At 61.2% G+C, this 57,671-nt stretch carries 45 protein-coding genes and 1 pseudogene (2 of these 46 only partly in view); 29 read left to right on the forward strand and 17 right to left on the reverse strand.

What is annotated here, in order from left to right; all coding sequences use genetic code 11:
- Both H8F01_RS10290 and H8F01_RS10295 read left to right on the forward strand, forming a co-directional pair.
- A protein-coding gene (locus tag H8F01_RS10290) for an autotransporter outer membrane beta-barrel domain-containing protein (RefSeq protein ID WP_187058927.1) crosses the window boundary here: on the forward strand, positions 1–1,453 show its end. The gene continues 2,048 nt to the left of window position 1, outside the view; the window shows 1,453 of its 3,501 coding nt (coding positions 2,049–3,501); the start codon falls outside the window, past its left edge; the stop codon is at positions 1,451–1,453.
- 80 nt (positions 1,454–1,533) lie between these two features.
- A complete protein-coding gene (locus tag H8F01_RS10295; protein WP_187058928.1) occupies positions 1,534–2,865 on the forward strand; it encodes a hypothetical protein in 1,332 nt (443 codons plus the stop codon).
- A gap of 19 nt (positions 2,866–2,884) precedes the next feature.
- Here the strand turns inward: H8F01_RS10295 and H8F01_RS10300 are convergent, their stop codons facing one another.
- Both H8F01_RS10300 and H8F01_RS10305 read right to left on the reverse strand, forming a co-directional pair.
- Positions 2,885–4,045, reverse strand: coding sequence for a M23 family metallopeptidase (locus tag H8F01_RS10300; protein WP_187058929.1), 1,161 nt, complete (start codon positions 4,043–4,045; stop codon positions 2,885–2,887).
- Positions 4,046–4,192: 147 nt separating this feature from the next.
- Positions 4,193–5,752: a GH39 family glycosyl hydrolase gene (locus H8F01_RS10305; protein ID WP_187058930.1), complete on the reverse strand. Its 1,560-nt coding sequence runs from the start codon at positions 5,750–5,752 to the stop codon at positions 4,193–4,195.
- 204 nt (positions 5,753–5,956) lie between these two features.
- On the opposite strand from H8F01_RS10305, the gene H8F01_RS10310 reads away from it, so the two are divergent.
- The 4 genes from H8F01_RS10310 (at position 5,957) to H8F01_RS10325 (ending at position 11,090) form a co-directional block, all read left to right on the forward strand.
- Positions 5,957–7,792 (forward strand): family 43 glycosylhydrolase, encoded by a 1,836-nt coding sequence (locus tag H8F01_RS10310; RefSeq protein WP_187058931.1) that lies wholly within the window; start codon positions 5,957–5,959, stop codon positions 7,790–7,792.
- Between the two features lie 464 nt (positions 7,793–8,256).
- Complete coding sequence (locus H8F01_RS10315; RefSeq protein ID WP_187058932.1) at positions 8,257–8,970, forward strand: hypothetical protein; 714 nt, start codon at positions 8,257–8,259, stop codon at positions 8,968–8,970.
- Positions 8,971–9,045: 75 nt separating this feature from the next.
- Positions 9,046–10,203 (forward strand): DUF4238 domain-containing protein, encoded by a 1,158-nt coding sequence (locus H8F01_RS10320; protein ID WP_187058933.1) that lies wholly within the window; start codon positions 9,046–9,048, stop codon positions 10,201–10,203.
- Positions 10,204–10,334: 131 nt separating this feature from the next.
- Positions 10,335–11,090, forward strand: a complete 756-nt coding sequence (locus H8F01_RS10325; protein ID WP_187058934.1) for a hypothetical protein — start codon at positions 10,335–10,337, stop codon at positions 11,088–11,090.
- 343 nt (positions 11,091–11,433) lie between these two features.
- On the opposite strand, the gene H8F01_RS10330 is transcribed toward H8F01_RS10325, so the two are convergent.
- Both H8F01_RS10330 and H8F01_RS10335 read right to left on the reverse strand, forming a co-directional pair.
- Positions 11,434–11,751 (reverse strand): hypothetical protein, encoded by a 318-nt coding sequence (locus tag H8F01_RS10330; protein WP_187058935.1) that lies wholly within the window; start codon positions 11,749–11,751, stop codon positions 11,434–11,436.
- A gap of 133 nt (positions 11,752–11,884) precedes the next feature.
- Positions 11,885–12,238: a hypothetical protein gene (locus tag H8F01_RS10335; RefSeq protein WP_187058936.1), complete on the reverse strand. Its 354-nt coding sequence runs from the start codon at positions 12,236–12,238 to the stop codon at positions 11,885–11,887.
- 383 nt (positions 12,239–12,621) lie between these two features.
- Here H8F01_RS10335 and H8F01_RS10340 point away from each other — a divergent pair, with 383 nt between their 5' ends.
- The 4 genes from H8F01_RS10340 (at position 12,622) to H8F01_RS10355 (ending at position 18,045) form a co-directional block, all read left to right on the forward strand.
- Positions 12,622–12,879, forward strand: a complete 258-nt coding sequence (locus tag H8F01_RS10340; protein WP_187058937.1) for a hypothetical protein — start codon at positions 12,622–12,624, stop codon at positions 12,877–12,879.
- A 280-nt stretch (positions 12,880–13,159) separates the two neighbouring features.
- Positions 13,160–15,619 carry a hypothetical protein gene (locus tag H8F01_RS10345; RefSeq protein ID WP_187058938.1) on the forward strand — a complete coding sequence of 820 codons (2,460 nt, stop codon included), beginning with the start codon at positions 13,160–13,162 and terminating at the stop codon, positions 15,617–15,619.
- Position 15,620: 1 nt separating this feature from the next.
- Entirely contained in the window at positions 15,621–16,679 is a 1,059-nt protein-coding gene (locus H8F01_RS10350; RefSeq protein WP_187058939.1) for an ATP-binding protein, read from the forward strand.
- 1 nt (position 16,680) lies between these two features.
- The gene (locus H8F01_RS10355) at positions 16,681–18,045 is read left to right on the forward strand and encodes a TniQ family protein (protein WP_187058940.1); all 1,365 of its coding nucleotides are present in this window, start codon (positions 16,681–16,683) and stop codon (positions 18,043–18,045) included.
- 74 nt (positions 18,046–18,119) lie between these two features.
- Here the strand turns inward: H8F01_RS10355 and H8F01_RS10360 are convergent, their stop codons facing one another.
- The 4 genes from H8F01_RS10360 to H8F01_RS22015 all read right to left on the reverse strand — a co-directional run bounded on the left by H8F01_RS10360 (position 18,120) and on the right by H8F01_RS22015 (position 21,999).
- A complete protein-coding gene (locus tag H8F01_RS10360) occupies positions 18,120–19,031 on the reverse strand; it encodes a plasmid partitioning protein RepB C-terminal domain-containing protein (RefSeq protein ID WP_187058941.1) in 912 nt (303 codons plus the stop codon).
- Positions 19,028–19,912 carry a plasmid partitioning protein RepB C-terminal domain-containing protein gene (locus tag H8F01_RS10365; RefSeq protein ID WP_187058942.1) on the reverse strand — a complete coding sequence of 295 codons (885 nt, stop codon included), beginning with the start codon at positions 19,910–19,912 and terminating at the stop codon, positions 19,028–19,030. Before H8F01_RS10365 ends, H8F01_RS10360 begins: the two co-directional genes overlap by 4 nt.
- Before the next feature lie 13 nt (positions 19,913–19,925).
- Complete coding sequence (locus H8F01_RS10370) at positions 19,926–21,509, reverse strand: recombinase family protein (protein WP_274380592.1); 1,584 nt, start codon at positions 21,507–21,509, stop codon at positions 19,926–19,928.
- Between the two features lie 91 nt (positions 21,510–21,600).
- Positions 21,601–21,999, reverse strand: coding sequence for a helix-turn-helix domain-containing protein (locus tag H8F01_RS22015; RefSeq protein WP_425490099.1), 399 nt, complete (start codon positions 21,997–21,999; stop codon positions 21,601–21,603).
- Between the two features lie 696 nt (positions 22,000–22,695).
- Here H8F01_RS22015 and H8F01_RS10385 point away from each other — a divergent pair.
- From H8F01_RS10385 to H8F01_RS10415, 7 genes are all read left to right on the forward strand, one after another.
- Positions 22,696–24,540: an N-6 DNA methylase gene (locus H8F01_RS10385; RefSeq protein WP_187058945.1), complete on the forward strand. Its 1,845-nt coding sequence runs from the start codon at positions 22,696–22,698 to the stop codon at positions 24,538–24,540.
- Between the two features lie 190 nt (positions 24,541–24,730).
- Positions 24,731–26,782 (forward strand): type I restriction-modification system subunit M, encoded by a 2,052-nt coding sequence (locus H8F01_RS10390; protein ID WP_187058946.1) that lies wholly within the window; start codon positions 24,731–24,733, stop codon positions 26,780–26,782.
- On the forward strand, positions 26,779–28,080 hold the full coding sequence (locus H8F01_RS10395; RefSeq protein WP_187058947.1) for a restriction endonuclease subunit S: 1,302 nt from the start codon (positions 26,779–26,781) through the stop codon (positions 28,078–28,080). Before H8F01_RS10390 ends, H8F01_RS10395 begins: the two co-directional genes overlap by 4 nt.
- Before the next feature lie 9 nt (positions 28,081–28,089).
- On the forward strand, positions 28,090–31,341 hold the full coding sequence (locus tag H8F01_RS10400) for a type I restriction endonuclease subunit R (RefSeq protein ID WP_187058948.1): 3,252 nt from the start codon (positions 28,090–28,092) through the stop codon (positions 31,339–31,341).
- Positions 31,342–31,729: 388 nt separating this feature from the next.
- Positions 31,730–33,898, forward strand: coding sequence for an McrB family protein (locus H8F01_RS10405; protein WP_187058949.1), 2,169 nt, complete (start codon positions 31,730–31,732; stop codon positions 33,896–33,898).
- A gap of 13 nt (positions 33,899–33,911) precedes the next feature.
- Positions 33,912–35,243 (forward strand): McrC family protein, encoded by a 1,332-nt coding sequence (locus H8F01_RS10410; protein WP_187058950.1) that lies wholly within the window; start codon positions 33,912–33,914, stop codon positions 35,241–35,243.
- A 387-nt stretch (positions 35,244–35,630) separates the two neighbouring features.
- On the forward strand, positions 35,631–36,533 hold the full coding sequence (locus H8F01_RS10415) for a hypothetical protein (RefSeq protein ID WP_187058951.1): 903 nt from the start codon (positions 35,631–35,633) through the stop codon (positions 36,531–36,533).
- Between the two features lie 401 nt (positions 36,534–36,934).
- Here H8F01_RS10415 and H8F01_RS10420 read toward each other — a convergent pair.
- A pseudogene (locus H8F01_RS10420) lies at positions 36,935–37,027 on the reverse strand (JAB domain-containing protein); the annotation flags it as partial.
- 482 nt (positions 37,028–37,509) lie between these two features.
- Here H8F01_RS10420 and H8F01_RS10425 point away from each other — a divergent pair.
- The 8 genes from H8F01_RS10425 to H8F01_RS10460 all read left to right on the forward strand — a co-directional run bounded on the left by H8F01_RS10425 (position 37,510) and on the right by H8F01_RS10460 (position 44,435).
- Entirely contained in the window at positions 37,510–37,935 is a 426-nt protein-coding gene (locus H8F01_RS10425) for a hypothetical protein (RefSeq protein WP_187058952.1), read from the forward strand.
- Positions 37,936–37,938: 3 nt separating this feature from the next.
- Complete coding sequence (locus H8F01_RS10430) at positions 37,939–38,694, forward strand: hypothetical protein (RefSeq protein ID WP_187058953.1); 756 nt, start codon at positions 37,939–37,941, stop codon at positions 38,692–38,694.
- Between the two features lie 215 nt (positions 38,695–38,909).
- Complete coding sequence (locus H8F01_RS10435; protein WP_187058954.1) at positions 38,910–39,743, forward strand: TIGR04255 family protein; 834 nt, start codon at positions 38,910–38,912, stop codon at positions 39,741–39,743.
- Positions 39,718–40,212: a hypothetical protein gene (locus tag H8F01_RS10440; protein ID WP_187058955.1), complete on the forward strand. Its 495-nt coding sequence runs from the start codon at positions 39,718–39,720 to the stop codon at positions 40,210–40,212. The genes H8F01_RS10435 and H8F01_RS10440 overlap by 26 nt, the downstream gene beginning before the upstream one ends.
- 4 nt (positions 40,213–40,216) lie before the next feature.
- Positions 40,217–40,957: a hypothetical protein gene (locus H8F01_RS10445; RefSeq protein ID WP_187058956.1), complete on the forward strand. Its 741-nt coding sequence runs from the start codon at positions 40,217–40,219 to the stop codon at positions 40,955–40,957.
- A 617-nt stretch (positions 40,958–41,574) separates the two neighbouring features.
- A complete protein-coding gene (locus tag H8F01_RS10450; protein ID WP_187058957.1) occupies positions 41,575–42,585 on the forward strand; it encodes a two-component system sensor histidine kinase NtrB in 1,011 nt (336 codons plus the stop codon).
- Complete coding sequence (gene ntrC, locus H8F01_RS10455) at positions 42,578–43,975, forward strand: nitrogen regulation protein NR(I) (protein WP_187058958.1); 1,398 nt, start codon at positions 42,578–42,580, stop codon at positions 43,973–43,975. The genes H8F01_RS10450 and ntrC overlap by 8 nt, the downstream gene beginning before the upstream one ends.
- A 10-nt stretch (positions 43,976–43,985) precedes the next feature.
- Positions 43,986–44,435 (forward strand): GNAT family N-acetyltransferase, encoded by a 450-nt coding sequence (locus H8F01_RS10460; RefSeq protein ID WP_187058959.1) that lies wholly within the window; start codon positions 43,986–43,988, stop codon positions 44,433–44,435.
- Positions 44,436–44,517: 82 nt separating this feature from the next.
- On the opposite strand, the gene H8F01_RS10465 is transcribed toward H8F01_RS10460, so the two are convergent.
- Positions 44,518–46,983: a sensor domain-containing protein gene (locus H8F01_RS10465; protein ID WP_187058960.1), complete on the reverse strand. Its 2,466-nt coding sequence runs from the start codon at positions 46,981–46,983 to the stop codon at positions 44,518–44,520.
- Positions 46,984–47,095: 112 nt separating this feature from the next.
- Entirely contained in the window at positions 47,096–48,223 is a 1,128-nt protein-coding gene (locus H8F01_RS10470; RefSeq protein WP_187058961.1) for a hypothetical protein, read from the reverse strand.
- Positions 48,224–48,347: 124 nt separating this feature from the next.
- Here H8F01_RS10470 and H8F01_RS10475 point away from each other — a divergent pair, with 124 nt between their 5' ends.
- A complete protein-coding gene (locus H8F01_RS10475) occupies positions 48,348–49,631 on the forward strand; it encodes an acetyl-CoA C-acetyltransferase (protein ID WP_187058962.1) in 1,284 nt (427 codons plus the stop codon).
- 28 nt (positions 49,632–49,659) lie between these two features.
- Complete coding sequence (locus H8F01_RS10480) at positions 49,660–50,181, forward strand: energy transducer TonB (RefSeq protein ID WP_187058963.1); 522 nt, start codon at positions 49,660–49,662, stop codon at positions 50,179–50,181.
- A 91-nt stretch (positions 50,182–50,272) separates the two neighbouring features.
- Here the strand turns inward: H8F01_RS10480 and H8F01_RS10485 are convergent, their stop codons facing one another.
- The 5 genes from H8F01_RS10485 to H8F01_RS10505 form a co-directional block, all read right to left on the reverse strand.
- Complete coding sequence (locus H8F01_RS10485) at positions 50,273–52,138, reverse strand: phospholipase D-like domain-containing protein (protein ID WP_187058964.1); 1,866 nt, start codon at positions 52,136–52,138, stop codon at positions 50,273–50,275.
- Between the two features lie 35 nt (positions 52,139–52,173).
- On the reverse strand, positions 52,174–52,743 hold the full coding sequence (locus H8F01_RS10490; RefSeq protein ID WP_187058965.1) for a YceI family protein: 570 nt from the start codon (positions 52,741–52,743) through the stop codon (positions 52,174–52,176).
- Positions 52,744–52,756: 13 nt separating this feature from the next.
- The gene (locus H8F01_RS10495; RefSeq protein ID WP_187058966.1) at positions 52,757–53,230 is read right to left on the reverse strand and encodes a SixA phosphatase family protein; all 474 of its coding nucleotides are present in this window, start codon (positions 53,228–53,230) and stop codon (positions 52,757–52,759) included.
- 39 nt (positions 53,231–53,269) lie between these two features.
- Positions 53,270–53,902, reverse strand: coding sequence for a ParA family protein (locus H8F01_RS10500; RefSeq protein ID WP_187058967.1), 633 nt, complete (start codon positions 53,900–53,902; stop codon positions 53,270–53,272).
- Between the two features lie 107 nt (positions 53,903–54,009).
- Complete coding sequence (locus H8F01_RS10505; RefSeq protein ID WP_187058968.1) at positions 54,010–55,038, reverse strand: hypothetical protein; 1,029 nt, start codon at positions 55,036–55,038, stop codon at positions 54,010–54,012.
- Between the two features lie 166 nt (positions 55,039–55,204).
- Between H8F01_RS10505 and H8F01_RS10510 the strand changes: the two genes are divergently transcribed.
- Positions 55,205–55,405 (forward strand): antitermination protein NusB, encoded by a 201-nt coding sequence (locus H8F01_RS10510; protein WP_187058969.1) that lies wholly within the window; start codon positions 55,205–55,207, stop codon positions 55,403–55,405.
- Positions 55,406–55,619: 214 nt separating this feature from the next.
- Here the strand turns inward: H8F01_RS10510 and speE are convergent, their stop codons facing one another.
- Positions 55,620–56,474: a polyamine aminopropyltransferase gene (gene speE, locus H8F01_RS10515; RefSeq protein WP_187058970.1), complete on the reverse strand. Its 855-nt coding sequence runs from the start codon at positions 56,472–56,474 to the stop codon at positions 55,620–55,622.
- A gap of 269 nt (positions 56,475–56,743) precedes the next feature.
- On the opposite strand from speE, the gene speA reads away from it, so the two are divergent.
- Positions 56,744–57,671, forward strand: partial view of a biosynthetic arginine decarboxylase gene (gene speA, locus H8F01_RS10520; RefSeq protein ID WP_187058971.1) — the beginning only. 962 nt of this gene lie beyond the right edge of the window; only the first 928 of its 1,890 coding nucleotides appear in the window; it begins with the start codon at positions 56,744–56,746; its stop codon lies beyond the right edge, outside the window.

The following is a 57,671-nucleotide window of genomic DNA, read 5'->3' on the forward strand; positions in this document are numbered from 1 at the left end:
CGTGACCAACACGGGCGGTCCGGGTGCCTTGACCAGCGGCAATGGCATCCCGGTGGTCGAAGTGCTCAATGGTGGAACGACCCTGGCTTCGGCCTTCGTACTGGCGGCACCGGTGCTGGCGGGTCCGTACGAGTACACGCTGCAACGCGGCGGTGCAGCGGCAGGCACCGAGAATGACTGGTTCCTGCGTTCGACCATCAGCTGCGAAGGCAGCAGCCACCCGGCCTGTCCTTCACCGCCGTCGCCGCCGGCACCACCGGCACCACCGGCACCACCGGCACCACCGGCGCCAGCTCCTCCCTCGCCGCCTGACCCACCGGCGCCGCCGTCGCCGCCTGCACCGTCACCACCTTCGCCTCCGCCGGCACCGGAGCCGGCACCACCTGCACCACCGTCGCCACCGCCGGTGCCGGCGCCGGAAGAATCGGAACAGGGTTCACCGGTGGACGTGGTTCCGAACTATCGCCCGGAAGTGGCCCTCTACACGGCGTTGCCCGGCATGGCCATGCGCTATGGCTGGGCCATGCTGGACAACCTGCATGAGCGCGTCGGCGAAGAGGAACAACTGCGTGGTCGTGGCGACCTGCGCGAAGACAACTACCTCAACGCGCTGTGGGTGCGCGTGATCGGCGAAGATGGCAACGTGCGCGGGGCGTCGCAGAGCATCTACAACGGCAGCCCGCAGTACGACTACAACATTCAGGCCTTCCAGGCCGGCATGGATGTGTTCGCGGAAGAACATGACAACCAGCAGCGTGATCACGCGGGCCTCTACCTTGGCACCGGCCGCATTCGCAGCGACGTCACCAACTACGACGGCACCGATGCCGGCGACGATATCGTGAAGGGACAATCACTGGGCCTGTACTGGACGCATTTCTGGAGTGAAGGCCAGTATCTCGATGCGGTGTGGCAGGGCACCTGGTCCAAGTACAGCGCCAAGTCGGACGAAGGGCTGGCCCTGCGTCACAGTGGCTTTGGCTGGGCCGGCTCGCTGGAAGGCGGCTATCCCTTCCACGATGACTCGCAGGTGTGGGAACCGCAGGCGCAGGTGATCTACCAGCGCGTGAACAACGGCGATGCGAGCGATGCCGCGGCAACGGTGCGCTTCAGCAACATCACCTCGCTGGTGGGGCGCGCTGGCCTGCGCTGGGCCAACACCTGGACACAGGAACCCACGGCCGAAGGCATCCCACGGCTGCTCACTGGTTGGTTGCGCTTCAACGTGTGGAAGGAGTTCAAGGGACAGCCCACCACCTCGTTCTCGTCCGAAGATGGTTTTGTTCCCTTTGATGGCAGCATCAAGGGCTCATGGTGGCAACTCAATGGCGGCATGACCTGGCAGCTGGACAAGAACACCTCGTTCTACGCCAACCTGGGCTACCAGAAGGGATTCAGCAGCCGTGGTTTCCATGCGTGGGATGGCAAGGTGGGCTTCCGCTGGAATTGGTAAGCCGAACGCCAGGCTTCAACGCCGGGACTTTGCGCCCGGCAGGTGGCTAGAATCCCCCGGGGCCAAGGGGAGATGCACCCATGCGTGTGTTCAAGGGATTGCTGTGGGCCACCGGCGCGGTGCTGGTTGCCTTGATGGCGGCGTTCGCCTGGGGAAGGCTGCGCCCGCCCACGCCGGCACAGGAGAGGGCACTGGCCCTGCTGAACCAGGACCTGAAACCCGCCACCGGCCGCAACGCGAATGCGTGGCTGTGGTTCATGGGCTTCGACATACCGGCCGATCAGGTGGATGCCGCCTACGCGAAGCAACGCCAACGCATGGTGGCGTGGGTCCAGAGCTTCAGGCCTGGTGATGCGACGGTGACGCCGCCGGCGACTCAGGCGGATTTCCCGAAGCTGCCGTCGATGTCGTCGGCGGAGCGCCAGGCGTTGTGCAAACCGCGCGACGCGGATTGCCTGGCCAAGGTGCGAACACATCGCGACGAGATCGTTGCGCTGCTCGCCCGCCACGAAAAGCTGCTCGCCCGCGACAAGGCGCTGGGCGGTTTTGATTATCTCTGGAGCGACATGCCGGAAGGGCCGCTCACGCCCATGCCGCCCTTTGCGATCGGCATGGGCTTGTGGCAGACCTCGATCGCAGCGGACTTCGCGGACGGCAGGCAGGCACAGGCGATGGACGCCGCCTGTTTGCAGGTAGCGTCCATGCGTCGGCTGCACGCGCATGCCAACTCGCTCGTAGGCACCATGATCTTTGCCGTCAGGCTGCGTGGTGGCGTTCGCCTGTTCGCGGAGCTGCTCAAGGACTTCCCCGCCAGCCAGTCGCTGCCGTCATCCTGCGCGGAGGCTTTCGCGCCCGTAATGGCGGAAGACGTCGACCTGTGTCCCAGCATGCAAGCCGAGTTCGCCATGGTGGCGTCACCCCAGTTGTTCGGCCGTCCCGAGCATTGGTACGAAAACCTGAGCTGGTCCAGCGTGCACAGCCAGCGCCTGCTGGCGCCGGGCTATAGCGCCATGTGCGAACCGCGGCTTACCCAGCGACTGCTGGCGGACGAGCACGTCGAGCTGGCGAAACAGCCGCCGCGTGTGGATCTGTTCGATTTCGTCTCCAACAGCGCCGGAACCATCCTTTCGCGCATTTCCGGGCCGGCGTTCGACGTCTACCTCGCACGCCAGCAGGACACCGCGGCAAGCCTGCGGATGGGCGCGCTGCTGATCTGGATGCGCGATACGCCTGGTGACGGTACGTCGCCTGCCCAACGCTACGCGCAGCGGCCCGCGTGGATACATTTCGCCGAGAGTCGACGCGTCGGGTTCTCGGCAGATGGCCGCAGCCTGACGATGGACGTGCTGGATGTTGCTGACCAGCGTAATTATCCGTGGCCGACCATGTGGGCCTTGCCACCCGAACATTAAAGCGCAGCGTGAGACGTCATCAGTGGGAGGGTGACGCCGCGCGCCCGTCGCCAAAATCCACTACGGACAGCGGCGCGGGAAATCCTTCACCGGTCATGGGCGTCGCTTGTGGCGTCCACGGCCGGCCGTCGGCGAAATCCTCGATCGTCGCGTAGCTGCCCATCACATGGAGTGATGCCAGCGCATAGGGAAGACCTTCCGCAGCGAGTGGCGCATTCGCGTTGCTCACGTGGAAGTGCAGATGCGGGCCGGTGGATTCACCGGTGAATCCCAGTTGGCCGATCAAGGCACCTTGCTGCACATGCTGGCCCGGCTTCACGCGGATGCTGCCGGGCTTGAGGTGTTCGTAGAACGCGAAGCGTCCATCGCCCAGGTCGAGCGATACATAGTTGCCGGCGGCTTCTTCCAGCGGCACCTTGCGAGCGGCACCTTCCCGGAGCGATGCCGGCTCGGCGATGCCTCCGCCCACGGATGCCACGGTGGCATCAGCCACAGCCAGCACATCGGCGCCGTAGCCGTACCATTGCGACGGGCGTTCGCCCTTGTCGCTGGCAAAGCCACCGTGCGGGCCGACGCGAATCCAGTCGATGGCGAAGCGGCCGGGCACTTTCACCTGTCCATCGGTGGCGTACAGCACGCGACGATGGCCGCGCTCCCAGTGCGCGTCATAGATCGCCGCCCATGGGCCGCCGCGCAGGGGCGGCCCCAGCGTTTTGCCGGAGGTGGGGCGTGCAGTGAAACCATGGTCTTCGACACTGAATTCGTGGGCGGCAGCATCCGCGTAGACGACACGATGCCTGATGTGCGCGCTGCCGTTGCTTGCGAGAGGCACGGAAAGATAGGCCACCGCCGTCATGCCCGGTGCCACATGCACGCGGTCATCGCCCTTGGCGCGGTCAGCGCGACCGATGGCTTCGGTGAGTGCGGGGCCGGAAAGATCGAGCAGCACGTGCTGGTCCTGATCGAGCACGTCGATGCGGCGCAGCGTCAGCGGCTCCTGTGCATAACTGGTGAGATGCAGCTCGTACACCAGCGATGCCTTGCCGGCGACCACCACCGGTTCCGGCGTCCACGGCACGCGCAGGTCAAACGACTGATGCAGGGGCGCGCGTTGCGCGATGGCGGCGTGGGCCATCAGCAGGGTGAGCAACAGCGCAGGCAGTCGGCGCCAGCATCGCATGGGTGACATCCATGGTGGAGTGCGGCGCGAGCTTCGATCCGTGGGCGGCAGCCCGCCAATGCCAGAGGTCATTGCGCGGCGGGAGCCGGGAACAACAGCGTGCGACGTCACCCTGAGGGGAAGGTGACGCCGCACGCTTTGCTGCGCTTAGTGCAGCTCCACCACCACCAGGCCCTGGGCCGGGATATCGATGCTCAGGCGACCGTTCTGCACAGCGACCTGTTCCGGCGCGGATGCCTTGCCCGCGTCACGCAGCTGCTTGATCTGTTCGCGGCTCGGCGTGGCGGGACGACCCATCGTGTCGAACGCGGCCACGGCGTTGCCGTGCTCCTGGTCCAGGCGCCACACGGTGGCCTGCGTGGCGTGGCCCAGGTGCTTCAGATCCACATCGAAGTGCTTGGTCGCACCGGTGGGCACGCCCGGCGTGTACTCGGCCGTGTCACCCAGCGGCTTGGTGTAGTTCCACAGCGCCAGCACCACGGTGCCGTCGCTGCGACGCGTGGCCAGTGCACTGTCGGTCTTCAGCGGCAGCTGCACGTCACCCAGCTTGTGCAGCATAGCGAAGGCGTTGAAGGCCGGCTTCTGGATGCGGTCGGCGGCGATCAGGCCAAAGCCGCCGTAGAACGGCGTCTTCACCACGCCCTGCTCGTCGAACACGTCCGAGAACGACCAGTAGCTCATCATGTCCACCTTGCCCGCGCACTCGCGGATGGTGTTGGCCATCCACGGGCCCATGTAGACGGAGTCGGTGACGTTGGGCAGGTTGGCGTACGAGGCGTTGTATTCGCTGTAGATCAGCGGCAGCTTCGGGAACGGCGAGGCGGCCACTTCCTTGTGCGACTTGTCCACCGCGCGGCACACCATGTCGCGACGCGGGATGTTCTCCGTGGTCTTGAACACGTTGTCGGCGGTGTCGTCGCCGTACACATGCGTGCTGACGAAGTCGATCGGCGCACCGGTCTGCTTCACGTGCTTGAGGAATTCCGGCAGCCATGCAGCCTGCGCGGTGCCGGGGCCGCCAACGCGGAACTGCTTGTCCACCGACTTCACCACGCGCGCGGTGCGGTCATACAGGTCGTAATAGGTTTCCTTCTCGGGCTTGCCGCCCCAGAAGGCGAGGTTGGGCTCGTTCCACACTTCGAAGTACCAGCTGCGCACTTCGTCGATGCCGTAGCGCTCGATCTCGTGCTTGAGGAACGCAGTCACCATGGCGTCCCATTCGTTCCAGTCCTTTGCCGGCATCACGTTGGGGTGGTACCAGAAGTCGTGGTGGCTGGCCGGGTCGGTGCTCATTTCCGGCGGCATGAAGCCCAGTTCCACGAACGGCTTGACGCCGCGCGCCAGCAGGCCGTCGTACACCTGGTCCACATAGCTGAAGTTGAACTGCAGCTTGCCCTGGGTATCGCGGTAAGCCACGCCCATGTCGCGGTCGAAGATGCCGTGGAAGCGGATGTAGGTGAAGCCGGTGGCGGCCTTCACGTCTTCCAGGTCCTTGCGGTAGTCGTCGCGCAGCGCGAGCACGGCGCGGCCGGAGCCGAACATGTTTTCCCAGAAGTGCGGCAGCGGCGTGCCCTTGGCTGTCGCATCCACCTGCAGCTGCACCGTGTCACCGCCGGCGGGCGCGGCATGTACCGAGCCGAGCAGGGCAAGACAGGCCGCGGCGCAGGTGCGCAGGGCCAGGCGGCGGAGCGGTGACGGGGTGGGCATGGCGATTCCTTCGATAAGCGGGTGGGTTGGCCGTACGTGAGGCGGCAGCTACGATGTAAACGTTTACGTGTAACCGCGTGGAGTCTCTTACATCGGGGCCCGCAGGATCAATAAGGGAACGCCATGAGAACTGCCGCCGCTGCGACGCAGCATGTGAAAGACCGCGTGCAAGGCCGCATCCGTACATCGTTTTTGATATCGCGGATGGCTGTTTTTTGTTGCGCAGCACTGGGCGCCACCGGCGGGGCTCATGGCGGGGAGGCGCCTGCCCATACCTGGGCCAACCCGGTCGACGTCGATTACCGCTACAACTTCGAGCAGATGAACGAGGGCACGTCGTATCGGACCGGTGCCGATCCTGCCGTGGTCCGCTACGGCGATGCCTACTACCTGTTCATGACGCTGGCCGATGGCTATTGGCGCTCCACCGACTTGCTGCACTGGGCGTTCATCAAGCCCGACCGGTGGCCGTTCGACAGCGAAGTGGCGCCGGCCACGCTGGTGGCGGACGGCAAGCTGTTCCTCATGCAGTCGGCGACCGAGCCGCGCCCGTTGCTGGTTTCCACCGACCCCGCGCGCGGGCACTGGTCGTTCTGGACGCGCCTGCTGCCGCCCGTGCCCGGCGCGGTATCCAGCGCCACCGAGTGGGCCATCAAGCCGGGCCAGTTGCCGCCAGGCCCGTGGGACCCGGGGCTGTTCCAGGACGACGACGGCAAGGTTTACCTCTACTGGGGCTCGTCCAACGTGTATCCGTTGTATGGCGCGCAGCTGGACATGAAGTTCGGTGATGCGGCGGAAGGCGAGGGCAAGCGCCTCGCCTTCGCCAGCCAGCCGCAGCCCTTGCTCGCGCTCACGCCGGCCGAGCATGGCTGGCAACGTTTCGGTCAGGACCACACCGATAACCGCACTACGCCGTTCCTCGAAGGCGCGTGGATGAATCGCCACGCCAACCGCTACTACCTGCAGTACGCCGCCCCCGGCACCGAGTACAACGCGTACGGCACAGGCGTGGCCATCGGCGACTCGCCGTTGGGCCCCTTCCACGATGCGCCCTACAACCCCATCGGCGAAAAGCCTGGCGGCTTCGTCACCGGCGTCGGCCATGGCTCCACCTTCGAGGATGCCTACGGCAATGTGTGGAACACCGGCACGTCATGGATCGGTGCCAACTGGACCTTCGAACGGCGCATCGGCCTCTATCCGGCCGGCTTCCATGCGGATGGCCAGATGTGGGTCGACACGCGCTTTGGCGACTTTCCCCATCGCATGCCCGATCACGCGCTGAAGGATGGCGAAGACACCTTCACCGGCTGGATGCTGTTGTCCTATCGCAAGAAGGCCACCGCGTCGTCGTCCTTGCCGGCGCATCCGGCTTCCGCGGTCACGGACGAAAACCCGCGCTCGTTCTGGGTTGCCGCCAGCAACGCGCCCGGGCAGACCTTGACGCTGGACCTGGGCGGCGAGCGTACCGTGCGCGCCGTGCAGGTGAACTTTGCCGACTACCAGTCCGGCCGCTACGGCGACGCACCGGACATCGTCACCCAGTTCACCCTGGAAGGGTCGCGCGATGGCGCCCAATGGGCCCAGCTCGCCGATCTCTCGCACGAAACGCGCGATAGGCCCAATGCCTATATCGAACTGGAGCAGCCGGCACGCCTGCGATACGTGCGCTACGTCCATGGCCACGTCGGCGCGCATACGTTGGCCATCGCCGACCTGCGCGTGTTCGGCAACGCCGATGGCCCTCGCCCCGCACCGCCCACGCTGGTCTCGGCCACGCGCCTTGGCGACACGCGCGATGCCGAGATCGCCTGGACGCCCGTGCCTGGCGCAGTCGGCTACAACGTGCGCTGGGGACTGGCCGCGGACCGGCTGCATGCCACCTACCAGCGCTTCGCCGACCAGCCGACGCACCTGGTGCTGCACTCGTTGAACAAGGGCGTGAACTATGTCGTCGCGGTGGAGGCGTTTGACGAGCATGGCGTATCCACCTTGTCGGCCGTCAGGCCGTTACCGGCGAACGCCAAAGCGCAGCCCTGACAGCTGCCGCACCCGGCGCAGACGGCAGGCGAAGCGACCTGCGCGCAGCGCCCCTCCCTGTTCTTAGCGGCAAAGTCGGTGCCGATATTGGACCCATAGTTTGTGCGCCAAGGTATCCATATGCACAAAATTCGCCCTAACAATCCGAGCCATAGTCTGACTATTGTCGTTTATTCAACCGCTTATGCCCGCCCCGCTCGGGGCGGATAGGGCCAAATTGGAAGCAAAGTCTGTGCTCCGAAGGATGGCGGTTGACCCTTTGCTACCTGTCGCGCCGCGAGCGAGGAAATAGCTACTCTCTGTCGGCGGCATCTCGTCCCGGGTCACGCGCCGAAGCCTTTGAGTGAGCCTTGGTCTGTCTGGATGTTCAGGAGGGCGAGCGCAAGTCCTGAGACTGCCCTATGGCAACGTGAAGTGGGCTAATCCATCGTGGCTCATACAGGAAGACGGTCAGGGGGAAGGACATGTCTATTTTTGAGGAAACGGTCTCCATCGTTCGGGAGGCCGAGCATCTGGTCATCGGTCCGCGCGTCAAATCGCGCTGGAAGCCGGTGGAATCCACGCTCGACGCCGTCGTGCATGTGCCGTGGTTTCTCATGGTGGGTTTCCAGGAGCGCCTGGCTACCTTTGGGTTCGGATTGTTCCTGGTGCCCATTTGGTGGGGCATCCTTGCCGTCATCATGTGGCTCACCGGCGGAGGTTCGGCGGGGAATCTCCACTCGTCGAATGGCTGGATTGTCGCCGGGCTGATGGCTACGGGCTCGGTGATTTTCCGTCTTCCCAGCCGATCGACTCGACTGGGCATTCGACCGCCACAAGTGGCCAGACTTGCGGCGCACATCAAGTCCGTCGCTCCAGACGAAGCCACTATCAAGTTGCTCCAATCAGGTGTGGCGACGCTCGATTCCGCGGCCAGTGCACGGATTACCCGCATCAACTGGCTCCTGGGCATTTGTTGGGCTGGCCTCGTTTGGGCCGCGTCGCACTGGGTGTTCACGACCGAAGTATCCGATGCGCTGCGACAAGAGGCTATGACGCGGGTGCTCGGTGGGTTCCTGGTTTTCTTGTTCTTCGGTATTGGCGTCATGTCCTACGAAGCCACGGTTCGCATCGTGAAGCAGACCATCGACTTTGCGTTTCTACAGGCGAGCGACACGCGAACCCCATCTGAGGGGTGATGGTAGGCATAGGGTTCAGTAAAGGCCGGACGTGTTTTAAGAGGGGCGGTTATATCTGCCCCACGGGGGCTGGATATGGATTTCACAGTACGCAACCACTACGTGCCTCAGTGGTACCAGAAGCGTTTCCTCAATCCCGCGGCGCGCGAGGCTAAGTATTACTATCTGGACATCAAGCCCCAGGAGATTCGTAGGCCTGGCAAGCCGCCCATCACGCGTAAAGCATTGCGTCTGCTTGGTCCAGTCAACTGCTTCAAGGAAGACCATCTCTACACGTTGTTCTTTGGCGAGCACGCGACCGACGTCATTGAGCGACATTTTTTTGGACGCATCGATGCCAGCGGTGAAGCGGCAGCGTCCTTCTTCGAAAACTACGATATGCGCGAGGGTGTGCATGAAGCCTTCGGCGACATGCGCAACTACCTGTCTGCCCAACTGTTCCGCACCCCGCGTGGCCTCCGCGTACTTCAAGGGCTCGTCAACGCGAAAAGCCATCAAGCCACATTGGAGGTGCTCGGTCGTCTCTGGCCGCTGTATCAAACCATCTGGAGCGAAAGCGTTTGGGAGGTGCTTTCCTGTCCGGACTCGCCGACGAAGTTCATCGTCAGCGATTGCCCAGTTTCGACCTATAACAAAGAGGTGTACCCGGGCTCCGAGGAGGTTCGCCGCTATGGCCATGCGTTAATTGAACGCATCGGTACGCAGACCTTATTTCCAATTGGGCCCAATCACTGCCTGGTGATTACCAACACACAGTACGCCCGGAATCCCGGCGCACCCCCAAAGAGGTTTCGGGAAAACCCCAGGTACATGGCCAACGCTATGTTCGACCTGCGCAAGGTTCAACGCGGGCGGACTATCAACGAAGAGCAGGTCATTTGCATTAACCACGTACTCAAGACGCAGGCCCGCCGATACATCGCAGCGGCCCAGGAGGAATGGCTCTACCCGGAGCAGCGGGTCGGTAAGACCGTCTGGCCAAAATTGGGTGGACCCCATTTTCTGATGCCGGATCCGCGAAAGGTCTCGTTTACCACGGGCTTTGTGGTTGGGTTCGAGGACGGTGGCCACTGGGGCGCCAACGAGTACGGCCATCGCAACATCGACGACCCTCGCGCTCGGGCCCTGCGAGCAGTCGAATGGGATGCCCACCAGCGGGCGAAGCGGGTCTGGAATGATTGGGACAAGCGAGAGGGAAGGGAGCCTCCTCAGGACCTCCGGGAATACTTCTAGGCGTGCGTCGTGCGGGACGCCGCTTGCAGTGCCCAATATGGACGATGCAAAGGCGGTAGCGGATAGGTAGTGTATGGCGGACGACGCCGTTGGCTCCGGAGTGGGCCGCCGCATTCCACTAGGAGTGGGTTATGGACCGTACGACTGCGCTTTCGTTGCTGGCGGCCATTCTAAAAGACATCACGCTTTCTGACGGAAAGGCCGCGACCGATGCATTCCCCGGCCTGCGCGAGGTTGACGCTAAGGTTAGGGAAGTCCGGCATGTTATTGAAGGCGTGGAAGGACTGCCGCCGAACATGCTCGCTCAGTTCGACAACGATGCTAATTTTGAAACGATGAGCAGGCGCGTTCGGCTTGAAGCGCTGGCAACTCACATCAAGAGTGCCCAGCGCTTTTTGAATGCAGCGCCCGCTGCCCCAGTGAAGAGGCAAATAGTCGCACCACCAGACCTGACCAAACTGACGACAACGGTTCCGTTGCTCAAGGAGTCAGTGGAGCGTCGCTGGCGTGAAGCGCAGAAATGCGTGCATATCGGCTGCTACACATCAGGCATCATCATGATGGGTAGCGTGCTCGAAGCGCTGCTTCTTGCGCGCGCGATGTTGCATCCGTCTTTGGCCTATCAGTCGGCGAAAGCCCCTAAGGACAAGGCGGGAAAATCTCCCGCCATCCAGGACTGGACGCTCAATGCACTCGTTGATGTGGCAGTGGATGTGGGCTGGCTCAAGAGCGACCGCGGCAAGTTCAGTCATGCTCTGCGTGAGTCCAGGAACGTTGTGCATCCTTGGGTTGAGGTATCGATGAAAGCGAACTTCGATGAGGCGACGTGTCGCACGTCGTGGGAAGTCCTGCGCGCGTCAGTCGATGACCTCATTGGCTCGGTGTAGGCGAAGAGTGGAAAGGTACTGTCTAGCCCAAGGTCAACATCATCGTTGGTGCAATTGGCATCCCGCTCATCGAATTGGGAATGTGCGCGGGGCGAACACAAGCGACATGCGAAGGTCGCGAAGCGTCAGGCCGTCAATGGAGGCACAAACGCTGGACTGTGGGACCTAGCCGATACGGCGCACCTAGCCAACGCTCGTCTACCGCGGCCTTCTCTTGAAAGAGCAATATTAAATTAATATTTTTGCGTTTTCGCAGTATTAAAGCCGGTGAAGAGGGCCATACAGGGCTCACCTTTTGGTATGAGCGCCGAAGCCATCGATCCTCAGACGGTCAAAGCCAGGCCTAGGCGAGGTTGTAATAAAACTCGGCGTAGTAGTCGCCGGCCCCCACAGGCATCCGGCCAAGCGTGGCTTGCACGGTCCGAGGCACCAAGTTCACCAGGCGGGAGACTTCCTCTGACATGTTGATTCCCACCTGAGCGCATTCAATAGCCGGATGAAAGTACTCATCGATCTTCCTGCGGAGTATCGCTTCCGCGCGATGAGTACTGCCCGCGACCGCGATACAGAAACGAAAACCCTCTCCCGTGGCGTGATAGACCATGTAAGCCACAAAGAGCCCGCGTTCGAGAAAAAGTTGATCGTGGTTTGCATCAGACATGACGACCACCTCGTCTGATAGTGAAACAGGAACATGTTCACTTGAACGGAAACCCTGTAGCAGCCGATGCCAGAGCGTAAGTGACTCTGACAGTGCGCTGGGGCGAATAGGCTCCGCCGCCAATTGCCGGAACTCAGTAAAAGTCGCCCAGTCCTCTCCGGTAGCGCTCATACGCTTTGGCACATTGATCCTTGCTTGGTGGATGCGCCGAAGACCCGCGCGACACGGGGAGTTGCACACGGTACCAAGCCTCAAACTCCGGCAAATCCAACATGACGTTGGAGCGCGCTGCGTCGTACTCGGGCCCAATGTCGCCCTCCCGTAGTTGCTCCAAAGCACTAAGTGTGCGGACCGTTTGATCGGCCTTTCGAGCACGCGCAGATGCTGAGCCAGCTGCATGGGCATAAGCACTCGCCCAGATGACTTTCTCCATTTCAGACAGTCGTGCCCAGAGATAGATCGGGCTGTGGTGTTTGATCGTGGCCATGGCTCACTCCTTTCATTGAAGGGAACGCCTAGGCGGATAGTTCCGCACGCCTAAAAGACCACAACGGGTTGTCATCGATTGAGACAGGACCATACGCATCGCGGCAAGCGATGGCGTATATGCGCGGCTGCGCATGTGCACTCGAGTCCATGCCCGATCTCAATGCATCTGGGACCGTTTGCAAGCTGCATTTTCTTAAGCGGAACAATGCTTTTCGGCTCGATTGGCGTTAGTAGTACGCGCAACGTTTCTCTTTATAAACAATGACTTGCGTAATTCATAGGCAAAGAGTACTGTGACCTCGTACCGATCTAATCCGATTCAGTCAGATCTAGTCCGATCCAATCGCGGAGGACGCAGTGCGCCGATCAGCAACCTTCCAGATGCTTGTGAAGTCGCACGGATTCATCCTGTCCGCGGGAGCGACCGCCAAGGTGATGGGCTTCGGGAGTACCGATGCGCTGCGCTTTGCACGGGCTGCCGGTCGGCTCCCGATCCAGATGTTTCTTGTCGAAGGGCGCCGAGGCTGGTTTGCCTCGGCCGAAGACGTTGCTACATGGCTAGATAAGACGACGGTCGCCAGTCGAAAAAACTCGCCCAAGAAGGCTAAGAACACCAAACAAAAAGCCACCGCTGATTGAGCGGTGGCTCTTTTATGTCAACGCCAGAGAGACGCGTCGTCTCAGGAGGGTCGCTAACGGGAATCCCTAGCGGAACAACGTAAGCCAGGAATGAAAAGGCCTACGTGGGTTGGCGCTCACGTAGGCCCTATTAAGTGCAGACTTTAGGTCGTCGGCACTTGTAGCTTCCTGCGCTCCCCATCAAAAGTCAATAGGCCCTCGCTGGGCCTACATGCCGCGCTTTGCCTCTGTGGTGGTCCATCTGGCCGCCCTTGGGAGAGTGCGGCCTGGAGGAGATCGCATGGTAACAACTGCTCTAAAACTTGACCTGCCGTTCGTGGAACAGGAGCGGCTCGGTGGCCCCGACAAAACGCAGCGCCTAGAAAGCTACGGGCGAGCGGAATGTTCGCGATTCCAGATCGCACAAATTGAAGCCATGGCGGCCGATAGCGGTCTGCGCTTGGTCGGCAAGGGTGCGCTGAACAACATGCGCACCCGCTTCGTGTCCATTAAGAACAAAGCAGTGAGGGTTATCGAAAGCCACACCTGTGAACGAACATTTGCTTACCTGCTTGAGTTCGATCCTGGCGTTGTCGGCTACTACGTCCAAGTGCCTTGCCGGGGTATTGAGAGGACCAACGAGAACGGTGCACGGCATGTTTCCCATGCCACGCTGGATTTCTTGGTCTTTCGCCTCGACTGCATTGAGCTCGTCGAGTGCAAAACCGAAGCGTGGCTGGAAGCCCACGAAGGTAAGGACGGATGGCATCGCGAGGGAGACGGGTGGACCTGCGATCCGTACAAGCAGTGGGCGGAAGCGCGAGGTCTCGTCTTCCGGGTATTTGTACTGACCGAGCCGTTTGCTAACCAGCTGCGTACGTTGGAAGCGATGTACGCAACGATGGATCTTCCGCTCACGAGGGAAGAGTTGCGTGTGGCCGAACGCGCAATTGCCCTGTTGGCGAAGAAGCCGTACTCCATCGAGGATATGGGTGAGACGCTTCCAGGATTCAACGGTCGTATTGCATTGAGCCTTCTCGCACAGCACAAATGCTACGGACTCGTGCAAAGCACGCCCTTCGATTTGCCGCAACACTTCTATCTGTACTCGGACCAGGAACAAGCCAGGCTGGCTGATGCCCAAGCATTCAGCGCGCTACGAACGACGATCGCTCAGCCTGCCGATCTGGATCCTCTTACCACCGCAAGCGCAACCGATCTTAAGTTCGCGCTTAAGCGGTACGAGATCGTGCAACGCATAGAGGCGGGACTCGAAAAAGGTTCCGTCCGCATGCGGAAACTTGTAGCCAACGTGCGTGAAGCGGTGTCGCAAGGCAAGCCAGCGCTCTCGGCCTGCCTTACTCAGTATGCGAAATCAGGCAACCGCGAGTCCCGGCTCGATCCGATGCAGCAAGAGTGCATGACGTGGGTTATCCGCGCGCTCTGGAACCGGGGAAAGGTAAGGACGCGGAAAAACCTGTGGTTCGAGCTCGAGAAGGAATGCCAGCGCCATCACGTTGTGACGCCGTCTCGTGAGACCCTCAATTACTACCTTCGACAGGACGATGCCACGAAGCGTGCACTTGCCGCGGGAGGTATGCGCGCCTATCAAGCTGCCAGGCCCATTTCAGACCCAACGCTTCGCTCGGGGAAGGCTATCGGCTACGGGCACACACTGCATATTGATTCGTCCCAGTTTGACGGCCGTTGCGGAAAGCAGGTCGAGGAAGCCTTTTCGGGCAACAAACCTTGGTTCTATATCGGCATCGACGAGGCGATTGAGAAGCCGATGGCTAAGGCCATCTATTTCGGAAAGGCCTGCACGAACGGTGTGGCGCTTCTGATGCGTGATTTTGTTCGACGTCATGGCTTCTTGCCGTTCGTGATTGTTCTGGACCGCGGATCGGAGAACGACTCCAAATGGCTACAAGCATTCTGCTTGGAAAAGGGCATCACGCTTATCCAATCCCCGACGGGTGGAAGCCGCTTCAACGGGCAGGCAGAAAGCGCCATCAAGCGCATTAATGAGAACGTCGCACATGATCTGCCTGGGTCCACGAAGCCCGATCAGAAGGGCCGCAAGGTCGACGGCAAGTACAAGAGCGAAAAGACTGCGCGTTTGACTTTTCACGTATTGAATCAGGCGCTGGAGGACTACGCATTCAAGGACATGCCGGAAACACCCACCGACGACGATTACTCGCCAGACGACCGCATGGACGAGGCCATGAGTCGCTACGGAGTGATGGGACGTCCTCAAGTGCTCGACGATGATTACCTGATCAAGACCTCGGTAGATATCAAATTCACAGGGAAAGCCACCGAAAAGCGCGGGATCAAGCTCGCTAGCGGGATCTTCACCAGCAAGCCGCTCAGCATCCTGCTGCGCCGATTTCAGCCCGAGGAAGTCCGGCAGGACTGTGAGAACGGGTCGCTGCTCTTCGTCAAGATTGGTGGGACATGGGTCAAGGCGTTTTTGAATGCGATCCTGACACTTGCATCGCAATCCGTAGAAGAGCGCCTCTTCGATCACTGTTGGGCGCCCTATGCACGGCGGAACGGACGTAAACGTGCGCAGGACTCTGATCGGAAGCGGTATCACCGACATCAGGAAGCCGAGGCTAGGGCCGAGGCCGCGGCAGCTCAAGCGGTGGTTGATGCCAAACAAGGGTCGGAGCAGCAGGACACTGAAGCGCCTGACGAGGATTTCGACGCATTGGACGCCTGGAACAACTGCGAACCCCTGACGGAGGAGGACTGACATGGCAAGGGTTCTTCCACATGCAAACTACGTTGAGCCGCGAAAGCAGCTCCAGAGGGCGCTTGCCAATCCGGCGCGCGGCCGATTCATCTGGGTCATTGGGCCATCAGGGGTGGGCAAGACGACCTTGCGCAGGTCGATCCTGCGTTCCATGTGCGGTGACCCTGCTCTATGGGGTGCAGGCAACATTCCCGTAATCGAGAAATTTGCTCTCCTCCCGAACAAGGCGTACTTCAATTCGCTATGGCTGGCGCAAAGTTTGGTTCGCGAGCTATTTGTTCCCAACGTGAACTGGTTGCGTGACGACGACGACCTGGAAAATCCCACGTTCTTAGCCGTGACATCGGAGATCCAGCGGGCGCACCGATCGCTTCACGGCGCCTTGCTGCCAAAGGGCTCCGAGCCAGCGATGTGGGAGCATTTCCAACGGCTTGCACCTCAAAGGAAGGTGTGGCTGACGGCCATCGACCAAGCGCACGCACTTTGTACGAACCACCGCAACAAGGACCCTGCAGACCACATCCTGAACCTGCTATCGATTCTCGATGTCACAGACATGAACTTCCTGCTTAGTGGCGTGCACGGCGCCGCCGACTTGTGGGCGGCACGTCCTGAAGTCAGGCGTCGATCCACGGTCATCTGGATGCCGCCCTACAGTTACGAGCGCCGGGGCGACCGCGATCCTTTCCTAACGCTTGTGCGGACATTGGGCAAGGGATACACATTCTCTAAGCCTGGCTTGCTCTTTGGCATGGCGCCGGAGCTCATGGCTGCATCGGCCGGTATATTTGGCGTTCTGAAAAAGATCCTCGTCGATGCAAAAGAGCGCGCAGATTTCGCTGGCCGTCGAGCCATCACGAAGGGCGACATCACCGCCTCGTACTACGGCAGTCGTGACTTAAAAAAGTTGTGGGACGATGTCGGCTTCTTCGAAGACGTCATGAAGTCCGCAGACACCTCATCGATTGCCAAGAATGTGGCCAGTGCTTGGGGCATAGAGCGCAAACCGAAGGCCAAGAAGCCCACGAACGATGTTGGCCCTGATAAGGAGGCCGCGTGATATGGAACAGGTCTCGTTTGCTTGGACAGCTCTTCCATCGCTGAAGCTGCGAGGTCTGGGTACGCCGCTCGCGGAGCCCATCGATTACTACGTACTTCGGATGTCCTGGGTGACGGGGTGGTCCGTGAACCAGCTGGCTACCCTCATGCAAGACGATCGCGAGGAGGGTTTTGGGCCGCTACGCCCCAGTTGTCACATCTTCGGGCACCGCAGGGAAGCGCAGATATCCGCATTTGAACAGCTCTCAGGAAATCCGGACCTACGATATGGAACTCTGTGGGTACTCAAGGAAGTACTCAATACCAAGGGGCTGTATCGTCAGACTGGGGTGCCACGGCGCTGGTGTCCCGTTTGCTACCAAAAATGGGATAACGATACCGATTGGGAACCCCTGGTTTGGTCCATCCCTTACGTAAGTTGCTGCCCAACGCACGGGTGCGACCTGGTCAACGCGTGCCCTAGCTGTGGCAAGGAACAAAGTCGGGATACGGCGCTTGGTCTTCGCCTGCGTTGCGAGTCTTGCGACGCTCCATTGGGCGGTGAGGGAACGAAAACCGAGCGGGCTAAATTTTATGATTGGGTGGACCAGGAAATCCTTAAACTCGTGGCGTTCTGCTCAACGCCTGGCGAGCAGCTCGTACCCGCCGACACTCTGCTGCAGTTTGCGGAGGAGTTCGAAAACCATGCACGAAGCAAAGGCATTCTTCAAAAGGTTCGTCGATGTTTGGGTATGCAGCGTGGTGAGGCTTTTAACCGATCCATCTCCCTCAGCGCACTCATCAACTTCAGTGCGCTTCTCGGGGTCTCTGTGATCGATCTGCTCTCGCGACCCAAAGAGGCAATGAGCGCTCCGCTGCTGGACCTTTGGGATGGATTCCACTGGTTGTGCGACCCCTTTGCGGAGAAGAACGACGCCGTGCGTGCAGCGCGTTGGCTGGCGAAGAAGGTGCTCGCACGGCGCGGTCGCTGGTATATCCCCTCCATGCGCGTACTCACTAAGGATATCGGTGTATCCGCGTCGCGCCTGAAAGCCTTCGATCCTGAAAGTTATGGGGCTTACATCGATGCCTATTTGAAGCAGTGCCGCCCCGCGACTCGTTACACCCGGGGAGTGGCCTTTGCCGCGGCGCGGAATGAGATCGAAGACCAGAATCCGACGAACTGTACGCATTCGCGCATGTGGTGGCTTCCCCACCATGTAGAGAAGGTGGCACCGGTCAATTTGGAAGACGCGTACTACGCTTCTTATGGCGCGATCGTGTACTGGCGCTTGCTCGCGCATGCTAAGAGTCACGCACAGGGGGCTGTTGCGGCAAAAGAGGACATTCGCTGGACTGAATCAGCACAGACGGGGATTGCGGCTTAGAGGTTTGCGGCACTGATGAGGGGTGCCGCGTAAGCGGCATCCCTCATTTTGCTTCAGGCTGGTCGAGCCAGACTTTAGCTGCCCGGGGGCGACGTGACCGACGAAGCCAGCGACGTCATTTCGGCTACTTCCTGAAACTCAGCCAGGTACTCCGGTTGGTTGTCTTCCAGCCATTGGACAATGCTTGGTCTCTTAAGCCACTTGGACAAGTAGGCTTTGGCGATGGTCAGTTCTAGGACATCTTCGCCATAGCTTTCTTCGATGTACTTAGTTCGCTTCTGCGCCGCGGATAGTTCGCGTTCAAGGCGAGCGATCTGCTCGCGCGAGATGTCCTGTGGCCCATCTTTTGCTCTCTTGAGTACGAGTTGGTCATCCGGCGTGGCAGCCAGAATGGTCTTGACGAAGCCAGACGAATAGTTCTTCTGCCCGATCATGAGCTCCGTGGCCTCGATCTGACGCATGGGCTTCATCTTCTTCAGCACTTCGAACACGTTCTTGGGGCATGGGCCATCCGCGAGAAGCTCGACGACTTCGTCGCATATGCCATCCAGCATCCGAAAGCGCCGCCGAACCGTAGAAACGTCCAACCGTAGCGCGCGCGCAAGCCGGTCCTCGTGAGCTCCCTGCTCAATGGCACGGACGACCATCTTGTGTTCTTGGACCGCGGAAAGCCGGCTGATGCGCTTGTTATATGTATAAGCTTCGTCATCGGTGGCGACGAGGCACTCCACCTCGGTCCACCCCAGTTCCTTCGCTATTTCAATGCGCAGGAGTCCATCGAGGAGGTAATACGTACCTTCTTTCTGTGGGTTGGGTACGACGACAGGGCACTCGACCATGCCTATTTCGTGGATGGATGCGGCGATCTGGGCGTACTTATGGCTCTGTTTGAGGGCCGCGCGCATCGCCTTCAGAGGAACGATGGCGTCGAGCGGGATCACGCGAGTCTCGCTCTCAAAACCGGGCGGCGGCATCTTGTTGTTCATGGCGCGCCTCCCTTGGCCATCCTGCGTTCGAGTGGGCTTGGGATGGTGTCGAGCCCCTCTTTGCGGAGGATGGCCACGAATGATGCTTCTAGCCGGAGATGTTTGAGAGCCTGGACGACAAAGAAAAGCCGCGTCTGCGTGAAGTCCGCTGTCTTGGCCAAGAGTTGCTGTTTGCCAACTTCCCGCTCAAAGATCCGTCGGAGATTCTCTGCGGTAAGCTTTCTGCTCCCTTTGCGGTTTATCCCCGATGAATGACGCTCGTTCTTCCCGCGTAGCGCCCGTTGATCCAGGATCTTCCGAAGCAGGGCGAGCTTCTTTCCTTTGACGACGCCATGCGTGTAGGCATCGGCCAGCGCCTCCTGTATCCCCGCGTCATCGCTTCTAGCAATGGTCACGGCGAGGCTGACGGGGACGATGCCCTTTTCGACGGCGGCGAGGAGGCGCTCTTCGCCCCGCTCGAGCAAACCGAGGATCATGTTTACCCAGGAGGCGGTCACGCCGAGCTTGTCGGCAACCTCGGTGTCGTTGTAGCCGCGCCGATGCAGGCTCTCGATTTCCCGCATGAGCTCCACGGCCTGGTGCTGGCGTCGCGCGATGTTCTCGACGAGGCTCATGACCATGCAATCTTCCTCATCGGCGGTAATGACGATGCAAGGGATGCGGTCCATTCCAAGAATCTGATATGCCTCAAGACGGCCTTGTCCACAGACCAGGTCGAACTCCTCCTTCCCATCATCGCTGGCCCGTCTTGTGACCGTGATGGGGCGCTTGAGGCCGATCTTTTCTATGTTCTCCACAATGGCCCGGTACTGGCGCTGGTTTCGGGCTCGAGGGTTGAGCACATGGATCTGAGATACGGGTACGAGCTCAATGGTTCGCATACCAGTCCTCCGTTCAAGCGGCTCTGGCGAAGGCCGATCTCCCTGTCAGAGCGATCAAGGGTTCAAGGGAATCGAAGCGATAGGCGTCCAAGGTGACAGCGTTGTTGTCCTCAGCTAGACGGAGCGGATGAATCGGTAGGTCAATGCGAGGAAAGAAGTAGTAGTCGAGGATAGTGTGCTGGTCGGCCGCCAGGCGTGCGACCAAAGTAATGTCCGGCGCGAGGCTGGTATCGAACCGGATTCGCCAGCGGAAGGCCCCGCTGATGAGTTGAAGGCAGCGGGTCAAGACCACTGACAGCGTGAACTCGTCATTGATCCACATGAGGTTCGATTGGCTGGGATCAGCACTGACGTTGCCGCACACCTTCTTAAGGTCAGCCACGACGTTTTCGACGACATCCGGGAGCATTTGCCGCAAAGATCGGTTGATCTCGATGTACCGGTAATCTCGCTGGGCGCGAAAGCCGATCAACGAGTACGCTCGAACGAGCCCGCCAAAGCGACTGGCGTAGATATGGCTTGAGGGCATCCCTTCCTGCTCGTCTATGAGTAGGCCTGACAGGGTGCCCGTTCTTTCGTAGAGGCCTCGAAGCATCGCGAGCATCGCATCGCTATCGAGGTGCTCGGACCGAGCGGCAACAATGGCCTGGACTCGCTCAAATAGTTCGGGTGCGATGATGGAGTCGAACGCGCCATTGTGGCGAATCCACATGTCCTCGGCGTTCCGCACCCGCTTCTGCTTCAGCTTGAAGGAAGTGTGGTTATAGACGTTGTTGCCGATGTACTTCTCGTTCGTCAGGATCTGGTGGATCGTGCCTCGCGTCCATGGGCGACCTTGGTCAGTCGTCAGTCCCAACGAGTTCAGTTCATCAGCTATGGCTCGCTCGTTCTTCTTCGCATGGAGAAAGGAGCGGTAGATCTCACGAACGACTGCGATTTCTTCGTCGGGGCCAGGCACAAGCACGACCCGATCAGTCTGGAGGCTCTTTTGCTCTCCACGGCCAAGTTGGCCCTTGGGCATGCGTTGTTCGTCCAGGAGCATCCTGCGAAGGCCGTAGCCAGGTGCCCCGCCTTGGCGGAAGCCGAGTTCTATAAGGCGGCATTGGCCCTGAAACACTTTGTTGGACAGCTCCCGGCTGTATTCGCCGGCCATGGCGCGCTTGACGCTCTTCATGATGGTCGCCATGGGGCTGCCATCGTTTTCGAAGGGCTCAGTGCAGTAGAAGACCTTTATCCCCGAGCGCCGGCACAAGTATTCGTAGTACGCACTTTCGTCGGCGTCCTGAAACCGGCCCCAGCGACTAATGTCGTAGACCAGAACGGCCCCGAAATCCGGAGAACCGGACTCGACATCGTGGATAAGTCGTTTGAGAGCGTCTCTGCCTTCAAGGCTCAGGCCGCTCTTGCCCTCGTCCGCATAGGTACGAACGATGTCCATCCCGTGCTGGGTGGCGTATTTCGCAATGGCGGCCTGTTGATTCTCGGTTGAGTAGCGCTGGTGGTCAGTGGACATGCGCACGTACTGGGCAGCCCTGAGGGGCAACCCAAGAACACCTTCCGACGGCGTTTCCGCCTTCCAGCCCACTGCCGCTCCCATCCCCACGGCCCTGAGGCTTGGGATGATTAGGCAAAATATTGGAGTTTGTCAAGAAAATCCAACATTTGTGATTTCGGCTACCTGGCCTGATCTAGGCATCCGCAGTCGGCTCAACCATGGCGTCCATCAGTCGCAACAAGGCGCTTCGCTGGCCACCAGAAAGCGCTTGAAACCGCGTAATCAGGCGAATTTCCTCAGCTGCAGGCGGGTGTGGGAGATCGGATGCCACTAGCTCCCAGGGATGACACTTCAAGGGTTCGGCCAGTCGCAGGAGCCAGTCCACCGTAAGGCGCCGCTTTCCAGTCTCGAGAAGGCTGACCTGCTGATTTGTGGTGCCTGCTTCGGTGGCGAGGGTATCGAGAGATAGTCCTCGGGCTTCACGCATGACCCGAATCCGATTTTCCACGTAGCTAGCAGCCTTTGGGAGGATGGGATTGCCGTTTAGTTTGCACAAGGCGGGGCAGTACACCAATGACAGCATGGTCCACATCCGCAACGCCCGCGACTAAACAATAGTCGTTAGCAATTTGCCCCCTCGGGACCCAACGAGGCAAAGTTAGATGCCAATTGACCTTCGACGGATGGAACACTGGGAACTCAACGCCTCGGTCCTCCAGAATTGCGATCACCTGCTCCTTGGAACGTTGGGCATCGAGTTTTGGGGAATCGGGCGAGTTTCCACATCCTTGGCCAAGTTCTGAGATCACAATGAAATCCATGGTCCGATGCCTCACCACGCGTCGAAGGCTACATCCTCATTCACTGGGCTAAAACTGTCTGGCCGCCCGGGGCATTGATACGCCCAGCGGAGATGGGATGTCGCTGAAATGATGAACGAAACATAAACAGAAATAAAAGTAATTGTCTAAGATTGGAAAAAAGTATTGCTCTAATGTCTAAGCATAAGTACATTGCCACCCATGACGGAGACCCTGGCAATGCACACGACGAAACACTTCCAACAGCGAATGTCCCATCGAGGTATCACCAAAGCGATGGTGGACATTGTGATGAGCTACGGAGAGGCAGAGGGGGACAAGGTGGTCCTTAACCGTAGGAATTCTGGCCGATTGCTTGAGGCTGTTCGGACTCTAGTCAAGATTCTGGATAAGGGTGGCTTGGTGGTTGTGACCAGCGGCGACGCCCAGCTGACCACGTACAACTACCAAGGGCGTTGCAATTGAATATGTCCACCGACAATGCCGGGCAGGTGCTGTTCCAGGTTCAAGACCTACTGCGCAATTCTCCCCTGGCTTCCAACGAATCAGGTCTACTGGCCTTCCAGCTTCTCGTGTGGGCGCAACTCTCCACTAAGGGCAAGCTCGATCTAGATAGCACCGTGGATGCGGCCCTGGCGCACGGCGCCACCGGCATAGTCGATGCGCTTAGCAGACTGGCTTTGACGGATGGCCCGATGGGTCAAGCCTTTGGCGATGCTGCGCGTAGGGCCCAATTCTCCGGTGACTACATCGTTTCGGCGGTAACGGCAGCAAAGCGCCTAGCCGACGGAGGGATCTTCGAGCGCTTTTCACCAGCAGACGTCGTGGCCCACTTGCCACAGATAGGCACAGAACCCGTCACCGTCCCAGCAGAGGTGGCGAGGCTGATGGTTAACTTGGTTGTGAAAGGGGACCAGAGCTCGGTCTATAGCCCGTGGGAGTCCAGTGGACAGTTCGTTGGCGCGTTGCTTAACCAGCATGTCAGCCTATACGTCGAAACTCCATTCTCGACACCACTCCCGGCGCTCCTGAGCTTGTTCCGTGAGGCACCTACAGAAATGGTCCTCGCTAACCCGCTGCGCTCGCCCACGGCTATAAAAGGCGGACACCTGCAAAAGTTTGACGCGGCACTGTCAATCCCGCCGCTGAACATGGTCGTCAGCGACGAAGCAGCGATGACCGATCTATATGGCCGCTTCCCGATCAAGAAGGCCACTTGGAACGGGCTCAACGTGCTACACATCGTGGCTCAGACCGGTGGCAAGGCAGCCATCATTGTCGCTAACAGCTTCTTGTTCGGACCTGGCAGGGACAGGGAGGTGCGCGAGTATCTGCTCCACAAGGGAATGGTGGAGGCGGTTATCGCATTGCCTGCTGGTCTGTTCAACATCACCAACATTCCATCAGCCTTGCTGCTACTCGATACGCAAGCCAATTGCCGCAAGGTTGGCTTTGTTGATGCCACCCGGCCGTACTTCACCAAGGCGCTCAACAAAGGTAAGACGACGCTCGTCAACACCAACGCCATTGTCAGTTTCTGCAGTGCCTTGATGGGCGAACAGAGCGTGCTGGCGGCCGATGCGTTGGATGACACACTCGCTGTTGTCACTCCTGTCGAGGACATCCTCGGCAATGAGGCGTCATTGCAGGTTGATCGCTATGTAATGGCCCACGAACAACGCAATTTGCAGGCGTGGCTGCGGGCAATGCCTACGGTCGCACTAGAAGATCTCGCCGACTTCCACAATCCCATCCCGAACAAGGACCGCAACTCAGGTGCTCCTGCAGCGATCGAGGTCTATGAGGTGGGAGCGGCTGATCTGCCAAGCGCGGGATACATTGCCACTCCTGAGAAAACGGTCAGCGTGCAGCTGTCTAGCCGTCGTTCCGGCAACGCAGAAGAGGCTTTTCTTCGCCAAGGTGACGTTCTCCTTATTACCAAGGGCAGCGTGGGCAAAGTAGGTATCGTGCCGGCCGATGTGCCGCCTGCAGGACCGGGCGGTTGGGTAGCCGGGCAATCGGCCATCGTTCTACGCGGCAGAGGTCAGTACGGCGATCTACGTGGCCTGGGACTTTGGATGCGCTCGCAAATGGGCAGAGACGTGCTCGCTGGCATTACATCGGGCGCCACCATCCCAATGATCTCGATTCAGACACTGCGCAGACTCCAAGTGCCTGTCCTAACGCTAGAAGCCACACATCGTGCCGTAGAGGTGCTTAATCGTGAGGCAGAGATCCAGCGGGGGATTGAAGCCTTAAGAACTGAACAAGCCGGTCTGTCCGAACGGCTTTGGAATGAGCTACTGAACTGAAAAATCTGGAACCAAAGCCGGAGCTAGAGTTGCGTTTCCGCGCCATATCAAATTTTCCATAGCCTTATGGTTTTCAGCCCCGGAGATTGCCCATGACGCGATCCGCAGAGCTCCATCTAGGCCCCTGCAGCCCCTGGGCCATTCAAAGCCCGGAACCGGCAATAGTCGCTATTTTCATAACGAAACAATCATGACCAAAAACGCACAAGTAGCTTCAGTCACGGTGGAAACTCCCAAAGCCATAGACACGACTCTAGCAGCCTTCATTTGGAAGAATGCCGAGGATCTATGGGGCGACTTCAAGCACACTGACTTCGGCAAGATCATCCTGCCGTTCACGCTGCTACGTCGCCTGGAGTGCGTGCTGGAACCCACGCGAGAGAAGGTTCGCGAGACTCACGCCAAGTTCAAGGACAAGGGGCTAGACACCGATCTGATTCTGCGCCAAACCGCGGGCTTGCCCTTCTACAACACCTCGCAGTACTCGCTGGCCACCTTGGGCGCGACCAAGACGAAGTCCAACCTGGAGGCTTATATCGCCGGCTTCTCGGACAATGCCCGCGTCATCTTTGATCAGTTCAATTTCACCGACACAATCGGGCGCCTGGCCCGCGCCGACATCCTGTTCAAGATCTGCCAGAACTTCGCCAATACCGACCTGCACCCGGATGTCGTGCCTGATCGGGTGATGTCCAACATCTACGAACACCTGATCCGTCGGTTTGGTGCAGAGGTCAATGAGGCGGCTGAAGACTTCATGACGCCGCGCGACGTGGTCCACCTGGCCACCACCCTGCTGCTCGATCCCGACGATGCCCTGTTCCGTAACAACCCCGGCCTGATCCGTACGCTCTACGACCCAACCTGCGGCACCGGCGGCTTTCTCACGGACGCCATGAACCACGTCGATGGGTTTGCCGCCAAGGGTAAGGCGCCTCCTGTGCTGATTCCCTTCGGCCAGGAGCTGGAACCGGAAACCCATGCCGTCGCCTTGGCCAATATGCTGCTGCGCCGTCTGGAAACAGACCCCGCACGCGACCTCTCGGCTAACATCGCCGGGCCTAAGTCCACACTGTCCCAGGACGCCTTCACGGGACAGCGATTCCATTACTGCCTGTCCAATCCGCCCTTCGGCAAGAAGTGGGAGAAGGACCAGGCCGCGGTTGAGCGCGAAGCCAAGGAAAAGGGCTTTGAAGGCCGCTTTGGAGCAGGCACCCCGCGGGTGTCCGACGGCTCCATGCTCTTCATCCAACACCTGATTTCCAAGCTTGAGCACCCGAAAAAGGGCGGTGGCCGTGCGGCCATCATCCTATCGGGGTCGCCTCTGTTTACCGGCAACGCCGGTCAGGGTGAGACTGAGATCCGCCGTTGGTTGCTGGAAAACGACTACGTCGACGCGATTGTGGCCCTGCCTACAGACATTTTCTTCCGCACCGGCATCGGCACCTATATCTGGCTTCTGGCCAACAACAAACCCGCAGCACGCACAGGCAAGGTCCAGTTGATCGACGCCACGGGCATGCACACGCCCATGCGCAAGTCAGAGGGCAACAAGCGCCGCTTCATCAGCGACGAGCAGATCCAAGCTATCGCCCGGCTCTACGCCGACTTTGAGGCCGGAGAAAGCGTTCGGATAGTGGACTACCGTGACTTCGGCTACCGCCGGATCAAGGTTCAGCGCCCCTTGCGCTTGATCGCCAAGATCACCGAGGAAGGGATCGAAACCCTGCAAGCCAGCAAGGCGTTCACCAAGCTCGACGAAGCCGAGCAAGCCGCATGGGTTGCGCTGCTGCGCAAGCACTTGGGCCAGACACACGGCTACGAGTGGTTGGAGAACTTATCCGCGCTCGCAAAGAAGGCCGGTCTACCCAAGATTGCCAAGCCCTTGGCCATCGCCATCGAGAACGCATTGGGTGTGCGGAATCTCGACGCACCGGAAGTCCGCGATGAGGACGGCAGTCCTGTGCCGGACAAGGAACTGGAAGATTTCGAGAGCGTCCCCCTGGACCAGGCCATCGACCACTACATGGCAGCCGAGGTTCTGCCCCACGTGCCAAACGCTTGGGTAGACAAAGGCTATACCGATGACCAGGACGGCAAGACGGGCAAGGTCGGCTACGAGATCAACTTCAACCGCTATTTCTACAAGTACGTGCCACCGCGCGACCTGCACGAGATCGACGCCGAGCTTAAAGCGGTGGAAAAGGAGATCGCTGCGCTGCTGGATGAGGTGGCGGAGTGAACGTTCCAGTGAAACATAGCGGGGTTAATTGGCTTGGCGATATTCCTGCCCATTGGAGTGTTGTCCAGAGCCGACGTCTATTTGTCGAGCGCAACCAAAAGGCACGGCCCGGAGATTTGCAGCTGACGGTGTCGCAGAAGTACGGCCTCCTCCCACAAGCCGAGTTCATGGAACGGGAAGGCAGAAGAATCGTAGTCGTGCAAAAAGGTCATGACATTCTCAAGCGCACACTGCCAGGTGATTTTGTGATTAGCATGAGGAGCTTTCAGGGGGGGCTCGAGTTGTCCGAGCACGAAGGCTGCGTAAGCTCCGCCTATGTTCCGCTCACGCCAGTCAAGTGGGTGGTTCCTGGCTACTTTCGGTGGGTCTTCAAGAGTGCAACCTACATTCAGGCGCTACAGGCGACATCCGATCTTGTTCGTGATGGACAAGCCTTGCGATTTGAGAATTTCGCGAAAGTCCCTTTACCGCATGTTCCCGAGTCAGAACAGATGGCAATTGCCGTCTACCTCGATCGCAAAACCACGCGCATCGATTCTCTAGTAACAAAGAAAAGCCAATTCATCGATCTGCTGCGTGAAAAGCGGCAAGCGCTGATCACGCAGGCTGTGACAAAGGGGCTGGGTGCACGGGTGCCGATGAAGGACAGTGGAGTTGAGTGGTTAGGAAGAATACCGGCACATTGGAAGCCCATGGCTTTGAAGCACTTGGTATCAACCCCTATAACGGACGGACCTCACGAGACGCCAGTCAAACAGGATTCTGGCGTGCCCTTTATTTCTGCTGAGGCCGTCTCAGGAGGAAGCATTGATTTCTCGAAGGCGTGGGGGTTCATTTCCAATGAAGACAACGCGCGTTTTTCTAAGAAGTACAAGCCCGCATTGAATGATATCTATATGGTCAAATCTGGGGCCACTACCGGCGTAGTGGCAATCGTTGATTGCGATGTCAGTTTCAATATCTGGTCGCCATTAGCTGCTATGCGACCAAGCAATGCGGTTGTTCCGAGGTTTCTGCTTCACGCACTTCGCTCTGCGGAGTTTCAGGCAGGAGTGGCCCTGAACTGGAGCTACGGCACTCAGCAAAACATCGGAATGAAAGTTCTGGAGACTTTGCCGGTTCCCACTCCACCCAAGGATGAGCAACACGTAATCGCCACCTATCTCGACTGCGCCACTTCCCGCATCGACGCACTGATAGCCAAGACAGAGCGTTCGATCGAGCTGCTTCGCGAGCATCGCACCGCCCTCATTACCGCCGCTGTCACCGGCAAGATCGATCTGCGCGCCTCGGCCTAAGGACACGCCATGCACCCAGTTTTCACCGATACCGCCCACCGCGAGAAGTACTTCGAGGAGTACATAGTCAAGCAGCTGGCCGCTCGCGGCTGGAAAGTGGGCGACACCTCCGGCTACGACCAGAACTACGCGCTGTACCCCGAAGATCTGGTCGAGTGGGTGAAGACGACCCAGCCCAAGCGCTGGGAGAAGCTGGTGGCAGGAAACGGCGACAAGGCCGCCGCCACGCTTATGGACCGTCTGACCCAGGGCTTGGAACGCGAGGGCACGGTCAACGTGCTTCGCAAGGGCATCAAGGTGGCCGGTGCGGGCGAGATTGCGCTCAGCGAAGGCTCGCCCGAGGACGAGCGCGACCCTTCTGCCTGGGAGCGCTACAAAGCGAACATCCTGCGAGTAGTGCCGCAGCTTATGTATCGCCCGGGCAGCAAGCTGGCCATCGATCTGGTGTTCTTCATCAACGGCCTGCCCGTGGCCACCGTGGAGGTCAAGACCGATTTCACCCAGTCCGCGGAAGCCGCCGTTGAGCAATACAAGAAGGACCGCTTGCCGATGGAACCGGCCACACGCCGTCCCGAGCCGCTGCTGACCTTCAAGCGCGGCGCTGTCGTTCACTTCGCCATGTCCGACAGTGACATCCAGATGGCCACCAAGCTGGATGGCAAGAACACCTACTTTCTGCCCTTCAACCTGGGCCGCGATGGCCGTGCCGGTAATCCCATCCGTGAAGACGGGGAGTACCCCGTGGCTTACTTCTGGGAGCAGGTCTGCCAGCGGGACAATTGGTTGCGGATCTTCCACAGCTTCGTGTACACCGAGAAGAAGGATGTGGTGGACCTGGCGGGCAACCACCATCGCAAGGAGACGCAGATCTTCCCACGCTTCCATCAGTGGGACGCGGTCACCCGGATGATTACCGACGCCAAGGCCAATGGCCCTGGCATGACGTACCTCTGCGAACACTCGGCGGGCTCCGGCAAAACCAGCACCATCGCCTGGACGGCGCATGACCTGATCCGCCTGCGTACTTCCGAGAAGGGCGAGCCCTACTTCCATTCGGTCATCGTGGTCACCGACCGTACGGTGCTCGACAAGCAGCTTCAGGACGCGGTCCAGCAGATCGACCACCAGAAGGACCTGATCGCCGCCATCGGTGACAAGGACACGGGTCGCAGCAAGTCTGCTGAGCTTGCGGAAGCCATGGAGCGGGGCACGCCCATCATCGTGGTCACGCTGCAAACCTTCCCCTACGCCATGGAGCAGGTGCTAACCAATGGCAAGCTCAAGGACCGCAACTTCGCGGTCATCATTGACGAGGCCCACACCAGCCAGACCGGCTCGGCCGCATCCAAGCTGCAGGCCACGCTGGCACTGCGCGATGCCAAGGAAATGGAGGGCCTGACCGTCGAGGAGCTGCTGGAGAAGATCCAATCCTCTCGCGTGCGCCCGAAGAACGTCAGCTATTTCGCCTTCACCGCCACACCCAAGCACGCCACCCTGACCTTGTTCGGGCGGCCTGCGGATCCGACCAGGCCACCCAGCAAGGACAACCTGCCGGAGTCCTTCCACAAGTACCCGATGCGCCAGGCTATCGAGGAGGGCTTCATCCTCGATGTCCTGCAGGGCTACTTGTCCTACAAGACCGCGTTTAACCTGGCCGAGCCGGCGAAGGACGGCAAGCGAGTCTCGCAGAAGACTGCCAAGCGCGCATTGGCTAAGTGGCTCAACCTGCATGCGACCAATGTCACTCAGAAGGTCGAGTTCATCGTCGAGCATTTCGCGGCAAACATCGGCCCTCTTCTGGGCGGCACCGCAAAGGCCATGATCGTGACCTCGTCGCGCGCCTCCGCTGTTCGCTACAAGCGCGCCTTCGACGCCTACATCGAGGCACATCCGCAGCACAAAGCCTTTCAGGCCTTGGTGGCGTTCTCCGGCTCGCTCATCGGCAAGGAAGTTGTTCACAGCTCCGACGAGCAGTTGAAGGACGATCCCTTCGCAGCGCAGGACGACGAGCAGTTCACCGAAAGCTCAATGAACCCGCGCCAGTACGGCACCGACCTGCGCAAGGTCTTTGACCGGCCCGAGTTCCGGGTCATGATCGTGGCCAACAAGTTTCAGACCGGCTTCGACCAGCCCAAGCTGTGCGCGATGTACCTGGACAAGAAGATCACCAACCCCGTGGAGATCGTCCAGACACTGTCCCGCCTCAATCGCATCGCGCCCGGCAAGGACACCACATACGTCATCGACTTCGTCAACGAGCCCCAGGTCGTCTTGGACGCATTCGCCAAGTACGACGCCGGTGCGCGCATCGTCGATGTCCAGAACCCCAATGTCATCTATGACCTTCAGGCCGATTTGGATAGGGCTGGGATCTATACGCCTCAGGAAGTGACCAACTACGCCGTCGTGCGCTTTAAGTCGGCAGCGACCTATGCGGCAGGCGAGCAGGCGCAGCACAAGGACCTGTACGCCGCCACCAGCTTGCCCACGCAACGCTTCAACGATCTGGTCGCCGCTGCGCGCACGGCCATCCAGGCCGCGGAAGCTGCGTATGAGGCAGCCAAGGTCCAGGGCAACGAGGCAGGCATGAAACAGGCCGATGCCACCCGGTCGACGCACGCTGAAGTCCTGCAGCGGCTCATGGACTTCAAGTCCGGGCTGACGCGTTTCGGATCGCTGTATACCTACATTGCCCAAACCATCGACCTGGGCGATCCAGAACTGGAAGGATTCGCCAGCTTCGCTCGCCTGCTCGCCAAGCGCCTCCATGGTGTGCCACCCGAGCAAGTCGACGTGTCGGCCCTGGTCCTCACCGGCTTTGACATCAAACCTCAGTATCTCCCCGGAAGCGACGAGCCGCCCAAGGAAGACGCCGTCATCCTGAAGCCGGTTGGTCCTGGTGGTGGCGGGCAGGCCCAGCTGCCGGTCTACCTGCGCCAGGTGATCGCGCGCCTGAACTCCATCTTTGGTGAAGCCACACCCCTGACCGATAAGGTGGCTTTGGTGAACCACCTTGCTGACATCGTGCGCGAAGATTCCAATACGGTTGCGCAGGTCAGGAACAACCCCCGAGAAGTGGCCATGGCTGGCAACATCAAGGGCTCCGTGCAAGCTGCCCTCGTTCGGGCGTTGGATTCTCACAGTATCCTCGCCGAGCACGTGTTGAAGCACGACCAACAGGCGTTGGCGCCGCTAGTGGGATTGATCTACGAGCTAGTCAAGGCGGGTCAGAACATCGACCGTGCGGCGCTGGGAGCTTAGTAATCAATCGAGGAGGGGTAAGCGAAGGTGGGGATGGTGCAGGAAGGATATATTCGACACCAGTAGAAGTTGTGCTTCATCAGGCCGCCGGCGCTAGGCGACTTGCGTGAGTCGGCCATAACCAGGGTTAGCAATCTGCGCTCGCTGATTCCGGGCCATATCAAGCTGTGGCGGCTCTGCGAGGATTCAATTGAGCGGCATGATGGGGCTAATGGCCCCTGCTTACGTCGCATGTCGGCCGAATCTTCGATCGAGGGATTTTCAGCTTTGAGACAGATGGCGCTGTTCTGTCGCGCCAAGGCGGGGCGTAGCTACTTTCAGGATGACGAGCTGCGCCGCAGCCACACCGCGGCTCACTACGGACAGGCAGGTATAGGGGAGATGCAATATGGCTTTGGTGGCTCCGGGCTATGACTATTCGGCGGTACTGACCAGTGCAAAGGAGTGGATTGCGCGGTGCCTCGTAGGCGACGGCTCCATGTTCTTCGGGCGAACGTTGTGGACGGCCGAGAATTTCCAGGCCTTGCATGTCCATTACGTTCTCCGGTTGGATACCGGCGAGGGGTCCTTTCTTGCAAAGCTCCACGCCCAGCTAGACGATGCGCCGCGTGATGCGAAGTTGTTGATGGCTGAAATCTATTGGGCCATGCAGCTGTTTCCGAACAACTCGTTGCCTGAGACCAAGGTTGCTCAGATTCAACAGATCGCATCCTGGGCGGATGAAACAATCGAGCTTGATTGCCGTTGGCTCGAGAAGGACGTTTTGGCGGGCGTTGGCTCGTCGGGGCCCGGGTACAGCACGCACTTCTGGCGTGAATTGGTCTTTGTAATCCGCCTGTGCCAGCGTGTGAAGTCGCTTGGACAAGGTGAACGTGTTTCAATATTTGAGCACTACCAGGCTCTGGCAGACCTATTGGCGGAAGAGACGCGGACCGACGACCGCCAGTTCCGCCACATGCTGCGCTTCTTTGCGTTTCCCGAACGGGTGGAACGCATGTCCAGCAACCGCAACCGAATCGACGTGTTGGTCGCGTTCGGCGTGGCCGATCGCCGCGCAATATCAGGCTGGTCGGATGTGGATCTTGACGACGCCCTGCTCGACCTGCGGGGTCGCCTCGGCGAAGAGCTGGGCACGCAGGTACTGGATTTCTATGATCCGCCGCTCGTGTCACGCTGGAAAGCGGATACCCACCAGCCCAACGATTCGGAGCCGGAAGTCAACGAAGACACCGCGGCCAATGATTCAAGTGCCGTCCACATGGGATCACCAGTCAACCTGATCCTGTTCGGTCCACCAGGCACCGGCAAGACCCGGCACATCGAAGGCCTGAAAGCCCTCTACAGCGATACGCTGGCCGATGTCGACCGCCCCGACTGGTTGCGCGGTCTGGTGACCGATATGGGCTGGCTGCCGGTGTTCGCCGCAGCGCTTGCTCACCTTGGGCATCCTTCCACGGCCAGGGATATTGCTGGAACCGAGCTGTGCGTGGCGAAAGCGGCGCCGAGCCAACGCCGGCCGCGCCAAGTGCCACCGCCGGTTGCTATCTACCTGCAGGAGCATGCGTCGGCGTCTCTGCAAAGCGCACCGAGCGTGACAAGGCGTGCCCCTGCAATCTTTGATCGCAGTGACGATGGCCGCTGGGTTCTCGTGGAGAACTGGCGTGAGCTAAGCCCTGAATCGGCGGCGCTGTTCGACGCATGGCAGCAGGGTCCCCAGGCTGGCGCCGCGGCGTTGCGGCGCTATCGGATGGTTACTTTTCATCCGAGCTATGGTTATGAGGATTTTATTGAAGGTATTCGTCCCGTCGAAGACGAAACGGGACAAGTCGCGTTTCGTCTGGTCGATGGCGTCTTCAAGCAGCTATGCGAACAGGCGGCAAAGAACCCGCGGCACCGCTATGCGGTATTTATCGACGAGATTAACCGCGCGAACCTCTCCAAGGTATTCGGCGAATTGATCACACTCATCGAGTTGGACAAGCGCGTCACCGTCGACGGTCAGGGCGGTTTCTCGGGTTCAACGGTCTACCTGCCCGGCTCCCAGATGCACTTCGGGGTCCCCTCGAACGTGGACATCTACGGCACGATGAATACCGCCGATCGCTCAATCGCCCTGATGGATGTCGCCCTTCGCCGCCGCTTCACTTTCCGCGAAATGTCGCCAAACTACGACGTACTTGGCATTACGCGTGATGGCATAGACCTCTCACGCCTCTTGAAAGTCATGAATGCACGCATCCAATACCTCCTGGATCGCGAGCACTGCCTGGGGCACGGATATCTGACTTCCGTGGACGCTGCCGACGGGCTAGCCCGAACGTTTGCCCAACAAATCATCCCGCTCCTCCAGGAGTACTTTTTTGACGACTGGAGCAAGATTCGCCTGATACTTTCCAGCGTGAGCGGCGATTGCCCTTTTCTTGGCGATGTGACAACAAGGGCGACGGAACTCTTTCCCGGAGTAACTGTGAACGACTTGCCGGCCCAACAAACGCGCTTTCGCGTGACCGATCCGGAAACCTGGACGGTCGAACATTTTGTATCGCTTTACGTCTAATGCGGCCCTGCGCATGACATCGCCTGCGTCTTTGGTTGTTCTCGAACACGAGTTCCTTCCGTATTGGTCGCGAACCGGCGCAACCAACCACCTTGGCGAGCGAGAAGTCAGCGCCTTGCACGAGGCGAACGCATCACGTCCCGGCTTTTGCGATTTTCTCGCCGACGGCGTCCGGTTTCGTCAGTTCTGCGGCATCGTGGGGTTTCAATCCCGCTCACTCGAGATTCTGCCGAAAGTCGGTGGACAGGATCATCCCGATGCATGCCGCACCGTACTGTTGCGCTGTCTTCAGGATGCAGGACTGGCGCCCCATCGCCTTCGAAGCAAAGCCGCGCAAACCTTGAAGTCGGCAACTCTGTTGGACGCATTCATCGATGCCTACCTCGATGAGGTGGCGACGTTGCTTCAACAAGGGTTGTACAAGCGATATCGGACCGATCTTGAGGATCTTAACGTTGTACGAGGCAAAATCGTTTTTCGACGGCAGGCCACTGCGTTAGCGCACCGGCCGGATGTGATTCATTGCGCTTTCGACGAGCTAACTGCAGATAACGCTCTCAATCGATTGTTGAAATGTGCGCTCCAGCTTGTTTCGAAGTCGGCAAGTGGCCAGTTACAAAAACGGTCGTTAACGCAGTTATGGTCGTTTGCCCATATTGCGGACATCATTCACAGTGGCAAAGCATTGCCGTCGTTGTCGTTCGACCGCCAAAGCGAGCGTTATCGTAGTGCAGTCCAATGGGCGCGTTGGATCGTACAGTTGCTTTCGCCGTCGCTGCGCGCCGGTGCTACGCAGGCGCCGAGCCTGCTCTTCGACATGAACAAGGTTTTTGAAGGACTCGTTTCGCGAAAGATCCGTCAAGATCTGGCGCATCTGGGTGGCCGAGTCGCCGCGCAGGATGTGAGCACTTGCTTGGCCACCTACGCAGGCAATACGGCTATCGGATTGAGGCCAGATTTTGTGTTGCGCAGGGATGAAAGCATAAGAGCGATTGTCGACGCAAAATGGAAGCACCTGCGGCTGGATGCATCCGGCTTTCCACAGCCTTCAGAGAAGGACGTGTACCAGATGCTTGCCTATGCTGCCGCTTTTAAATGCCACGACTTGATCTTGGTCTATCCCTGGCATGAAGGCCTTTCACGGGCGCGAAGGGCGCCACTACTGTTGCCAGAGATTCACGGCACACGGGTACGGGTTGAACTGGAATTTCTCGATATCGCCGACCCGAGTTACGCAGTGGTGCAGTCCAGGTCAGGCACTCATGCGGGCATCTGGGCGAATTTGCTCGATCTGGCGGGTAGCTCTCCGTCGACGGCCGCGGAGAAAAATCGACTTTTTAGTTGATCTACCAAAGAGGGTTCTTGGGTGAAGCACTCCAATGTACGGCCTAGCCCGCGGAGAAGCGAACGAGTTAGGTGGGTGGTTGCCGCGTGACTAAAGGACCACATCGGTTTGTCACAGGTTGAGACATGAAGATGCGCGTCGCTGCCAGCGATGGCGCACACGCGCGCCTGCGCCTATACGTGGCTCGCTCGATAGGACCGCCAGCATCACCACCGTTGAAGACCTTGGCATCTTGGCAGCCGGTATGCGTACCTCTTTCGGGCTTGCCTTCACTTCGGGAGCTGCCATGAGCTGGCCCTCAACGTTGCACCTCGCCTGGGTGGCGCCTCCGTGCTAGGTTGCGTGGTGACAAGGTAGTCAGTCGAATACGCACCGGAGATTCGAACAGTGTTGTCAGCCCTTTTTGAAGTGACTTACCGACGTGACCTGTGCCTTCAATCGGGCCCTGCAACCATCGTTCCGGCAGCCAAGATCAGGCTTTTGAAATCCGCGCCAAGGACAAGCGAAGGGCTAAGCGTTGTCAAGGTTACTGAGGACGAAAGGGTTCTCCTGTTCGGTGACTTTTCCGGATTCCACCTCTACGTAATCGTCACCCACACCAAGTTTCGAGTCGACCCGTCAAGTGTTCGCGCCATGAAGGGGGACAGGTTCTCGGCGACTGTCTACTGTGAGCCCATGAACCATGGGCGGGAGGCCGCTCGCCATTCGCGCGTGCTGCAGCTTTGGTTCAAAAGCCCTGTGCTCCACGCTGAACACGTCGAAGCCTGCGCGTATGGCAACGAGCCGAATGGCTTTGCCTTCCATGTTCCTGGTTGTGGCGTCCAGAAATACTTTTGCGACATGGCCTTCGTAACCGGCTATAGCACCAGGCCTGTCACCATTCCTGCGAACATCGAATACATCGGTATGTCCGCAAGGGGTGGAAGTGAAGTACATAGCCGCTTCCAAGGAGGGCATGACAAGCTTGAATCTGTCCTTTCAGAGCTGGTGCAGCGCCAGTCGTTTTGCGACGTGTCGATTTTGGTGTACAAGCCCGGTGAGCTCGAGGCGAACTTGGCATTCCACACCGTCGTAGAAATCCTTGAGGCGGGGCTCATTGGCCACTTTAAGCCAAAGCACAATACAGAGCATCGAAACTTTCCCTCTTCCGCGCACAAGCTGACGGGCGCAGCGCGGTCCCTCGGAGCCAACGGCTTGAAGCTCCAGTTGGAAGCGCCAAAGAACGTCGTCCTGTATTCAGACGGCCAGCCCCTTCCGCGAAACATTCACGATGCGGACTACGACCTATAACTGAGGCTTGCTGGCGCTGGGTGTTGTCTAAGCCTGTGCCAGGCGCTGTTTGAAGAACTCAATGAAGCGGCTATACCAGAATGGACGCAGCCCATCGGGTGTGCGCGGGGCCCTGGCGAACGCCGCGAACGCTGCACTGGCCCGCGCAAGGGCCAACTCGCTGGCCTACCGGTGTGCTCGGCCCCAAAGCTAGAGGCGCAGACCTAGTTCGCCCCAGTTTTTGCGAGTTTTGCTTGAAAGTGCGCGAGGCGCCCGTCGACGCAACTCGGGTGCAAAATCGCACTGCGCGTGAGATTGTCGCAACACCCAGCCATGCAACGTATTAGTGGTGCTGACTACCAACAACTGACACGTACTAAGCGGCTCCGCGCCGCGCAACATCAGTCTCATGGGACATAACCCGCCAAAATGACCGTTGCCGCGTTGTGCCTCAGGCAGGCACGCACGACCTGGCGCGGGTGCACACTGGCGCCGTCTACCGTGCCCGCGTACAGGCTAGTTCGTATTCCATTGAGGTGCCAAAACCTTTGAAAATATTAAGATATGATGGGTTCGTGGCGTCCATTGCTCGGTGTGGTCAGGGCTGGGATTCCTTGTCGAGTACCGGATGAATTCGGTGTGGGATGGCCACTTTTGTGACTGACTTCCGTGCCCGCCAAACCCGTGCTGGCGGAATTCTGGCCAAAGCCCAGTGCCAGAACCCGTTGCAGGTCGTGTCTGTTGGACTGGCGCGATTGGCCAGCGCACCGGATTTGCGGTCCACAGCTTCGTTGAGTCGGTTCACATTTTCTTAGGAGGCTACGCGGCAAATTGACTCCGCGGAGTCGTCCGGGTAGACGAATGGTTGAAAATCGCAGTCGCAGCGAGCAGTTATCGACGGGCATCGCGTATTGGTGGCATTATTTTTGCTTTGCTTGCCTGGTGTGCGACGCAATCTGGTCCCAACGACTGATTTGGACGGCCAGGGGGGATACTCATGAATCAACAGCAACTGTTATTGGCTGCATTGGCGTCGGGGAGTCATGATGACTTTTCGCCCGTACAGCTGCAAAAGCTCATGTTCTTGATAGATCGCAACATCGGGCCGGCGATCGGTGGACCCTTTTTCAAGTTTGCGCCCTACGACTACGGCCCGTTCGATGTAGGCGTGTACCACGCATTCGGCGCCTTGGAGATGATGGGGCTGGCCGAATCATTCGGGTCAGGGAAGGAACGTCGGTACCGAGTAAATGAGTCTGGTCGAGCAATGGCAGTCGATGTGCTCAACAGAATCCATCCTGAGTACAGTAAGTACATTGCCGAAGTTGCCCATTTTGTGCAGAGACTTTCCTTCACAGCGCTGGTGTCGTCGATTTATAAGAGCTATCCGGAGATGAAGGTCAACAGCGTATTCAGGGGATGATGGGTGACTGCTCTTGTAGGGATTTATTGCAGGGACGGTGTTGTCATTGGGGCTGACAGCGCAGCCACATCGTCAGCGGCAGGCGGGATGCGGACCATAGAGCAGCCCGTCATGAAGATTGAGATTGTGGACGAGCGGCTGATCATTGCAGGCACTGGACAGATTGGTCTCGGGCAGCGCTTTTCAGCCAGAACCAAGGATCTTTGGCAAGCAAAAAAGTTCTCTGGCCTGGACCCAATCCCCTCCGCGAACATGATGGCCGCGAACGCGATTCAAGACTTCACCTCGACGAACGCCCCGAGGGGACAATACGGCGCGCTGGTAGCTTTTCCATCCAAGGGTGACCGCCATCTTGTGGAGTTTGCAATCGACGACTTCCAACCGGAGTTTAAGAACGCAAACCTTTGGTATGTGTCCATGGGGAGCGGTCAAACCATCATCGACCCGCTCCTGGGTCTGATGCGAGAGGTGTTCTGGAGCGATGGGCCGCCTAGCATTCAAGACGCTATTTTTGCGACGACCTGGATGCTCGACCATGCTGTGGCGGTCAATCCCGGAGGGGTAAATGCGCCCGTCCGCCTGGCCATCCTGGAGAAGTCTCGAGACGAGTGGAAAGCCAGGCTGTTGACCGAAGATGAGTTACTTGAACATCGAGACAATGTCGGCGCTGCCAAGGGGGCGCTCCGGAACTACAAGAGCCATATGGCCCACAGCGAGGGTGCGGTGGAGTTGCCGCCGGTCCCCGCGACGGCTGGTTGAAGCGGTCCTTCTTGCTCTAGCTGTCGCCAGATAACGCCCTGATCCTAGCCTGGCCCAGGGGCAGGCATGCCGGACCCGACTGAAGTATATTTCTACGGATTGGAAGCTCGAATCGCCCCCAAGACTGTCTCGAGCGCTCTCTGGCAATTGCTCGTCGGAAACTAGCGTAGCGAGACTCAGGGAATGAAGTTGGGCCTCTACCTGCCACGGAATGTATGAGAATTCAAAAAGCAGACCCTCGCGTCTCTTATCGCAACAATCCGTTGGTCGAAGTGATATGCCAGGCTCGCTTCAGGCGGTCGGAAATCCTTGAGCGACCACCCGGTTTATTGGAGGACCTCGCGTCAGAAGGTTATACAAACGTCGCTGAAGTCAGTCCGGTGAATATCCACATCAATGTGGTCGGCCAGCAGGTTGGTGGAACGGAAGTTCGCGAGTCAGTTTCTCCGGCCATGGCAGGAGGATTGCAGTCTTACAACTGTGTAACCCCAGACGACAATTGGACAGTGTCGTTCAATGCTGAGTCTGTTTCGCTCTCGTGCAAGAAGTATTCGAGCTGGTCGGAATTTCAGCCGAGGCTTGTCAAAGCGATCGAACTATACGGAAAGTGGTATCCAGGTACTAAGGCGGTTCGACTTGGCCTGCGATACAAGGACGTGATTGACAGAAACAAGCTTGGATTGGCTCATCGAGAGTGGCACGCGCTCATTGAACCGTTCCTCCTGGGGGCTCTATCGCTCAATGTTTTCGTCGATGATGGCGCGATTCCCGACTCCGAAGTAGCCGGATGCCTGACGCAGGCGCTTGTTAGGTTAGAAGGCTGCTCGCTCACGCTACAGAGCGCGCTGCTGCGGTCTGTGGCTGACGACAAGAAAACCGTTTTTCTGATTGACTCCGATTTTTCCAAGGACTCGGAAGAAATTTCGGAATTGGCGAATTCGGCAGAGGTACTAAGAACCAATTTGAAAGTGTTGCACGAACATGCCGGAACACTGTTTCGGCGCGTGATCAAGGAGGAATTGCATGGCGCTCTCGAACCTATTAGCTGACCAGAATTACGCAGAAGTCGAGGCTGTTTACGGCGGCGAACGGATGTTTGCGGCTGCAGGCTTGCGTCACATGGCGACGTTGGCAGTCCCCGGCTACGGGAGCCCCATCCACACCGGTGGAACGGAAACGTGGACTTGGGACTACTTGTTTCGACAAACGCAGCACGCCCTGCTTACTGAAGCCTGGCGCAAGTTTCTGATTGACGTCGATGCGGCAACTGATTCGGCCACGTTGCAGGTCACGGCGGACGTGGCGTTCAAGACTATTCGAGAGAAGGGACCAGCCGGTTTCGATCTGTCGACACTAGAACCTGGTCAAGTCAACGGCGAGCACCTGGTCATGTTGCTGCGTTGCATTTCGTCTTGGAGAACGCTTTTGCCTGGCTGGGATCGAGCAATCGGGATTGCCAAGCTAGCGCTGGAATCTGAAGGCAAAGATCCTGAGGACGTCCTCTTCGGAATGCTTTGAGATTATGGTATTGGCACCGCTTAACCCAATTACATTTGGGCATGATGAAGTGGTCGTCACCCTGTCGCAGGGGCGTACGGATCACGGCCACACCGGTCTTGGCTTTTGGGACGAGCAGGGTGTTCCGAACGTCTATCATTTGGATGGACATCATCGAGTCCTCCTAGAGCCCGCGGCGGCGAAGCAGGGTGCTTGGCTGACCGAACCAGTTCCAATTCCGCCCACTGCCCTCAAGCAATTGGCCGTATATGTCCGGGGCGTCGTCAAATCGCTCTGCCAGCAGGGCGGAACCGTCGACTATGGGATCGACTTCATTGCGGCCAAGGGGAGCTTCGCCGAGAACGGCGACTACACCCCGCCGGTCGGCTCTACCGGGCTCACGTGCTCTTCATTTGTTGTCGAATTGCTGAGGGGTTTCCACCTCAATTTGATTGATGAGACAACGTGGCAGTCGTCCGAGGACAACGTGAAGTGGGCGACTGGCCTTGCCGAGATCTTCGACAACGTAGCAAAGCAAGTACGTGCTGCGAATCAAGGCGACGCGCTGGCGCAAATGTTTGAAGAACGCGCACGAGTCATTACCGCTGCTGCGCCTCAAGGTCTACGGCTGTTGCCTACCGAAGTTGCCGGCGCCGTATCTATGCCGCCGGATCGATGGCCGGTGGCCTACAACGATGCTCAAGGGCCGGCGCACCAGGCGCGAGCGGTACTCAGCGAAGCGGTAGCCGCCGCCACTACAGGTTGATCACAGACAACATTTGGCAATTGTTTGCGGATTCCAGTCGCGTTGAACATCGATTCCGGCAAGCGCTGTGCACCCCGCTGTGCTGGGCTGCGCGAGAACGAGTACTACGGCAACTACTTTGAGGGGTCTCAGCTAGTGCGATATGAGCCCACCGAGGTCGGGGTGCCGTGACGTCCGCTTCCGACGCGGAGCCGGCGATCTTGGTGTAGCGGCCCGGGTGGCGACGCATGGCTACCAGCACAAGTCTGGCCATGCCTTCTGAACCACGCGCGTAGGCATCCTAGTGCAGGTATTCGTGCCCTAGGCCGGGCAAATTCGCAGAAAAAAACCGCAGAGTGGATCGAAACCAAGGCGGATCGCCCTCTGAAACTACGGATCTCGTGGCCTCTCCTAAGGCCTTGAGGCTCGTTTTGGACTCAATGCCTACACGAGCATGGAGGGGCAACTCACTGATTTGCAGTTCCTTCCGGCAAGAATCCGAAAGGCATAGTTTGTTCCAGGGCCAAAAGCCATAGTTTGTAAAACCCGCACAAACCATGGGCCTAAGAACATCCCTGAACTCCGGCCCGGGGCCGAAACTCGTTGCACCAAGCCAGCGCATTGTCCATGATGGTGCAATGAACGATACGGCAGCTCGGACATGGGCGGAGCCGTTGGCGACCGGGGTGGCGCTGGCGGACACGCGGCTGCGCCTGAAGTGGGTGAACCCCGCGCTGGCGGAGCTGCTGGATATCGGGCCACGAAGTGCCGTGGGGCAGTCGCTGGCGGTGCTGCTGCATCGGCCCGAATGGATGGCGCAGGCGGAGCGCGCCCTGCAGGAACCATCACCCCATCAGCTGCGTGGCATCGATGTGCCGTCCTCGCGCGGGTCGATGGCGCGGGTCGATGTGGCCATGCAACGACTGGCCAGTGGTGAACTGCTGCTGGAAGTGCACGCGCTGGCACCGCCGTCCGCGTCGGATGCACCGCTTTCGGCCACGCTCCGTGGCTTTGCACATGAAGTGAAAAACCCGCTGGCCGGGCTGCGCGGCGCCGCGCAGCTGTTGCAGCGGCGCGTGGAAGACGAACAGCTGCGCAGCCTTGCCGGGCTGGTGATCGCCGAGGCCGACCGCCTGGCCGCGCTCGCCAACCGCCTTCTGCACCACGGTGCGGCCGCGCAACTGGGCGAGGTGAACATCCATGAGCAGCTCGAGCGCCTGGTCGAGTTGCTGCAGGCCGAACCGACGCCGCTGACGCTGCGCCACGACTACGACCCCAGCCTGCCCGATGTCTATGGCGACGCGGACCGGCTGCTGCAGCTATTGCTCAACCTGGCGCGCAATGCCATCGAAGCCGGGGCCAGGACGCTGACCTTCCGCACGCGCGCCGAAGTGGGCGTGCGGCTGGGCGAGCGCATGACCCGCATGGCGCTGCGCGTGGACGTGATCGACGACGGTCCGGGCGTGCCCGAGCACCTGCGCACCACCTTGTTCGAACCGCTGGTATCGGGCCGCGCCGACGGCACCGGACTGGGCCTGGCGCTGGCGCGCGAGATTGCCCGCGAACACGGTGGCGAACTGCGCCACCTCGGTCGCCCCGGCGAAACCACGTTCTCCCTTTACCTGCCGATGGGGCACGCGCATGACTGAGCAGCGATCCGACATCTGGATTGCCGACGACGATCGCGGCGTCCGCTTCGTGCTGGCCGAAGCGCTGCGCGATGCCGGCCTGGACGTGCGTGAATTCGGCGATGCCGCGGAAGTACGCACGGCCCTGCGCAAGGCCTCGCCCGCCCTGCTGCTGACCGACGTACGCATGCCGGGCGAAGACGGCCTGGCCCTGGTCACCGAATTCAAGACACAGGGGCTGGGTCCGGTCATCGTGATGAGCGCCTTTACGGATGTGGCCACCACGGCCGCGGCGTATCGCGCCGGCGCGGTGGATTATCTGGCCAAGCCGTTCGACCTGGACCAGGCCGTCGCCGCCGTGCAGCGCGCATTGAACGATGCGCCGGCTGCCAGCGCCGCACCCGTGGCGCCGCCTGCGCCCACGCATGCCCTGTTGGGCGAAAGCCCGGCGATGCGTGAAGTGTTCCGCCTGATCGGCCGCGTGGCCGCGAGCGACCTCAACGTGCTGATTACCGGCGAAACCGGCACCGGCAAGGAGCTGGTGGCGCGCGCGCTGCACGAGGAAAGCGCGCGTCGCGACAAACCCTTCGTGGCGCTCAATACCGCCGCCATCCCCAGCGAACTGCTGGAAAGCGAGCTGTTCGGACACGAGGCAGGTGCGTTCACCGGCGCCACGCGCCGCCATGCCGGCCGCTTCGAGCAGGCCGAGGGCGGCACGTTGTTCCTGGACGAGATCGGCGACATGCCGCTCGCCCTGCAGACGCGCCTGCTGCGCGTGCTCGCGGGTGGCGAGTTCTACCGCGTGGGCGGCCGCGAGCTGATCCGCGGCAACGTGCGCATCATTGCCGCCACGCATCAGGATCTGGATGCACGCGTGGCGGCGGGGCAGTTCCGTGCCGACCTCAAGCATCGCCTGGACGTGGTGCGCATCGAGCTGCCAGCGCTGCGCCAGCGCCGCACAGATATCGCGTTGCTGGCCCAGCACTTCCTGGCCAGCGCCGCGCAGGAACTGCGCCTGCCGCCGAAGCGCTTCTCAAAGGCCGCACTGAAAGCCATCGCGCAGCGCGACTTCCCCGGCAATGTGCGTGAGCTGGAAAACCTGTGCCGCCGCCTTGCGGTGATCGCCCCGGGCAACGAGATCCTTCCTTCCGATCTGGGCACGCCCGGTGCCGCAAGCACCGGCGGTGGCTGGACCGAAGCGCTGCGCGAATGGGCTTCGCAGGCGCTGGCCGATGGCGAGGTGGATATCCACACGCGTGCCCGCGAGGCGATGGACCAGACCCTGCTGCAGGTGGCGCTGGAAGCCCACGAAGGCCACCGCCAGCATGCCGCCGCCGCACTGGGCCTCGGCCGCAACACCCTTACCCGCAAGCTCGGCTCGTCGCGCGCGCGCCGGCCGTCCAAGTCATGAGAGATCACGCATGAGCATCACGATCCGTGCCGCCGGGCGCGCCGATATCACCCACATCGCGCAATGGAACGTGGCGATGGCCTGGGAAACCGAACACAAGGCGCTGGATCCGGCCGTGCTTGAGCGCGGCGTCACCGCTGTGTTCGACGAGCCTCGCCGCGGGTTCTACCTGGTGGCCGATCGCGCCGGCGAAGCCGTCGGCTGCCTGCTGGTGACCTACGAGTGGAGCGACTGGCGTGCCGGTGATTTCTGGTGGATCCAGAGCGTGTACGTGGTGGAATCCGCCCGTCGCGAAGGCGTCTTCCGTCGGTTGTACGACGATGCACAGCAGCGCGCGAAGCAGGCCGGCGCGGTGGGGATGCGCCTGTATGTGGAGACGGAGAACGAGCGTGCACAGCGCACCTATGCCGGGCTGGGCATGGAGCGCTGTCATTACTTCATGTACGAAGCGGAGTTCTGAGGGGCAGGTCGCGCACAGGGTGCGCGCCTGCATGGCCACGGTTTTCTTGTAGGGGCGCACCCTGTGCGCGACGCGGCTCGCCTCAGGCCACCAGCAACTGCTGGCTGAACTCTTCCGGCGGAATCGCCGTACCGAACAGGAAACCCTGCAGCAGCGAACACCCCGCGCGGCGCAGGTGTTCCGCTTGGGCCGCCGTTTCCACGCCCTCGGCCACCACGTTCATTTCCAGCCCGCGGGCCATGGTGATGATGGCGTCGGTAATGGCTGCGTTGTCGGCGTCGCTGGCGATGTCGCGCACGAAGGTGCGGTCGATCTTCAGCGCGTCGATGGGGAAATACTTGAGGTAGGACAGGCTGCAATAGCCGGTGCCGAAGTCATCCAGCGCCAGGCTGACGCCCAGGTCCTTGATGCCCTGCATCAGGGCGCGACTCTGGTCACCGGCCGACATCACCATGCGTTCGGTGAGCTCCAGTTCGATCAGCGAGGGCGGCAGCTGGGCCTCTTCCAGCGCATTCTTCAGGGTGGCGTGGAAGCCGGGGTGCTGGAACTGCGGCGCAGCCACGTTCACCGCCACCACGATGGGCTTGCCCGCGCGATACCACTGCCCGGCCTGCCGGCAAGCCTCGCGGATCACCCATTCGCCGATGGGCACGATCAGGCCGCATTCTTCCGCCACGGGAATGAACTGGTCGGGCATGTACACGTCGTGGCCGTCCACCTGCCAGCGCAACAGCGCTTCGGCGCCCACGATGACGCCGGTGCGCGCATCGACCTTGGGCTGGTAGTGCAGCTGCAGGTGGCCAAGCTTGAGGGCGCGACGCAGGTCCTGCTCGATACGCAGCCGCGCGGCCGGCAGTTCGCTCATCTGCGAGGTGAAGAAGCGGTAGTCGTTGCGCCCCTTCATCTTCACTTCGTACATGGCGATGTCGGCGTTGCGCAGCATGGCTTCCGCGTCGCGGGCATCGTCGGGATAGACACTGATGCCCACGCTGAAGGTGATGTTGAACTCGCCCATCTTGCTGGCGGGCGAGGCCTGCCACAGGCGCATCAGCTTTTCGCACAGCTGGCTCGCGCCCGAACGGCCGTCCACGTGCGACAGCAGCACCACGAATTCGTCGCCGCCAATGCGGCTGACGGTGTCCTCGTTGCGCAGGTGATGGCGAAGATGCGCGGAGAATGCGCGCAGCAGTTCGTCGCCGGCCGAGTGGCCCAGCGCGTCGTTGATCTGCTTGAAGTGGTCGATATCGATGTGCAGCAGCGCGGCTTCGTCGTGGCGTCGCACGGCCGCTGCCAGCACCTGCTCCAGGCGCGACTGCAGCAGGCTGCGGTTGGGCAGGCCGGTAAGCGTGTCGTGCTGCGCCAGGTGCGCCATCTTCAGCGCCAGCGCGCGCGTCTCGCTCACGTCGTGGAAGACCAGCACGCCGCCGATGACGCTGCCGGCGTGATCGTGGATGGACGCCGCGGAATCCTCGATGGGTGTCTCGAAACCGTTACGGTGCAGCAACACCGCATTGCCCTTTAGTTCGACGATGGCGTCGCGGGCTATCGCGTCCATCAGCGGGTTGTGCAGCGGTTCGCGGGTGCGGCTGTCGATCAGGCGGAATACCTCGCTCATCGGCCTGCCGACCGCTTCGGTCTGGCTCCAGCCGGTCATCGCCTCGGCGATGGGGTTGAGCGAGGTCACCCGGTGCTCCAGGTCGGTGGTGATGACGGCGTCGCCGATGGAGCGCAGGGTCACCTCGGCCAGTTCGCGCTCGCGGAACAGCGCCTCCTCATAGGCCTTGCGCTGGCTGATGTCCAGGATCTGCGCCACCGCGTGGTAAGGCTCGCCATGGATCGCACGCACCAGTGACACGCTCAGCAGCACGTACACCACGTGGCCATCGCGATGGATATAGCGTTTCTCAAGCTGGTAGGTTTCGCGGCGCCCTTCACGCAGCGCCCGGGTCAGTTCGCGCGATGCCGGCAGGTCGTCGACATGGGTCAGGTCGGGCAGGGCGCGGACCAGCAGTTCCTGCTCGCTGTAGCCGAGCATTTCGCATAGCGCCGCGTTGACCCGCAGCATGTAGCCTTCGATGGTGACCAGGGCCATGCCGATGGGTGCGTGCTGGAACGCGCCAAAGAAACGCTGTTCGCTTTCGCGCAGCTGCTGTTCCAGCGCATGGCGCGCGGTGATGTCGATGAACACGGTGAAGATGCCGCGCACGTGGCCGTCTTCATCCAGGTCGGGCTGGAAATTGCCGTGCACGTAGCAACGGGCCGAGCCGGCAAACAGCTCGCCTTCGTAGACCGATGCTTCACCCTCGAAAGCCTGCTCGAGGTAGCTGCCGGCGCGTTGCAGGTTCCAGTCGCCCAGCACTTCGTCGACGGTGCGGCCGATCATCCGTTGGGGATCGATATCGAGCCAGTGGCGATGGGTGGCGTTGACGAAACGGAAGCGCCGCTGGCGGTCGATGTAGGTGATCAGCGCGGGCGCGCCTTGCAGCACGTGAGCAGGCCACTGGGCCTCGCCTCCTGCAGGCACAAACTCGTGATCCGTCTGGCGCATCTGGGTTTCGGCCCGGTGGCGCACCCGCCGCGCCTTATCGACGCATCATGCGCCAACCAGGGGCGGCTGTGCAGTAGTCCCGACGCGCGAGTTTTTGGTGGTCGGGCAACGTTCAGTGCAGTGCTTCGGCGGGCGCGCCCAGCCGGCCGTCCGCGTCGAGCAGGATGCAGCCCAGCGCATGCAGATCCGATGAAACCTGATGCTGGTCGGCCAGGGCTGCAACCAGCGGCCCCAGCGCCTTCGGATGCAGCGGATAACCGTGGGCAAGCACGCGTGCGCGACCACCGTTTCCGCGCTGTGCCAGCGTCACCGCCACCACGCCCAGGCCCGGAGCTTCGTGCGCGTAGAGCGCCGGGGCGTCATAGCCGGCGTCGGGTTCACCGAAAGTCTCAAGCAAGTAACCGCTGGCCGGTTCGCCGCCGATCAAGGTCAGCGGCACGTGGTGCGCATCGAGCAGTGCCGCGTACTGGCGCAGCTCGAACACCGCACCGGCGACATCATGGGCGCGCTGGCTGTGGTCGCCGGGCTGGTGCTGCAGCCAGTCGGCGGGTGACTGGGTTTCGACCTTGCCGTCGTGGTAACGCAGCGCCAGGCCGCGCGCGCTCATGGTGTTCTCGTCGCGATAAGGCGTGAGCAGTGCCGTTTCCAGCAGCGTCCACAGCGGCGCGAGGTTCACGTGTTCGTACTGCACGCAGGTCAGCGCGAGCAGGTCATTGCGGCTGAGGTAGCGCGCGTGTTCCAGGCGGATCCCCAGCGTGCGCATCAGCCAATCGGCGGTGCGTTCGCCGGCTTCGCCGCGACCCACCAGTTCCACCTCCAGCTTGTCCGACAGGCTCTCGGCCACACCCTCGGGTGCGAGCAGCGAGATCGGCAGCAGGCGCATCGGGCCGTCGGCGAACGCGGCTTCCGGCTCCAGCGGCTGGGCGGGCATGTGGCCCTCGTGGGTGCCGAAGGCCACCACGTTCTCCAGGTGACCGCGCGGCACGCGGCGGGCCAGTTCGTCCAGCGTGGCCCAGACCGGGAAACCGGGGCGCAGCAGCTCCACCGTGTCGAACAGGGCACCGGCCACCGCAAGGCAGGCTTCGTCCACCTGGGGCACCAGCGTATGGAGGTCGGCGGCGATCAGTGCGGCCAGCTCGGCGGCCTCGTCACGGGTCAGCGTACGGCGGCCAGGCGGATCACCTGCCGAGAGTTCCAGCGCAAGGACCACCGGCAGGGCGACGAGTGTTTGTGCTTCCACGGATCACGAACCCGAACAGTAAGAAACCAGATTCTAGCATTTGGGGGATTTTGGGCTTTCGCGGGGTGGCAGGCCGCGTTAGCCTTGACGACTCGGCTTTTTCGAACCTTGGATTGCTCCAGCCATGGAAAACACGCTCAAGCGCGTCGGTGTGATCGGCGGCGTACGTATCCCGTTCTGCCGCAACAACACCGCTTACGCCGATGTCGGCAACTTCGGCATGTCGGTGAAGGTGCTTGGGTCGCTGGTGGAGCGGTACGGCCTGCACGGGCAGGAGCTGGGCGAAGTGGCCATGGGTGCGGTGATCAAGCACTCGTCGGAGTGGAACCTGGCCCGCGAGGCCGTGCTGTCCTCGGGCCTGAAGGCCACCACGCCGGCCATCACCACGGCCCGCGCCTGCGGCACCTCGCTGGACAACGCGATCATCATCGCCAACAAGATCGCCACCGGGCAGATCGAGGCGGGCATCGCGGGCGGTTCGGACACCACCAGCGACGTGCCCATCGTGCTCAGCGAGCGCATGCGCAAGCGCCTGCTCGCCATCAATCGTGCAAAAGGCTGGCAGGACAAGCTGCGTGCCGCCAGCCAGGGCTTCTCGCTGAAGGAGCTCAAGCCGGCGTTCCCGGGCGTGGCCGAGCCGCGCACCGGCATGTCGATGGGCGACCACTGCGAGAAGATGGCCAAGGAGTGGCATATCGCCCGCCAGGCCCAGGACCAGCTGGCGCTGGACAGCCACCACAAGCTGGCCGCCGCGTATGAAACGGGCTTCTTCGACGACCTGGTGGTGCCGTTCCGCGGTTTGAAACGCGACGGTTTCCTGCGTCCGGACAGCACCATGGAGAAGCTCGCATCGCTGAAGCCGGCGTTTGACCGCAGCTCTGGCCACGGCACGCTCACGGCAGGCAATTCCACGGGTCTTTCCGACGGTGCCGCGGCCGTGCTGCTGGGCACCGAGGAATGGGCGGCGGCGCGCGGCCTGACGGTGCAGGCGTGGTTCCGCGATGCGGAAGTCGCCGCCGTCGATTTCGTCCACGGCGAAGGCCTGCTGATGGCGCCGACCGTGGCCGTGCCGCGCATGCTGGCGCGCCATGGGCTCAGCCTGCAGGACTTCGATTTCTACGAGATCCACGAAGCCTTCGCTGCGCAGGTACTGTGCACGTTGCGCGCGTGGGAAAGCGCCGATTACTGCAAGAACCGCCTGGGCCTGGCCCAGCCGCTGGGTTCCATCGATCCGGCGAAGCTCAATGTCCATGGCTCCAGCCTGGCGGTGGGCCACCCGTTCGCCGCCACCGGTGCGCGCATCGTCGCCACGCTGGCCAAGATGCTCGAACAGAAGGGCTCGGGCCGCGGCCTGATATCCATCTGCACGGCCGGCGGCATGGGTGTCACCGCCATTCTCGAGCGCTGAGCGGCGTCCCGCACCGCCGTCGTTTCCGATGTTTCGTCTTCGTACCACCGCCAGCCTGAGCCTGCTCGCGCTGGCCATCGGTGTGGCCGGCACGGCCTGGCTGAGCACGCTCACCGACCAGTGGAAGGGGCCTGCCGGGTCGTCATCACCGCGAACGGACAAGGTGCGCATGGTGCTGCGTCGCCATGCGCGCGCGCCGGCCGCCAGCGAGCGCGCCGTCGCTGCGGTGGCGGCGCGATCGGTCGCTGAACCCACGAAACCCGCCGTGGAAGCGCTCCCCATGCTCACTCCGGTCGATATGCCGGCCCTGCCGGCGTCATGGCTGCAGCGCACGGCCTTTGCCAGCGGGCGGGTAGTGCTGCGCCTGGGCATCGACGCCGAAGGCCGCGTGGGGCAGGCCCGCGTGGCCGAATCCAGCGGCAACCCGGGCCTGGATGAGCGTGCCTTGCGTACCGTCGAACACTGGCGCTTTGCCGTGCCGGCTGATCACCCGGAGGGCTTGAGCGGCCAGCTCGTCATGCGATTCGACGACACGAAGAGCCAGGAGTGAGTGAAGAGAAGTGAGGAGTGAGAGAAGAGCGCGGGCCCTCTCTGTTTTCTCACTTCTCTTCACTCACTCCTGGCTCTTACAGCCCTGGCTCTTACAGCACACCCTGTGCGCCTGAGCCAAACGCCGTGATCAGCCGCGTGTAGATCAGCTTGGGCGACACGTCGACATCGGGGAAGTCGCCCACCGGCGTGTAGCAGCTGAAGAAGCCCGGGTCGCTGGGTCGCATGGGTGTGCAACCGGCCTTCAGGTCGTAGCTGGTGGCATAGCGATACGGCCACAGGTCGAACACGGGCAGGCTGGCGGACACGTCGCCGATCGCCGTGCTCAGGCTGCTCTGCTGGCGGGGCGCGATCACCCACGCGTTCTCCGGCTGCGTGTCACGCAGGATGCTGTCGCGCAGCGCGGTGGCGAAACGCGGGTCGTACACGATCACACCGGCTTCGGTGTTGTAGTGATCCGAGCGCGGGTCGAAATTGTGCGAGCCGACCATGGCGAAATCGTCGTCCACCACGATGGACTTGGCGTGAAGGGCGAAGCGGCGGCCGGACGTGGTCAGCGGTGCGGGACGGTTGCGGCGCGCGCTGCCATGGCTGCCGAGCAGGCCGCGTTCCGTGCCCACGCGCTGGTGTTTGGCGCTGGTGCCCGTGGTCGGGGCCGACGGACTTTCGTCATCGGCCGCATCGGCATTGTCCTGGGCTGGCCCCATGGCATGCGGCTTCATCTCGTAGATCTCGAAACCGTAATCCTCGAGATAGCGCCTGCGGTGCTTGTACGACAGCGCATACACCGCAAACGCATCGGTGGACGCCAGCGAGTTGGTGGACACCACGATGCGTGGCGGTGAGGCGCTCTGGTGCAAGCGCTCGAAGATGGCCTTGGCGCGATCGCTCATCACCAGATACGGCGTCTGCAGCACCACCTCGTGCTGCGCGGCACCGACCATGCGCATCAGGTGTGCGGTGAATTCACGCGTGCTGCGCTTGTCGGGCTGGTCGGTCTTGGCGGGCAAGTCGCTGTAGAAATCCACGCGGCCGGTGCGCAAGGTGTCCGACACCAGCACGTCGTTGATCCAGTCGTCATCCAGGGCCTCTTCCAGCACGCGTTGTACTCGCAGCGGGTGCGCATAGCGCGGCTCGGGCAAGGGCGTGGGATGGTCATCGTGAAGCAGCTGCCGATTGACGTCGCGCAGGTGGGTAAGGGGCGTGGAGCGCTTGTGGTGCCAGAACATCTCGAAACTCGCGGCCATCTTGAGCGCCGCGGGGCCGCCCACCATCACGTCGCGATCCACGTAGTCGAAGTCGTTGTCCCAGTCGAAGTAACGATCCTGGTAATTGCGGCCGCCGGTGATGCCGACCAGGTGATCCACCAGCAGCAACTTGTTGTGCATGCGCTGGTTGAAGGTCATGAAGCAGCACACGATGCTCGCGCTGAAGTCCATCACCGAGGTGCGTGCCTCGTGGAATGTCGGGTTGTACAGGCGAATCTCGAGGTTCGGATCCACCATGGCCAGTCGATCCAGCAACACGGGGTCGCCGAAGGAAAACAGCTGGTCGGCCAGGATGCGCACTTTCACGCCACGTCGCGCGGCCTTGATCAGTTCGTTGAGCACCAGCTGGCCGGCGTCGTCCTGATCCCAGATGTAGGTCTGCACGTCGATGCTGTGCTGCGCGGCGCGGATCAGGTTGAGGCGGGCCACCATGGCCGCTTCGCTGTCGTTGAGCAGCGTGACCACGTGCACTGGCTGGTCGGTCGTGGAGTCGGCCATGGCCTGTTGCGCCGCGTTGATCAGCGGCGACGCGATGGCGCAGTGGTCTTCGCGCTCGCAGCTGCCCTGGTGTTGCATGCCGGCGGCCACCACGGCATCGGCGCGGCGGACGCGCGACGGCGACACGCTGCATCCCGACAGGATCAGGATCGCTACAAGCAGGGTGGAAACGGCGATCCAGCGTTGGCGCATGCCGCGATGATACGGGAGAACGTTTCCATGACCGCTTAACGCTGGGCGTAATCCAGGCTGATCATCAAGCCCAGCTGTACCTGGTCAGAGATGGCGGTGCGGTGGCCGCTCATGCCGAAATCACTGCGCTGGATGGTGCCGCGCACGGAGATCACGCACTGCTGGGGCGATTCGAGCGGACACGGCGAGGGAAGCAGCTCGAAGTGTGCCGGCCTGGTCACGCCGCGCAGGGTCAGCGTGCCGCCGAGGTCGCCGCCTTTCTCCAGCATGCCCAGCGAGATGGGATCGGAAACAAAGTGGATCGAAGGAAAACGCGATGCGTCGAAGAATTCCGGCGCAAGCACCCAGCGGCGGATACGGTCCGAACCCATCTGGATGCTGTCGACGGTGATGTGGGCATCGACCACGGCGGTGTCATGCAGCGAACTCAGCGTGACATCGCCGTCGATTTCCTCAAAGCGGCCGTTGATCTGGCTGAGCCAGAACAGCTTCACGCCGAAATCGGCGTGGGATCGCGCGGGATCTATGCGGTAATCCGCCGCCTGCGCCGGCTGGATGAAGAGCAGCATCAGCAGCAGGCAACAACTGGCGAGCGGTATCGTCATGGAGATCAGGGCGTCATGGCGACCAGAAGGCATCCAGGCGGGCATTGCCCGGTTCAAGCGAGCCGTTGAGATGGAGCACCGCGAGGCCAGCCGGGGGCATGCCGCGGAACTCGTCGGAGCGTCCTTCGACCAGCAGGGCCACCAGGCGCTCGATACCGGGGTTGTGGCCCACCAGGACCACGGTACCGGCATCACCATGCTGGTCCAGCAGGGCCAGCAGTTCGCCGGGCGTGGCTTCGTAGATGTCGTCGGCAAACTGGGTGACGGGTACATCGCCATAGGCGGCCAGCGCGAGTTCGGCGGTGGCGCGGGTGCGCTCGGACGGCGAGCAGAGCACGCGGTCGGGTTTCACGCCGTGCGAAACCAGCCATTTGCCGGCGGCCTTCGCCTCCTGCTCGCCGCGTCCGCTCAGGCGCCGCCCCTGGTCGCTTGCACCCCCCGCAGCAGGCTGGGCTTCGGCGTGTCGCAACAGGATAAGTTCGTGCATGTCTGGCTCCCCGGGTCGGGCTGACGGCGTGGCGTGAAATCAGTGCTGTCGTTTGATCCAGCGCAGGAGGTGTTTCCAGTCCTCCTGGTGGCTGCGGACGTTTTCCGAAGCGTAATCAAAGATGCCCTTGCCCAGTGCGGTCAGCAACACATAGGCCTGGCTGTCGCGCAATTGCGCCACCACCGGAAACGGCGACCGTTCCGACAGTTGCGTCATGGCGTCCTGGCTGGCGTTGGTCCAAGGCTTGAGGCGATTGCCGACCAACCCCACGGGCAGCTTTCCCCGTTTGATGCGATTGACCCGCTGGAGTTCCTCCAGGAAGCCGAAGGTGGCATCGAGATCGAAGGTGGACGGCAGCACCGGCACCAGCACCACGTCGGCCTTCTCCAGGTAAGGCTCAAGGTCACGTTCCTGCGAGCCGGCAGGGGTGTCGATCAGGACGCGTTGCGTATCGGGGGGAAGTTTTTCCAGCGCCCGGCGGCTGCCTTCAAGGGCGAGCACGCCCGGGACGTTGTCCGGCCGGCTGGCGGCCCAGCGGAAACCCGATTGCTGCCGGTCGGCATCGACGATGGCCGTGTGCTTGCCATCCTGCGCCCAGTGCGAGGCCAGCTGCGTGACCAGTGTGCTCTTGCCACAACCGCCTTTGCTGCTTGCTACCAGTACCGTCAGCATGTTGCCGCCCCAGTGTCCAAGCTGGTCCCAAGCCTACACGATGGCCGGGGACCCGACGCAAGCACGGGCGTGTGACAAAGCGCCCGTGTCTGCGTGACATCCGCTGATCAGCCGGGCTTGCCGGGATCCCAGTCGGCCGGTGCATCCACCGGCATGTTGAAATCGTGCAGGGCGGTCAGCACCAGGCTCATCTGGTTGCCGCCGGAGCGGGCCAGTTTCAGCAGGTGCTGGGCAATGGCGGTATCGCTCTTGGCGCGCAGCGAGAGCTGGGAGAAGCCCTGTACCTGCCACACCAGGTTGCGGCGCAGGCGCTTGGCGTCTTCCTGCTGGGAGGTGTCGTCATTGAGCACCTCGCGCAGGTGCAGGCCCAGCGAGCGCGACAGCGGGCTGGAGCCCCACTCGAGCAGCTTGCCCAGCTTCAGGCAGTCGTCCTTCACGGTGGGCTTGTCGGCGTTGTCCTCGCACAGGCGCGAGGTGGCCTGCAGCGCGGGCTGCGGTTGGCCTTCGGCAAGACCAAACACCAGGGTCAGCTGCACGTCCGCGCCGTTCATCGCCGAGAGCGGGCCCACCACATTGGTCGGCGGCGGCAGCAGGGTCACCGCGCCGGACAACGCCTTGAGGGTCGCGCCGGTGTAGTCGTCGTAGATCTTGGCCGAGGCCGCCTTGGCCAGGTCCTGCCGGGCGTCGTCGTTTTTGCCGTCACGCAGGTCGGTGCCCAGCTTGAGCATCCACACGGCGGCGTTGTCGGGGGCCTGTTCCAGCAGCTTGGCGAGTGCGTCGGCATTGGGGCAATCGGACCCCTTGCTGTCGCAATCGCTCAGGCGTGCCCAGCTGATCTCCGGCCCGGCGCCCGGTGCGGCGGCAGCCCGGTCGATCAGGCTGTGGTAGCTGTTGAAGTCTGGCTGGTCCTGCAGCGGCCGGGCCAGCAGGGCGGCGCCCATCAGCGGGATCGGATCGGCCTGCGGAGCGGACACACTGATGAGGTCCTTCTGGTATTGCAGCAGCGCCTGATGGTAGGCGGCCTGCTGCGCATCCGGGGCTTTGGCGGGTGCCTTGGCGGGCGTTTTTGCCGCCAGTGCGGAACCCGACGCTGCGGCCAGCAGCAGGGCAAGAGGGAGGAGGCGCCGTCCGAGCATCAATGAGTCCTTACACAAAGCCAACAATCAGGATAGCGCCCAAGGATTAAGCTCGCCTGATCCGCTGGACGCCAGGGACGTGAGAACGCGTCCTGCCTTGCTAGCATGGCCGCTTCGCGACGCCCCGGGGTGACAGGTCATCCTGCGCAACACAGGAGAAGAACACGTGAATGATATTTCCCAACTGGCCGATGGCCGCGCCGCGCCTTGGTTCGTGGGCTGGGGCACGCTGGCGCTGATCAATGCCGGCCTGGCCCAGGGCAAGAATCGCAGCGGCCTGCTGTGGTTCCTGCTCTCGCTGGTGCTGGGCCCCATCGCCACCCTGATTCTGGTGTTCCTGCCCAAGGCGCGTCAGACCTTGTTCTGAGGGCGTGGCGGCCTTTATGCAGGAGCGCACGTGTGCGCGACCGCTGCCCGAGGGCTTTTGCCGCCGTGGATAGCTGGAAATCGGCCGTTCGCCGGGTTTCGTTCCATCGGCCTGTCGCGCACAAGTGCGCTCTTTCAGGCCAGGCAGGTGCGGGGCCAGACACAAAAAAGCCCGGCGTGTTCCCACGCCGGGCTTTTTGCTGAAACTGGGGGGCTTACTCGCCCAGCGCTTCGCGCATGAATTCCGGCTGGGCCAGCGCCGCCTTGTGGATATCGGCGTTGTAGTAGCGGGTCGGGAAGTTCTTGCTCAGCGCGCCGCGCTCGCGGAAGCCGGCCAGGTCGCCGCCCTTGCGGACCATGGTGCAGCTCCACCAGCCGGTGGGGTAGCACGGCTGCGGGAACGGCAGGGTCTTCACCGCGCTGAAGCCGGCGGTGCGCATGGCCGAACGCATGGACTTGATCAGCTCAATGTGGGCAATCGGCGATTCCGACTGCTGCACCAGGATGCCGCCGTGGCGCAGGGCCTTGTAGCAGCTGGCGTAGAAGGCGGCGTTGAACAGGCCTTCGGCCGGGCCGACCGGGTCGGTCGAGTCCACGATGATCAGGTCCAGCGATTCCGGCTCGGCCTCGGCCATGTACTTGATGCCGTCGATGAACAGCAGCTCGGCGCGCGGATCGTTGTTGGAATCGCACAATTCCGGGAAGTACTGCTCGGCCAGGCGGGTGACGCGCTCGTCGATCTCCACCTGCACCGCGTGCTCCACTTCCTCGTGCTTGAGCACTTCACGCAGGGTGCCGCAGTCGCCGCCGCCGATGATCACCACGCGCTTGGCGCGCGCATGGGTGAACAGGGCCGGGTGGGTCATCATTTCGTGGTAGAGGAAGTTATCGCGGCTGGTCAGCATCACGCAGCCGTCGATCACCATCAGGTTGCCCCAGTCGGTGGTCTGGTAGATCTCGATGGTCTGGAACGGGGTTTTCTCGGCGTGCAGCAGCTTCTCCACGCGGTAACCAATGGAGGAGCCGGAGGCCTGGTGGGCTTCGGTGAACCAGCTGGGATGCTGCGACATGGGGATGTTCCTGACGATCGATGGGTTCAAAGAACGGGAATTGTAGCCGAACGGGGTCCCCGGGGCGGCCCCGCGGATCGGCACATTGTCACAAGAGGCCGTTACAATAGCCGTCCGAACCGCCGCCTCTGGCCCATCCGCGGTTCCCAGGTCAGTCCGGCCCCGCGGCGTGCAAGGCTTCCGGCCGGCTGACTTTGCCTCGTCAAGGCTCCGCCGCTGCGACGACATGTTCAGGGTGTAACACGCCCGCAGTACCCAAGGAGCCCTCCATGTCGAAGCACTGGAACGTCGACGCTGCCCGTCATACCTACGCCGTCCCGCACTGGGGCGACGGCTACGTCGATGTGAACGACGCCGGCCATATCGTGATGCGCCCCCACGGCGCCAAAGGCCCGGCCCTGTCGCTGCCGGCCATCGTGGACCGCGCCCGCGCCGACGGCCTGCGTCTGCCGCTGCTGGTCCGTTTCCCGGACATCCTGGCCGACCGCCTCAAGCGCCTGCAGGACGCCTTTGCCAAGGCCATCGGCGAATGGAGCTACGAAGGCGGCTATACGGCGGTCTACCCGATCAAGGTGAACCAGCAACGCGGCGTGGCCGGCGAGCTGGTGGCCGCCGGCGAGCACGGCTTCGGCCTGGAAGCCGGCTCCAAGCCCGAACTGATGGCCGTGCTGGCCATGGCCCGCCCCGGCAGCATCGTGATCTGCAACGGCTACAAGGATCGCGAGTACATCCGCCTCGCGCTGATCGGCCTCAAGCTGGGCCTGCGCGTGCACATCGTGATCGAGAAGCTCTCCGAGCTTGACCACGTCTTCACCGAAGCCAAGGCGCTCAACGTCGAGCCGCTGCTTGGCGTGCGCGTGCGCCTGGCATCCATCGGCGCGGGCAAGTGGCAGAACACCGGCGGCGACAAGGGCAAGTTCGGCCTCTCGCCCAGCCAGGTGCTTACCCTGGTGGAACGCCTGGAAAAGGCTGGCCTCAAGCACACGCTCAAGCTGCAGCACTTCCACATGGGCTCGCAGATTTCCAACGTGCGCGACATCGCCAACGGCATGCGCGAAGCCACGCGCTACTTCGTGGAACTCAAGCGCATGGGTGTGCCGCTGGACATCGTCGACGTCGGCGGTGGCCTGGGCGTGGACTACGAAGGCTCGCGTTCGCGCAGCCATAACTCGATCAACTACTCCATCGAGCAGTACG

The organism is Dyella telluris, from assembly GCF_014297575.1.
Classification (GTDB): domain Bacteria; phylum Pseudomonadota; class Gammaproteobacteria; order Xanthomonadales; family Rhodanobacteraceae; genus Dyella; species Dyella telluris.

Coding starts and splice junctions, on each gene's coding strand:
- H8F01_RS10295 (WP_187058928.1), top strand. CDS start 1,534: ATGCGTGTGTTCAAGGGATTGCTGTGGGCCACCGGCGCGGTGCTGGTT.
- H8F01_RS10300 (WP_187058929.1), bottom strand. CDS start 4,045: ATGCGATGCTGGCGCCGACTGCCTGCGCTGTTGCTCACCCTGCTGATG.
- H8F01_RS10305 (WP_187058930.1), bottom strand. CDS start 5,752: ATGCCCACCCCGTCACCGCTCCGCCGCCTGGCCCTGCGCACCTGCGCC.
- H8F01_RS10310 (WP_187058931.1), top strand. CDS start 5,957: ATGGCTGTTTTTTGTTGCGCAGCACTGGGCGCCACCGGCGGGGCTCAT.
- H8F01_RS10315 (WP_187058932.1), top strand. CDS start 8,257: ATGTCTATTTTTGAGGAAACGGTCTCCATCGTTCGGGAGGCCGAGCAT.
- H8F01_RS10320 (WP_187058933.1), top strand. CDS start 9,046: ATGGATTTCACAGTACGCAACCACTACGTGCCTCAGTGGTACCAGAAG.
- H8F01_RS10325 (WP_187058934.1), top strand. CDS start 10,335: ATGGACCGTACGACTGCGCTTTCGTTGCTGGCGGCCATTCTAAAAGAC.
- H8F01_RS10330 (WP_187058935.1), bottom strand. CDS start 11,751: ATGTCTGATGCAAACCACGATCAACTTTTTCTCGAACGCGGGCTCTTT.
- H8F01_RS10335 (WP_187058936.1), bottom strand. CDS start 12,238: ATGGCCACGATCAAACACCACAGCCCGATCTATCTCTGGGCACGACTG.
- H8F01_RS10340 (WP_187058937.1), top strand. CDS start 12,622: ATGCTTGTGAAGTCGCACGGATTCATCCTGTCCGCGGGAGCGACCGCC.
- H8F01_RS10345 (WP_187058938.1), top strand. CDS start 13,160: ATGGTAACAACTGCTCTAAAACTTGACCTGCCGTTCGTGGAACAGGAG.
- H8F01_RS10350 (WP_187058939.1), top strand. CDS start 15,621: ATGGCAAGGGTTCTTCCACATGCAAACTACGTTGAGCCGCGAAAGCAG.
- H8F01_RS10355 (WP_187058940.1), top strand. CDS start 16,681: ATGGAACAGGTCTCGTTTGCTTGGACAGCTCTTCCATCGCTGAAGCTG.
- H8F01_RS10360 (WP_187058941.1), bottom strand. CDS start 19,031: ATGAACAACAAGATGCCGCCGCCCGGTTTTGAGAGCGAGACTCGCGTG.
- H8F01_RS10365 (WP_187058942.1), bottom strand. CDS start 19,912: ATGCGAACCATTGAGCTCGTACCCGTATCTCAGATCCATGTGCTCAAC.
- H8F01_RS10370 (WP_274380592.1), bottom strand. CDS start 21,509: ATGGGAGCGGCAGTGGGCTGGAAGGCGGAAACGCCGTCGGAAGGTGTT.
- H8F01_RS22015 (WP_425490099.1), bottom strand. CDS start 21,999: ATGTGGACCATGCTGTCATTGGTGTACTGCCCCGCCTTGTGCAAACTA.
- H8F01_RS10385 (WP_187058945.1), top strand. CDS start 22,696: ATGTCCACCGACAATGCCGGGCAGGTGCTGTTCCAGGTTCAAGACCTA.
- H8F01_RS10390 (WP_187058946.1), top strand. CDS start 24,731: ATGACCAAAAACGCACAAGTAGCTTCAGTCACGGTGGAAACTCCCAAA.
- H8F01_RS10400 (WP_187058948.1), top strand. CDS start 28,090: ATGCACCCAGTTTTCACCGATACCGCCCACCGCGAGAAGTACTTCGAG.
- H8F01_RS10405 (WP_187058949.1), top strand. CDS start 31,730: ATGGCTTTGGTGGCTCCGGGCTATGACTATTCGGCGGTACTGACCAGT.
- H8F01_RS10410 (WP_187058950.1), top strand. CDS start 33,912: ATGACATCGCCTGCGTCTTTGGTTGTTCTCGAACACGAGTTCCTTCCG.
- H8F01_RS10425 (WP_187058952.1), top strand. CDS start 37,510: ATGAATCAACAGCAACTGTTATTGGCTGCATTGGCGTCGGGGAGTCAT.
- H8F01_RS10435 (WP_187058954.1), top strand. CDS start 38,910: ATGAGAATTCAAAAAGCAGACCCTCGCGTCTCTTATCGCAACAATCCG.
- H8F01_RS10440 (WP_187058955.1), top strand. CDS start 39,718: ATGGCGCTCTCGAACCTATTAGCTGACCAGAATTACGCAGAAGTCGAG.
- H8F01_RS10445 (WP_187058956.1), top strand. CDS start 40,217: ATGGTATTGGCACCGCTTAACCCAATTACATTTGGGCATGATGAAGTG.
- H8F01_RS10450 (WP_187058957.1), top strand. CDS start 41,575: ATGAACGATACGGCAGCTCGGACATGGGCGGAGCCGTTGGCGACCGGG.
- ntrC (WP_187058958.1), top strand. CDS start 42,578: ATGACTGAGCAGCGATCCGACATCTGGATTGCCGACGACGATCGCGGC.
- H8F01_RS10460 (WP_187058959.1), top strand. CDS start 43,986: ATGAGCATCACGATCCGTGCCGCCGGGCGCGCCGATATCACCCACATC.
- H8F01_RS10465 (WP_187058960.1), bottom strand. CDS start 46,983: ATGCGCCAGACGGATCACGAGTTTGTGCCTGCAGGAGGCGAGGCCCAG.
- H8F01_RS10475 (WP_187058962.1), top strand. CDS start 48,348: ATGGAAAACACGCTCAAGCGCGTCGGTGTGATCGGCGGCGTACGTATC.
- H8F01_RS10480 (WP_187058963.1), top strand. CDS start 49,660: ATGTTTCGTCTTCGTACCACCGCCAGCCTGAGCCTGCTCGCGCTGGCC.
- H8F01_RS10485 (WP_187058964.1), bottom strand. CDS start 52,138: ATGCGCCAACGCTGGATCGCCGTTTCCACCCTGCTTGTAGCGATCCTG.
- H8F01_RS10490 (WP_187058965.1), bottom strand. CDS start 52,743: ATGACGATACCGCTCGCCAGTTGTTGCCTGCTGCTGATGCTGCTCTTC.
- H8F01_RS10495 (WP_187058966.1), bottom strand. CDS start 53,230: ATGCACGAACTTATCCTGTTGCGACACGCCGAAGCCCAGCCTGCTGCG.
- H8F01_RS10500 (WP_187058967.1), bottom strand. CDS start 53,902: ATGCTGACGGTACTGGTAGCAAGCAGCAAAGGCGGTTGTGGCAAGAGC.
- H8F01_RS10505 (WP_187058968.1), bottom strand. CDS start 55,038: ATGCTCGGACGGCGCCTCCTCCCTCTTGCCCTGCTGCTGGCCGCAGCG.
- speE (WP_187058970.1), bottom strand. CDS start 56,474: ATGTCGCAGCATCCCAGCTGGTTCACCGAAGCCCACCAGGCCTCCGGC.